Annotated in this window: 49 protein-coding genes (1 of these 49 running past the window's edge); 20 read left to right on the top strand and 29 right to left on the bottom strand. The window is 71.1% G+C overall.

Features of this window, described 5'->3' with window-relative positions; all coding sequences use genetic code 11:
* Positions 1-52: the 3' portion of a protein-L-isoaspartate O-methyltransferase family protein gene (locus tag ACWD5Q_RS21250; protein WP_451428583.1), read on the top strand. Its footprint begins 626 nt before the window's first position; the window shows 52 of its 678 coding nt (coding positions 627-678); the start codon falls outside the window, past its left edge; its stop codon occupies positions 50-52.
* A 64-nt stretch (positions 53-116) separates the two neighbouring features.
* Here ACWD5Q_RS21250 and ACWD5Q_RS21245 read toward each other — a convergent pair whose 3' ends face one another.
* The gene (locus ACWD5Q_RS21245) at positions 117-866 is read right to left on the bottom strand and encodes a PP2C family protein-serine/threonine phosphatase (RefSeq protein ID WP_451428582.1); all 750 of its coding nucleotides are present in this window, start codon (positions 864-866) and stop codon (positions 117-119) included.
* A 742-nt stretch (positions 867-1,608) separates the two neighbouring features.
* Complete coding sequence (locus tag ACWD5Q_RS21240) at positions 1,609-3,768, bottom strand: RecQ family ATP-dependent DNA helicase (protein WP_451428581.1); 2,160 nt, start codon at positions 3,766-3,768, stop codon at positions 1,609-1,611.
* 548 nt (positions 3,769-4,316) lie between these two features.
* Between ACWD5Q_RS21240 and ACWD5Q_RS21235 the strand changes: the two genes are divergently transcribed.
* Complete coding sequence (locus tag ACWD5Q_RS21235) at positions 4,317-4,952, top strand: hypothetical protein (RefSeq protein WP_451428580.1); 636 nt, start codon at positions 4,317-4,319, stop codon at positions 4,950-4,952.
* A gap of 785 nt (positions 4,953-5,737) precedes the next feature.
* Here the strand turns inward: ACWD5Q_RS21235 and ACWD5Q_RS21230 are convergent.
* The 3 genes from ACWD5Q_RS21230 to ACWD5Q_RS21220 all read right to left on the bottom strand — a co-directional run bounded on the left by ACWD5Q_RS21230 (position 5,738) and on the right by ACWD5Q_RS21220 (position 7,883).
* Complete coding sequence (locus ACWD5Q_RS21230) at positions 5,738-6,349, bottom strand: hypothetical protein (RefSeq protein WP_451428579.1); 612 nt, start codon at positions 6,347-6,349, stop codon at positions 5,738-5,740.
* Positions 6,350-6,418: 69 nt separating this feature from the next.
* Entirely contained in the window at positions 6,419-7,120 is a 702-nt protein-coding gene (locus ACWD5Q_RS21225) for a ribonuclease HII (protein ID WP_451428578.1), read from the bottom strand.
* A gap of 139 nt (positions 7,121-7,259) precedes the next feature.
* Positions 7,260-7,883, bottom strand: coding sequence for a TetR/AcrR family transcriptional regulator (locus tag ACWD5Q_RS21220; RefSeq protein WP_451428577.1), 624 nt, complete (start codon positions 7,881-7,883; stop codon positions 7,260-7,262).
* A gap of 176 nt (positions 7,884-8,059) precedes the next feature.
* On the opposite strand from ACWD5Q_RS21220, the gene ACWD5Q_RS21215 reads away from it, so the two are divergent.
* Positions 8,060-9,607, top strand: coding sequence for an MFS transporter (locus tag ACWD5Q_RS21215; protein WP_451428576.1), 1,548 nt, complete (start codon positions 8,060-8,062; stop codon positions 9,605-9,607).
* A gap of 161 nt (positions 9,608-9,768) precedes the next feature.
* On the opposite strand, the gene ACWD5Q_RS21210 is transcribed toward ACWD5Q_RS21215, so the two are convergent.
* The 3 genes from ACWD5Q_RS21210 to ACWD5Q_RS21200 all read right to left on the bottom strand — a co-directional run bounded on the left by ACWD5Q_RS21210 (position 9,769) and on the right by ACWD5Q_RS21200 (position 12,129).
* The gene (locus ACWD5Q_RS21210) at positions 9,769-10,674 is read right to left on the bottom strand and encodes an ADP-ribosylglycohydrolase family protein (RefSeq protein WP_451428575.1); all 906 of its coding nucleotides are present in this window, start codon (positions 10,672-10,674) and stop codon (positions 9,769-9,771) included.
* Positions 10,675-10,705: 31 nt separating this feature from the next.
* Positions 10,706-11,365: a histidine phosphatase family protein gene (locus ACWD5Q_RS21205; RefSeq protein WP_451428574.1), complete on the bottom strand. Its 660-nt coding sequence runs from the start codon at positions 11,363-11,365 to the stop codon at positions 10,706-10,708.
* Between the two features lie 158 nt (positions 11,366-11,523).
* Positions 11,524-12,129: a YdbC family protein gene (locus ACWD5Q_RS21200; protein WP_451428573.1), complete on the bottom strand. Its 606-nt coding sequence runs from the start codon at positions 12,127-12,129 to the stop codon at positions 11,524-11,526.
* Positions 12,130-12,271: 142 nt separating this feature from the next.
* Here ACWD5Q_RS21200 and ACWD5Q_RS21195 point away from each other — a divergent pair, with 142 nt between their 5' ends.
* Positions 12,272-12,814, top strand: a complete 543-nt coding sequence (locus ACWD5Q_RS21195) for a TerD family protein (protein WP_451428572.1) — start codon at positions 12,272-12,274, stop codon at positions 12,812-12,814.
* 114 nt (positions 12,815-12,928) lie between these two features.
* Here the strand turns inward: ACWD5Q_RS21195 and ACWD5Q_RS21190 are convergent, their stop codons facing one another.
* Complete coding sequence (locus tag ACWD5Q_RS21190; protein ID WP_451428571.1) at positions 12,929-15,817, bottom strand: vitamin B12-dependent ribonucleotide reductase; 2,889 nt, start codon at positions 15,815-15,817, stop codon at positions 12,929-12,931.
* 147 nt (positions 15,818-15,964) lie between these two features.
* The gene (gene nrdR, locus ACWD5Q_RS21185) at positions 15,965-16,528 is read right to left on the bottom strand and encodes a transcriptional regulator NrdR (protein WP_451428570.1); all 564 of its coding nucleotides are present in this window, start codon (positions 16,526-16,528) and stop codon (positions 15,965-15,967) included.
* 557 nt (positions 16,529-17,085) lie between these two features.
* Between nrdR and lexA the strand changes: the two genes are divergently transcribed.
* A complete protein-coding gene (gene lexA, locus ACWD5Q_RS21180) occupies positions 17,086-17,865 on the top strand; it encodes a transcriptional repressor LexA (protein ID WP_451428569.1) in 780 nt (259 codons plus the stop codon).
* Between the two features lie 354 nt (positions 17,866-18,219).
* Here lexA and ACWD5Q_RS21175 read toward each other — a convergent pair whose 3' ends face one another.
* From ACWD5Q_RS21175 to ACWD5Q_RS21160, 4 genes are all read right to left on the bottom strand, one after another.
* Entirely contained in the window at positions 18,220-20,193 is a 1,974-nt protein-coding gene (locus ACWD5Q_RS21175; RefSeq protein WP_451428568.1) for an ATP-dependent DNA helicase, read from the bottom strand.
* Positions 20,194-20,412: 219 nt separating this feature from the next.
* Positions 20,413-21,279, bottom strand: a complete 867-nt coding sequence (locus ACWD5Q_RS21170; RefSeq protein WP_451428567.1) for a GNAT family N-acetyltransferase — start codon at positions 21,277-21,279, stop codon at positions 20,413-20,415.
* Between the two features lie 39 nt (positions 21,280-21,318).
* Entirely contained in the window at positions 21,319-23,385 is a 2,067-nt protein-coding gene (locus ACWD5Q_RS21165; RefSeq protein ID WP_451428566.1) for an IucA/IucC family protein, read from the bottom strand.
* Positions 23,386-23,705: 320 nt separating this feature from the next.
* Positions 23,706-25,202 carry a diaminobutyrate--2-oxoglutarate transaminase family protein gene (locus tag ACWD5Q_RS21160; protein ID WP_451428565.1) on the bottom strand — a complete coding sequence of 499 codons (1,497 nt, stop codon included), beginning with the start codon at positions 25,200-25,202 and terminating at the stop codon, positions 23,706-23,708.
* A 347-nt stretch (positions 25,203-25,549) separates the two neighbouring features.
* Here ACWD5Q_RS21160 and ACWD5Q_RS21155 point away from each other — a divergent pair, with 347 nt between their 5' ends.
* On the top strand, positions 25,550-26,215 hold the full coding sequence (locus tag ACWD5Q_RS21155) for a hypothetical protein (protein WP_451428564.1): 666 nt from the start codon (positions 25,550-25,552) through the stop codon (positions 26,213-26,215).
* 68 nt (positions 26,216-26,283) lie between these two features.
* On the opposite strand, the gene ACWD5Q_RS21150 is transcribed toward ACWD5Q_RS21155, so the two are convergent.
* On the bottom strand, positions 26,284-28,596 hold the full coding sequence (locus ACWD5Q_RS21150) for an FdhF/YdeP family oxidoreductase (protein ID WP_451428563.1): 2,313 nt from the start codon (positions 28,594-28,596) through the stop codon (positions 26,284-26,286).
* Positions 28,597-28,921: 325 nt separating this feature from the next.
* Between ACWD5Q_RS21150 and ACWD5Q_RS21145 the strand changes: the two genes are divergently transcribed.
* From ACWD5Q_RS21145 to ACWD5Q_RS21135, 3 genes are all read left to right on the top strand, one after another.
* Positions 28,922-29,383, top strand: a complete 462-nt coding sequence (locus tag ACWD5Q_RS21145; RefSeq protein WP_451428562.1) for a GreA/GreB family elongation factor — start codon at positions 28,922-28,924, stop codon at positions 29,381-29,383.
* A gap of 70 nt (positions 29,384-29,453) precedes the next feature.
* Positions 29,454-29,831, top strand: coding sequence for a hypothetical protein (locus ACWD5Q_RS21140; RefSeq protein WP_451428561.1), 378 nt, complete (start codon positions 29,454-29,456; stop codon positions 29,829-29,831).
* Positions 29,832-29,971: 140 nt separating this feature from the next.
* A complete protein-coding gene (locus ACWD5Q_RS21135) occupies positions 29,972-31,198 on the top strand; it encodes a trypsin-like serine peptidase (protein WP_451428560.1) in 1,227 nt (408 codons plus the stop codon).
* A gap of 163 nt (positions 31,199-31,361) precedes the next feature.
* On the opposite strand, the gene hflX is transcribed toward ACWD5Q_RS21135, so the two are convergent.
* The 6 genes from hflX to miaA all read right to left on the bottom strand — a co-directional run bounded on the left by hflX (position 31,362) and on the right by miaA (position 39,868).
* The gene (gene hflX, locus ACWD5Q_RS21130; RefSeq protein WP_451428559.1) at positions 31,362-32,852 is read right to left on the bottom strand and encodes a GTPase HflX; all 1,491 of its coding nucleotides are present in this window, start codon (positions 32,850-32,852) and stop codon (positions 31,362-31,364) included.
* A gap of 166 nt (positions 32,853-33,018) precedes the next feature.
* Positions 33,019-34,521 carry a M1 family metallopeptidase gene (locus ACWD5Q_RS21125; RefSeq protein WP_451428558.1) on the bottom strand — a complete coding sequence of 501 codons (1,503 nt, stop codon included), beginning with the start codon at positions 34,519-34,521 and terminating at the stop codon, positions 33,019-33,021.
* Positions 34,522-34,643: 122 nt separating this feature from the next.
* Positions 34,644-36,872, bottom strand: coding sequence for a RelA/SpoT family protein (locus ACWD5Q_RS21120; protein ID WP_451428557.1), 2,229 nt, complete (start codon positions 36,870-36,872; stop codon positions 34,644-34,646).
* Between the two features lie 425 nt (positions 36,873-37,297).
* Entirely contained in the window at positions 37,298-38,167 is an 870-nt protein-coding gene (gene dapF, locus ACWD5Q_RS21115) for a diaminopimelate epimerase (protein WP_451428556.1), read from the bottom strand.
* A 165-nt stretch (positions 38,168-38,332) separates the two neighbouring features.
* Positions 38,333-38,821: a hypothetical protein gene (locus ACWD5Q_RS21110; RefSeq protein ID WP_451428603.1), complete on the bottom strand. Its 489-nt coding sequence runs from the start codon at positions 38,819-38,821 to the stop codon at positions 38,333-38,335.
* A 108-nt stretch (positions 38,822-38,929) separates the two neighbouring features.
* Positions 38,930-39,868, bottom strand: coding sequence for a tRNA (adenosine(37)-N6)-dimethylallyltransferase MiaA (gene miaA / locus ACWD5Q_RS21105; RefSeq protein WP_451428555.1), 939 nt, complete (start codon positions 39,866-39,868; stop codon positions 38,930-38,932).
* A 181-nt stretch (positions 39,869-40,049) separates the two neighbouring features.
* Between miaA and ACWD5Q_RS21100 the strand changes: the two genes are divergently transcribed.
* The gene (locus ACWD5Q_RS21100; RefSeq protein ID WP_451428554.1) at positions 40,050-40,310 is read left to right on the top strand and encodes a hypothetical protein; all 261 of its coding nucleotides are present in this window, start codon (positions 40,050-40,052) and stop codon (positions 40,308-40,310) included.
* Between the two features lie 25 nt (positions 40,311-40,335).
* Entirely contained in the window at positions 40,336-40,584 is a 249-nt protein-coding gene (locus ACWD5Q_RS21095) for an antitoxin (protein WP_451428553.1), read from the top strand.
* A 251-nt stretch (positions 40,585-40,835) separates the two neighbouring features.
* On the opposite strand, the gene ACWD5Q_RS21090 is transcribed toward ACWD5Q_RS21095, so the two are convergent.
* From ACWD5Q_RS21090 to ACWD5Q_RS21075, 4 genes are all read right to left on the bottom strand, one after another.
* Complete coding sequence (locus ACWD5Q_RS21090) at positions 40,836-41,555, bottom strand: class III extradiol dioxygenase subunit B-like domain-containing protein (protein WP_451428552.1); 720 nt, start codon at positions 41,553-41,555, stop codon at positions 40,836-40,838.
* 269 nt (positions 41,556-41,824) lie between these two features.
* Positions 41,825-43,354, bottom strand: coding sequence for a tRNA (N6-isopentenyl adenosine(37)-C2)-methylthiotransferase MiaB (gene miaB / locus ACWD5Q_RS21085; protein WP_451428551.1), 1,530 nt, complete (start codon positions 43,352-43,354; stop codon positions 41,825-41,827).
* A 239-nt stretch (positions 43,355-43,593) separates the two neighbouring features.
* On the bottom strand, positions 43,594-43,851 hold the full coding sequence (tatA, locus tag ACWD5Q_RS21080) for a Sec-independent protein translocase subunit TatA (RefSeq protein WP_451428550.1): 258 nt from the start codon (positions 43,849-43,851) through the stop codon (positions 43,594-43,596).
* 363 nt (positions 43,852-44,214) lie between these two features.
* Positions 44,215-44,574, bottom strand: a complete 360-nt coding sequence (locus ACWD5Q_RS21075) for an ArsR/SmtB family transcription factor (RefSeq protein ID WP_451428549.1) — start codon at positions 44,572-44,574, stop codon at positions 44,215-44,217.
* Between the two features lie 185 nt (positions 44,575-44,759).
* On the opposite strand from ACWD5Q_RS21075, the gene ACWD5Q_RS21070 reads away from it, so the two are divergent.
* Complete coding sequence (locus ACWD5Q_RS21070) at positions 44,760-45,758, top strand: TAXI family TRAP transporter solute-binding subunit (RefSeq protein ID WP_451428548.1); 999 nt, start codon at positions 44,760-44,762, stop codon at positions 45,756-45,758.
* A gap of 56 nt (positions 45,759-45,814) precedes the next feature.
* Here ACWD5Q_RS21070 and ACWD5Q_RS21065 read toward each other — a convergent pair whose 3' ends face one another.
* Both ACWD5Q_RS21065 and ACWD5Q_RS21060 read right to left on the bottom strand, forming a co-directional pair.
* A complete protein-coding gene (locus tag ACWD5Q_RS21065; RefSeq protein ID WP_451428547.1) occupies positions 45,815-47,239 on the bottom strand; it encodes an ATP-binding protein in 1,425 nt (474 codons plus the stop codon).
* A 4-nt stretch (positions 47,240-47,243) separates the two neighbouring features.
* A complete protein-coding gene (locus ACWD5Q_RS21060) occupies positions 47,244-47,936 on the bottom strand; it encodes a response regulator transcription factor (protein WP_451428546.1) in 693 nt (230 codons plus the stop codon).
* Positions 47,937-48,322: 386 nt separating this feature from the next.
* On the opposite strand from ACWD5Q_RS21060, the gene ACWD5Q_RS21055 reads away from it, so the two are divergent.
* From ACWD5Q_RS21055 to ACWD5Q_RS21020, 8 genes are all read left to right on the top strand, one after another.
* Positions 48,323-49,099, top strand: a complete 777-nt coding sequence (locus tag ACWD5Q_RS21055; protein ID WP_451428545.1) for an amino acid ABC transporter ATP-binding protein — start codon at positions 48,323-48,325, stop codon at positions 49,097-49,099.
* A 102-nt stretch (positions 49,100-49,201) separates the two neighbouring features.
* The gene (locus ACWD5Q_RS21050; protein WP_451428544.1) at positions 49,202-50,041 is read left to right on the top strand and encodes a glutamate ABC transporter substrate-binding protein; all 840 of its coding nucleotides are present in this window, start codon (positions 49,202-49,204) and stop codon (positions 50,039-50,041) included.
* 77 nt (positions 50,042-50,118) lie between these two features.
* On the top strand, positions 50,119-50,784 hold the full coding sequence (locus tag ACWD5Q_RS21045; protein WP_451428543.1) for an amino acid ABC transporter permease: 666 nt from the start codon (positions 50,119-50,121) through the stop codon (positions 50,782-50,784).
* Entirely contained in the window at positions 50,781-51,665 is an 885-nt protein-coding gene (locus ACWD5Q_RS21040) for an amino acid ABC transporter permease (RefSeq protein ID WP_451428542.1), read from the top strand. The genes ACWD5Q_RS21045 and ACWD5Q_RS21040 overlap by 4 nt, the downstream gene beginning before the upstream one ends.
* Before the next feature lie 351 nt (positions 51,666-52,016).
* On the top strand, positions 52,017-53,693 hold the full coding sequence (locus tag ACWD5Q_RS21035) for an FAD-dependent monooxygenase (RefSeq protein WP_451428541.1): 1,677 nt from the start codon (positions 52,017-52,019) through the stop codon (positions 53,691-53,693).
* Positions 53,694-53,852: 159 nt separating this feature from the next.
* Complete coding sequence (locus ACWD5Q_RS21030) at positions 53,853-53,900, top strand: hypothetical protein (RefSeq protein ID WP_451428602.1); 48 nt, start codon at positions 53,853-53,855, stop codon at positions 53,898-53,900.
* Between the two features lie 71 nt (positions 53,901-53,971).
* The gene (locus ACWD5Q_RS21025) at positions 53,972-54,541 is read left to right on the top strand and encodes a cysteine dioxygenase (RefSeq protein WP_451428540.1); all 570 of its coding nucleotides are present in this window, start codon (positions 53,972-53,974) and stop codon (positions 54,539-54,541) included.
* Positions 54,538-54,939, top strand: coding sequence for a rhodanese-like domain-containing protein (locus ACWD5Q_RS21020; RefSeq protein ID WP_451428539.1), 402 nt, complete (start codon positions 54,538-54,540; stop codon positions 54,937-54,939). The genes ACWD5Q_RS21025 and ACWD5Q_RS21020 overlap by 4 nt, the downstream gene beginning before the upstream one ends.
* 212 nt (positions 54,940-55,151) lie before the next feature.
* Here ACWD5Q_RS21020 and recX read toward each other — a convergent pair whose 3' ends face one another.
* Both recX and recA read right to left on the bottom strand, forming a co-directional pair.
* Entirely contained in the window at positions 55,152-55,928 is a 777-nt protein-coding gene (recX, locus tag ACWD5Q_RS21015) for a recombination regulator RecX (protein WP_451428538.1), read from the bottom strand.
* A 3-nt stretch (positions 55,929-55,931) separates the two neighbouring features.
* A complete protein-coding gene (recA, locus tag ACWD5Q_RS21010; RefSeq protein WP_451428537.1) occupies positions 55,932-57,059 on the bottom strand; it encodes a recombinase RecA in 1,128 nt (375 codons plus the stop codon).
* Between the last annotated feature and the right edge of the window lie 192 nt (positions 57,060-57,251).

Genomic DNA, 57,251 nt, shown 5'->3' with positions numbered 1-57,251 from the left:
CCGGCTGCAGGGACGCTACGGCTTCCCGCCGGACGAGGCGCAGTTGCGCTGAGCATTGCCTGGTCTTGAGGCGTTCCTTGGCCTTCGGCCTTCCTGCACCGCCCCCTGTGTGTCCGCTATGTGTCCGCGACGCGTACGACCGCCAGCGTGATGTTGTCGGGTCCGCCCGCCGCGATGGCGGCCTTCCACAGCTCGAAGGCCGCCCGGCCGTTGTCCTGCTCCCGCATCACCTCGTCGAGCACATCCGTCGGCAGAGGATCGGTCAGGCCGTCGGTGCAGATGAGGTAGCGGTCACCGGGAGACAGGGACTCGGCTGTCACATGGGGATGAATGGTGCGGTACGAGCGGCTGCCGCCCAGGCACTGGGTGACGAGGGACGTGGTGCGCCGCCCGGGTTCAGGTGGGGGGCTGTCGTCGACGCTCACCTGGCGCAGCCCGCCGTGGGAAGCCGCGAAGACCCGGCTGTCGCCCACGTTGAACGCCAGCAGCGAGCCGGGCTGCACGACGGCGCCGGCGACCGTCGTGCCCATGGTGGCGAGCCCTCTTCCCTCGTCGCGGCCGACGGCCTCGTACACGGCACGGTTGCAGGCGTTCAAGGCATCACGGACGGCGTCCTCGCTGCTCAGGGTCGGACCGATGGACGCGATCCGGTGAACGACCAAAGCGCTGGCCACGTCGCCGCCGGGATGCCCGCCAAGCCCGTCGGCGACGGCGACGACGAGAGGCGTCACCAGGGGGAAGAACAGGGTCTGCGGACTCTCCGTCACGGTGGCGCACAGGGTCCAGGGCCCGATCACGAGGCTGTCCTCGTTGCGTTCGCGACGCAGCCCGGGATGGCTCAGCGCACTCACAGCCGCATAGCGCATGGATCGCCACCGCCTTCCCGCGCCGGCCGTCGGAGGGACCGGGCATCGACTCCTGCCACGGCCCGCGCAACCTAGCGGTCAGCCAGCCCGCTACACCTGCAACACCCTCCTGACCAGCGAGAACGGCGAACTGCATTGGGAGGGCAGGCGTCCGGACCGCTTCGTGAAAGTCACCATCCGTAGGTGCGGATCTCATACGTCATAGTTCTTTGAACGTCCGCTGCCGGGCTCCGGCCGCTGCCGCTGGTCACTCCTCAAGGGTAGGCGGTTCCCGAAGACCCCCACTTCTGCCTTCCTGTCCGGGGCGTAGCCCTGCCGCCACGGATGGTGAAAGAGGCCTTGGCGAGCTGGTCGTCTCCCCTGCATGGGGGCAACCACAGCAGTTCAACGATCCGCGATGCACCTGACACGGTGCGTCATCGGGAACAAGCCAAGGAAGTCATTGAGCTGCGAAGCCGATGAACCGCTCCTTCGTTCGCAGGTCCGCTCCCCCGCCCCTGACGGCCTCCCGACATCAGTACGCTGCCGGAGGCAAACAACAGGCCGGTCGGCTGGACGCCGCAGAAGGGGTACTGCTCGTCGCCGTCGACGACGTCGGCGGCCCGCGGCAACAAAGATGGGGCCGACGAAGGTGCTGTCGTCCCCTCGCACGGCCGACGCCCTCCCGGGCCGCCGAGACTCTCGACGAATGCCGGAGCCCGACAGCAGAAGGGCGACAAGCGGCCACCCCGGCGAGGGAGGCTCAGCCTGCCGCCGCCAGGACCAGTGGCAGAACCTGTTCGCTGCCGGCCTTGCGAAGAAGACGGGCGGCAACGGCAAGGGTCCAGCCGGAGTCGGTGTAGTCGTCCACGAGCAGGACGGGGCCACGGGAGTGCGTCAGAGCCTCGGCCAGTTCCTCGGAGACGGTGAAGGCACCGGACAGCGTGCTGAGGCGTTGGGCGGAGTTGCTGCGGCGTGCCGCGCGCTCGCCGCTGGGCCCGGTGTACGTCAGGGTGCCCAGAAACGGGAGACGGCCGATGGCCGCGATTCCCTGGGCGAGGGATCCGACCAGTTGCGGGCGGGCCAGGGACGGCACAGCCACGACTCCCACCGGCCGGGCAGCGGCGTCCGGGGCATTCGTCGCCCAGCCGCCCGGGGAGCGCGCCCAATCGGCGAGGACCGCCACCGCGGCCCGCAGGACGTCGTCGGGGACCGGCCCGTCGGGCGCGTTCTCGGCCAGCAGCGGGCGCAGCCGGTTGCCCCAGCCGATGTCCGAGAGCCGCCCCAGCGCACGACCGTTGGAGCACTGCTCCTTGGCAGGGATACGGCCCTTGAGATCGATCCCCAGTGCGGCCATGCCCGTCGGCCACATCCGACGTGGCTCCACCTCCACCCCCGGGCGGTCAAGCTCCTTCGCCGCCCCCGTCAACGCCTCCACCGAAACCGAGGAATCCACCCAGGCGCCCGCACAGTTGTCACACCGGCCACACGCGGTCGCTCCCTCGTCGTCCAACTGCCGGCGCAGGAACTCCATCCGGCACTGAGACGTGCTCACGTAATCGCGCATCGCCTGCTGCTCAGCCGCACGCTGCCGCGCCACCCAGGCGTACCGCTGCGTGTCGTACACCCAGGGCTGACCCGTGCCCTCCCATCCGCCCTTCACACGCCGTACAGCCCCGTCCACGTCGAGGACCTTCAGCATGGTCTCCAGCCGGGAGCGCCGAAGATCCACCGCCGCCTCCAGGGCCGGCACGGACAGCGGCCGTCCCGCGCCGGCGAGGGCCGAGAGGGTCTGGCGGACCTGCGCTTCGGGCGGGAAGGCGGTATCGGCGAAGTAGCGCCAGATGGCCTCGTCCTCCTTGCCCGGCAGGAGCAGCACATCGGCGTGCTCCACACCGCGACCTGCACGCCCCACCTGCTGGTAGTAGGCGATCGGCGAGGACGGCGAGCCGAGATGGACCACGAACCCCAGGTCCGGCTTGTCGAAGCCCATCCCCAGCGCCGAGGTGGCGACCAGCGCCTTGACCCGGTTCTCCAGCAGGTCGGCCTCGGCCTGCAGCCGGTCGGCGTTCTCCGTGCGCCCCGTGTAGGAGGCCACCCGGAAGCCGCGCTGCCGCAGGAAGGCGGTGGCCTCCTCGGCCGCAGCCACCGTCAGCGTGTAGATGATCCCCGAGCCCGGCAGCTCGTCCAGATGCTCGGCGAGCCAGGCCAGGCGGTGCGCGGCGTCCGGCAACTGGACCACGCCCAGCCGCAGGCTCTCGCGCTCAAGCGGGCCCCGCAGCACCAGGGCCTCGCCAGCGCCAGTCCCCAACTGCTCGGCCACATCCGCAGTGACCCGCGCGTTGGCAGTCGCGGTGGTGGCCAGCACCGGCACACCGGGGGCAAGCTCGGCAAGCATCGCCCGCAGCCGTCGGTAGTCCGGCCGGAAGTCGTGGCCCCAGTCGGAGATGCAGTGCGCCTCGTCGACCACCAGCAGACCGGTCGTGGCCGCGAGCTTGGGCAGCATCTGTTCGCGAAAATCAACAGAATTAAGACGTTCCGGACTCACGAGGAGAACGTCGGTCTCACCGCGCTCGACCTCCGCGTGGATGGTGTCCCATTCCTCCGGGTTGGCCGAGTTGATGGTGCGCGCCCGGATGCCGGCCCGCGCCGCCGACTCGACCTGGTTGCGCATCAATGCCAGCAGCGGCGAGACGATCACCGTCGGGCCCGAGCCACGCCGACGCAGCAGAGCGGTGGCAACGAAGTACACCGCCGACTTGCCCCAGCCGGTGCGCTGCACCACCAGTGCACGCCGGTGCTCCTCCACCAGAGCTGCCACCGCCTGCCACTGGTCTTCCCGCAGCCGCGCCGACCCGCCGGGGTCGCCGACGAGCTCAGCAAGGATGGCGTCGGCTTCAGTGCGGAGCTCCAGGTTGTTCATGCCCCCATGCAACCCGATGGCAAGGACAATCAGCCACTTCACCCAGCGTGACGACCAACTCGCGAACGGTTCACCGGCCACGCACTGATCGAGGATGGCGAGGGTCGAACGCCCGGTCACGACCACCCTCGTTCGACACGTTTACGCAGGTCAGGGCTTTAGCTGCGCCTGGAACCACTCCCTCGGGGCGCACATCGCGGAGACAGGGCGGCTGCCCCTGCCGGGCTCCCTCGCGTACGTAGGCGATGTCCCGCGGCTGCCGCGCAGCAACAGCACACAGCGGCTGAAGGCGCTCGACGGGGCGCTGACCGTGCTGCCGGCCCTGGCTGCGGCCCTCACTGGGCCGACCTCTGGCAGGGATATAGGCCACGCATCAACACAAACCGGCCGGTGGCCCCGATTGCTCATTGCCGCATTCCAGTTCGACAGGAAGAATTAGGGGCCCGTTCCCCGCACGGCTCGTCCGTGATCCAACAGGGCTCTGCTGCGGTGTGCGCCCCCGAGTCCGACCCCGCCCGCAGTGTGGGCGCGTAGCCGAAGGGAGGATCGTGACCTTCGGATTCGCTCCGTCCTCGGCGGCATCCATGTCGGCCTCCGCCGAACCGTTCGCCGCTTCCGCCAATCCCCTGGCACGGCTGCTCGAGCCCGCAGAGTGGGCAGCCGCCGGGATACCCCTGCTGCGCAACCCCCGGGAAGTCGTCGGCGAACTGCACTCCCTCCACCGGCCACGACTCTCCACGGCCGTCGTGGCCGTCCTTGACCCGGACGAACGACTGCGGGCGAGCGCCTCGTTCACCCGGCGTCCTGCGCCGGCGGACGGCTGGGTGTTCCGCAACGCGCTGCTCGTCCATCTGCGCCGGGTCATCCCGCACGACCTGCGCCGCCGTACGCCCGTGCGGACGGCCGTGCTGCTCTACTGCCGTGAGGGCGACGGACGTTGGACGGAGGAGGATGGGGCGTGGATGTGGGGCCTGCGCGACGCGTGCACCTTGCACGGGCTGCGCTGCGGTGCGTACATCACGCTGACGCGTGAGGGCTGGCAGGTCCTCGGCGAGGGGCGCGGGGGACGCCGCCCCCACGCGGAGTCACCGACGGAGACGTTCGGCCTGACCGGCGGGACGCCCCCGCTGCCGCGCACCGGAGGCGTCGCTTCCGAGGTGCTGCGCCGGGCCGCCGCTCGCTGAGGCGCCCCGAGGGACACGGCGCCTCGGCGAGCGCCAGGACCCGTGTCCCGGTGCCGTAACGACCGCGGCGACCGCGGAAAGCGCCTCGCCTCGCCTCGCAGAAGGACGACAGGACACCTGCGGACCTACGGCGCACGGCACGCCGTCAGCCGCACAGCAAACTGCGGGCGCACGGCAGACCGCAGCGGAGCCCAGGCGCACGGCAGAAGACCGCAGGCATCGGGCGACGCAGGCAAGGACCGCCGCGGGCACAGGGCAGCCCCGACGCGGCAGCCCCGAACACAGGCGCCGACGCACCGGAGATCACCGCCTTGCCCTACCACGGAGGCGAAAGCCGCCGGACCGGAAGCAGTTCGACGGAAGCCGTCGAAACGGAGGCCGTCGCCCACCCCCGGCCCTGAGCCCGCGCCTCGCCCCCACACGGCACCCGGACACCGCTTCACAGCGCACCGTGCGGATGGCACACCGCGGTGCGGACAGCGCCCCGCGCGTACAGAACGCCACGCGGACAAGCGGCATACCCCGCATGGGTACGCAATTCGCCGCGCACTCCAGCGCCTACACGCCCTCGGCGTACCGGCCGCGACCCTTGCACGCCATCGTCTCGGCCCTGCGCATGGGCGGCCGCGTCCCGGTTCCACGCATGCCGAAGCGACCGCCGTACGGGTGGCGCCGACGCGCCACCGCACCGGTCCGTCCCCGCAGTCCGGGGGCAGCCCGGCCCGCTTCGGGCCGTCGGTGCGGGACGCGCGGCGTACGAGCGGAGCGGACCGGGTCCGGACCGCTCAGACGCCCGCGCCCAGCACCGAGTTGATCTGTTGCGGATCGCCGCAGACGATCAGCAGGGCACCGGCCCGGCCGAGCGCCAGCGGAAGCGTGTCGGCGACAGCGGCGTCGGAGCCGCCGTTGACGGCGGCCACGACCACCGGGCGCGCGGCGGCACGGGACGCGACGGAGCCGTCGGCGTAGAAGACGTCGTCACGGGCGTCGTGCTGTGCCCAGTACGAGGCTTCGCCGAACGACCTTTCGTGCGCGGCCCATGGATGCGGCTCGCCGGTGGTGATCACCAGCACGTCTTCGGGGGCACGACCGGTGTCGAGCAGCAGGTCGACGGCCTCATCGGCCGCGTCCAGCGCCCCCTCGGCCGAGGCCGGGATCAGCTGGATCTGCGGGGTGGCGGCAGGAGTGGACGGCCCGGGCTTGGCCGCGGCAGGCTCGCGCGTGGTGCGCTGGGCCGGCATCGGCCGGACGGGCCCTGGACGGCCGGGACGCGCGGGGGCCGCGGGGCGGGGGCCGGGTACGGGACGGGGGGTCGGCGCGGTACGGCCGGCGGCCGGCGTGGCGCGGGGACCCTGGGCACTCTCGTGAATCTGAGGCTCCTCGGGAATGAGAGGCATGAGCTGATATTTATCAAACGCCGGTGCTACTCGCGTCGGCGGGTGGCACATGAGTGCGATCGGAACGGGTCAGAAGTCGAAGCCGAGCTGGCCTTCGATCTCCGGCACGTGTCCGTCCGCCCGGCTGCGGACCTTCTTGAGATGCTGCCACTGGGGCAGCGCATCAAGATACGCCCACGACAAGCGGTGGTACGGGGTGGGGCCCCGCTCCTCCAGCGCGGCCTTGTGCACCGGCGAGGGATACCCGGCGTTGGCCGCAAAACCGAAGTCTGCATGGTCGATACCCAGTTCGGCCATCATTTTGTCGCGGTGAACCTTGGCGATCACCGATGCCGCGGCGACCGCGACGCAGGACCGGTCACCCTTGATCACCGTACGCACCCTCCAGGGCGCCCCCAAGTAGTCGTGCTTCCCGTCGAGGATGACCGCGTCGGGCCGGACGGGGAGCGCCTCCAGGGCGCGTACCGCCGCGAGCCGGAGCGCGGCCGTCATCCCGAGCCGGTCGATCTCCTCGGGGGAGGCATGGCCGAGGGCGAAGGCCGTCACCCACCGCTCCAACTCCCGGGCAAGCTCGGTACGCCGCTTGACGGTGAGCAGCTTGGAGTCGGTGAGACCCAGGGGCGGTCGGCGCAGGCCCGTGACCGCGGCGCAGACGGTGACGGGACCGGCCCAGGCGCCGCGCCCCACCTCGTCGACACCGGCGATGACCTTCGCTCCGGTCGTTGCGCGAAGGGAGCGCTCGACGGTGTGAGTAGGTGGTTCGTACGGCATGGCGCCCTTAGCGTACGCCGCCGGGATCACCGCGCGACACCCAGGTTTCCCCAGGCGGCGGCACGCCCGCCGGTCATCGTCCACGACGACCCTCACAGGTCGGCCGCAGCGCCGCCCGGACGCGCCTGCCCAACGCGGTTCAGCTCCGCTGCGGCCGCAGCAGCGGGATCATCAGCTGATCGATCATCTCCTCGATGTCCCGCTCCCTCCATTCGCTTCCGCACATCTTGGAGCGGTACATCATCATGGCCGGGATGGCGTCGAAGACATACCCGTTCGCGGCGTCGGCGCGCACCTCTCCCCGCTCGATTCCTCGATTGATGACCTCGTGCAGCTGCTTGATGATCGGCTCCACGACCCCCTCGAAGATCACTCCATGAAAGCGCTCGGCCTGCAGCGTGTCGCACTCGTGAATCACGGAGCGAAGTGCGAACCCGGGACGGGAGTGCAGCGCCGCACGCGCCTGCCCGCACAGCACCAGCAGATCCTCGCGCACGCTCCCGAGGTCGGGCGCCACGTCGAAACGCGGCAGTCCGGCCTGGAGGGCGTCGGCGACGAGGTCTTCCTTGGACGGCCAGCGGCGGTAGACCGCGGCCTTTCCGGTCTGGGCGCCGGCAGCGACACCCTCCATGGTGAGGCCGTTCCAGCCGACCGTACTGAGCTGCTCCAGAGCGGCATCGAGGATCGCACGCTCGAGTACGGCACCGCGTCGACGACGGGAGACCGACTGGGCGGAGTCTTCCGTCCAGGGCGAAGTACCCATCTGTGATTCTCCGTCGGGCAAGGGGAAGTGGGGGGTTCTGGGAAAGGGGCGGGGGCGGGGGACGCATCGCACGGCAGTGAACTCAATGAACGGTTGCGTTCACTGAGGGGGACTCACTACCGTTTGGCGTGACAGTGAACGCGAGCGTTCACTACCGCACTTGTGGGGGACCCATAGTGACAACCTCTCCATTGATTCAGGAAACCAAGCCGAAAACCGCCCGCCGGGAGGGGCGTCCCGGCATCGCACTGACCGTCATCGCGGCCTGCCAACTCATGGTGGTCCTCGACGCGACGATTGTGAACATCGCCCTCCCGCACATTCAAGACGCTCTGAAGTTCAGCACGACCGATCTGACATGGGTGGTCAGCGCGTACACGCTCACCTTCGGTGGCCTGCTGCTTCTCGGCGGCCGGGCCGGCGACATCCTCGGTCGGCGCCGAGTGTTCATGACGGGCATCCTGCTGTTCACCTTCGCCTCGCTGCTCGGCGGACTCGCCCAGGAACCCTGGCAGTTGCTGGCCGCGCGCGCCCTGCAGGGCATGGGTGGCGCGATAGCGTCGCCGACCTCGCTGGCGCTCATCACCACCACCTTCCCCGAAGGCCCGGAGCGGAACCGGGCGTTCGGAGTCTTCGCCGCGGTCTCGGCCGGCGGCGGCGCGATCGGTCTGCTGGCCGGCGGCATGCTCACGGAGTGGCTCGACTGGCGCTGGGTCCTCTTCGTCAACGTGCCCATCGGCGTTCTGATCGCCGTACTCGCGCCCCTGTACATCAACGAGTCCGAGCGCCACCCGGGACGCTTCGACATCGCGGGCGCACTCACCTCGACGGCGGGCATGGCGTCCCTGGTGTACGGCTTCATCCGGGCCTCCGAGGCCGGCTGGCGGGACTCCTTCACGATCGGCTCGTTCGGGTCGGCCGTGGTCCTGCTGCTGGCGTTCGCCCTCATCGAGGCGCGGGCGAAGGAGCCGATCACACCGCTGAGGATGTTCGCCGCCCGCAACCGCTCGGGCACGTACGTGATCATGCTGAGCCTGGCCGCGGCGATGTTCGGCATGTTCTTCTACATCGTCCTGTTCGTGCAGAACGTGCTCGGCTACTCGCCGATCTCGGCCGGCGTGGCCTTCCTCCCGGTGACCGTGGCGATCGTGATCGGCGCGGGTCTGTCGCAGCGGTTCCTGCCGGTGCTCGGCCCCAAGCCGTTCATGCTGACCGGGGCGGCACTGGTCGCGACCGGGCTCGGCTGGCTGACGTTCATCAGCCCCGACAGCTCGTACGCCTCCAGTGTGCTCGGCCCGATGCTGCTGTTCGGCCTGGGCATGGGTCTGAACTTCGTGACGCTGACGCTCACCGCGGTCTCGGGGGTCGCCCCGCACGAGGCGGGCGCGGCCTCCGCTCTGCTCAACGCCACGCAGCAGGTGGGCGGTTCCCTCGGCCTGTCCATCCTGACCACGATCTTCGGCACGGCCAGCCGGAACGAGGCGGAGAAGCAGATGCCGAGGTTCCTCGCGAACGGCACGGCCGAACAGAAGGCGGAATTCGCGAAGACGCACCAGCTGCCCGCTCCCTGGGGGCACGAGGTACTCGCCCACGGGATCGGGGCGGCGTTCCTCCCGGCCGCCGGGATGGCACTGCTGGCGCTGGTCACGGCCGCCGTGGTGATCCGTGTGCGCAAGAGCGACCTGGAGGCCCTCTCCGGCGCGGCGGGTCCCGCCGCGGGCTGAGGGTTCCCGTCCGCTCCCGCCTCCCGCCCCCGGCGGGGGCGGGGCGGACGGGTTCCGGTCGGTGGCACCACGGCGAGGGCGCCGGTCCGGTCGCCCGCGGCACGGCGTCCCGTCACGTCGCGGGCGCCCCGGCGGGCCGTGAGAGGGGAGAGTCCGCCCGCCTACGCGGACACCGGGGCCCAGTCCGGCAGCGGCTCCACCCGGTGCAGCCACTCCCCGGGCAGCGTGCCGGCCTTCCCGGAGACGACCACCGAGCCGACGATGGCGCAGGTCGTGTCCATGTCGCCGCCTGCCTGAGCGGTGGTCCAGAAGCCCTGCTGGTAGTCACCGAGGGCGCGCGCGGCGGACCAGAGCGCAAAGGGCACCGTGTCGTGCGCCGTCGTGCGCCGCCCGCAGCCCAGGACGGCCGCGACGGTCGCCGCGTCGCCGTAGTCGAGCATGTCCCGGGCGCGTCGCAGGCCCATGCCGACGGCGCTCTTCGGCACGAGTGCGACGACCGCGTCAAGAAGCGCCCCGGCGCGCGGCGGCCCCGCCGGATCGGCGGCCAGGGCGGCGGCCGCGGCGACGGCCATCGCTCCGACCACGGCCTCGCGGTGCTGATGCGTCGGATAGGCGGAGATCTCCGCCTGGTGCGTGGCCTGCTCGGGATCGTCCGCGTACCAGGCGCCGATGGGGGCGGCCCGCACCGCCGCACCACTGCCCCACGAGCCGTGGCCCCGGAACATCGAGGCGGCCAGCTCCCGCCAGTCGCCGCCGGCGGCGATCCGCTCCAGCAGCCGGTCGATCGCCGGTTCGTGCCGCCGGGCGGCGCTGTGGTGCTCCGCGAGGGACCCCGCCAGCGCGTCCTGGTCCACGCGGCGGTGCGCGGTCAGCACGGCGACCACGGAACAGGCCATCTCCGTGTCGTCCGTCCAGGGCCAGGGTCCGGGCGGCAGCTCGCGGCGCTGGAGCAGGGGGTAGTTCGCCGGAAGAAAGAACTGTGCGCCCAGCGCGTCTCCCACCGCCAGTCCGCGCAGGGCTGCCCAGGCGCGTTCCAGACGTCCTTCGGGAGAGGAGTCAGCAGTCATCTCTCTGCCACTCTATCCCCGTGATCCAGTTCTATCCCGTGATCCAGTACGGGTCCGGATCGCGCCAGCGGTCGAACGGCCGGTCGAGCCTGTATCTGCCGTCGTCGCCGAGGACGAGCATGCGCGTCTCGCCGTTCCCGGGGTTGGAGAGCGACTCGAATTCGGCGACCGTCCAGTGGAACCAGCGCATGCAGAACAGCCGCATCGCCAGGCCGTGCGTCACCAGGAGCACGTTCGGCGGGTGGTCGGGGGCCTCGAAGCTCCGGAACAGGCTCTCCAGGAAGCCGCCGACCCGGTCGTAGACGTCGGCGCCGGACTCTCCCTGGGCGAAGCGGTAGAAAAAGTGCCCGTACGCGTCCCGGTACGTCTTCTGCAGCCGTACGTCATCGCGGTCCTGCCAGTTTCCCCAGTCCTGCTCGCGCAGCCGGGGCTCCTCGCGGACGCGGACGAGATCGGGGTCCAGATGGAAGGCGCGGAGGGTCTCGTGGGTGCGGCGGTACGGGGAGACGTACACGCTGACCTGCTCCGTGCCGAAGAGCTCCCGCAGCCGCTTGCCCGTCTCCTCCGCCTGCCACCATCCCCTCTCGGTGAGCGGCAGCGCGTGGTCGGGCTCGCGTTCATACACGGAGTCATCGGCATTGCCCACCGACTCGCCGTGCCGGACAAGGACGATGTGCCGTGGTCGTGCCATGCCAAAACCCTAGATCGGGTGACAGTCGAACGGACACCCGAAGGACCTCCATACGGCACAGGTCACACCGGGGGTTCCGCCCCACGTTCGGTCCGGTATTCAAACTCGGCAGGGTCTGCGGTGGGCCAGGCGGCCGAGCGATCACGCGCGGCGCGCCCTCACACCGTCCAGGTCGGCTCCAGTTCCACGATGTCGCCGGTGAGCGCCGCGATGTCCGCCTCCGTCTGAGCCCTCAGCGCCAGACGTTCCACGCGCTCCTGACGGTACTTGCCGTGCTCCGCCGCCGACTGCCACATGGACAGGATGAGGAACTCATGGCCGGGCGCCTCACCGAACATTCCGCGGATCATGCCCGGCGAGCCCGCCATGGCCGGGTTCCAGACCTTCTCCTGCATCAGGGCGAAGTGCTCGGCCCGCTCCTCGTGGACCCGGCAATGGGCCACACGCACCAGATCGGCGTCCGAGAAGCGGGGCTCGAAGCCGGTCTTCACATCGAAGCGGTGGTCGAAGAGCCGGACCTGCTGGTCCTTGAACGTGCCCGACTGCGACGCCGCCAGCCGGTCGTGGGAGCGCGCCATGAACGAGTCGTAGAAGGCGCGACTCTCCCAGAACGCGAAGACATGCGCCACACCGGGCCTGACCCGGCTGAAGCCTCCGCCCTGTCCCCGGAAGCCCGGCTCTCCCGGGAGCCCCGCCCACTTCCGCTGCCCCCGTTCGAAACCGCGGCGGTCGACCACGGTGCAGCGAGTCCACTTGACCAGCACCGCGCCATCGTAAGGCCCCGCCGCGTGGCGACGGTCACGCTCTGGCGGAGTACACCCCACCGAGCGCCCGGCACAGAGGGCACAATAGACAACTGGGCCTTGACGCACCGGCGTTCGCGCGAGGCCATGTCGACGGGGAGGGATGAGAGAGATGAGCGGTCTCAACAAGGGCATCGACAAGGTCGAGCTGGCACTGAAGTGGGATCCCAGTCCGAGCGGTCAGTCACCCACCGATCTCGACCTTGTTGCCGCGACCTATTTGGCGAACGATCCCTATGGGGATCCCGCCTATGTGGTGCACTTCGACAGCCGCTCCCCCGACGGCACGATCTATCTCAACCGCGACAGCCAGGACGGCAAGGGCTTCGGCTGGGACGAGGTCATGACGGTCGAGCTCTACCGGCTCGACAGCCGGTACGCGCGTGTGGTGGCCGGCGTCATCATCCAGCAGCGCACCGGCCGCAAGACGTTCGTCGACGTCCTGAATCCGGCGCTGCGGGTGCGCGAGGGGTACACCGTACTCGCCGAGGACAATTTCGGCGGCGTCCTGGGGTCGACGGCGTCGACGGTGGCCGAGTTCGTCCGCGACGGATCGGGCGAGTGGATGTTCCGCCCGGGGCTGCACGGATACGACACGGATCCGGATGGCTTCACCCGCGTCATGGGCGGTTCCCGCGACTCCTGAGCCGCCCCGGCCCCTCCCCGGGCGCCTCACTGCGCCCTGGCGCTCCCCCGGAAGGAAGCCCCGACACCGAAGGGCGGCACGACCATCGGCCGTGCCGCCCTTGAGGGGTTCAGGTCAGCTGCAGCCGCTCGTCGAGCCGCAGCCCTCGCAGATGTAGCAGGAACCCGCCCGCTGCATCTTCGTGCCGCAGGAGAAGCACAGCGGGGCGTCCGCCTGGATGCCGAGCTGCATCTCCACCAGCTCGGCGCTGGTGTGCGCCTGCTTCGGGGCCGGCTCGACCGTCGCGGCCTCCGCCTTCGGGGTGGCGATCGCCTTCAGCTCCTGGGCGCGCGGGGCCGACTGGGCCAGGCCCTCGACGTCGACCTCGTCGTCGGCGGGCTCGTAGGAGCCGGTCTCCAGGTGGCGCTGGCGCTCCTCGGCGGAGTGGATGCCGAGCGCGGAGCGCGTCTCGAAGGGCAGGAAGTCCAGCGCGAGGCGGCGGAAGATGTAGTCGACGATCGACTGCGCCATCCGCACGTCCGGGTCGTCCGTCATACCGGCCGGCTCGAACCGCATGTTCGTGAACTTCGAGACGTACGTCTCCAGCGGCACGCCGTACTGCAGGCCCACCGAGACGGCGATGGAGAAGGCGTCCATCATGCCCGCGAGGGTCGAGCCCTGCTTGGACATCTTCAGGAAGACCTCGCCGAGACCGTCGTCCGGGTAGGAGTTGGCGGTCATGTAGCCCTCGGCGCCGCCGACGGTGAAGGAGGTGGTGATGCCGGGACGCCCCTTCGGGAGACGCTTGCGGACCGGGCGGTACTCGACGACCTTCTCGACCCTGGGCGCGACGGCGGTGGGCGCCTCGGCCTTCTCCTGCGCGGGCTCCTTCTTCTTGGCGGAGAGCGGCTGGCCGACCTTGCAGTTGTCGCGGTAGATCGCGAGCGCCTTGATGCCCAGCTTCCAGGCCTCGAAGTAGATCTCCTCGACCTCCTCGACGGTCGCCGTCTCCGGCATGTTGACCGTCTTGGAGATGGCGCCGGAGATCCACGGCTGGATCGCGGCCATCATGCGGACGTGGCCCATCGGGGAGATGGCGCGCTCGCCCATGGCGCAGTCGAAGACCTCGTAGTGCTCGTGCTTGAGGCCCGGCGCGTCGATCACATTGCCGTGCTCGGCGATGTGGGCGACGATCGCCTCGATCTGCTCCTCCTGGTAGCCGAGACGGCGCAGCGCCTGCGGCACGGTGCCGTTGACGATCTGCATCGAGCCGCCGCCGACCAGCTTCTTGAACTTGACCAGCGCCAGGTCCGGCTCGACACCGGTGGTGTCGCAGGACATCGCGAGACCGATGGTGCCGGTCGGCGCGAGGACGGAGGCCTGCGAGTTGCGGAAGCCGTTCTTCTCGCCGAGGCGGAGCACGTCCTGCCAGGCCTCCGTGGCGGCGGCCCACACCGGGGTGTCCAGATCGTCCATGCGGACGGCCGTGGCGTTGGCGTCGGCGTGCTGCCGCATGACGCGCAGGTGCGGCTGCTCGTTGCGGGCGTAGCCGTCGTACGGGCCGACGACCGCGGCCAGCTCGGCGGAGCGCTTGTAGGCCGTGCCGGTCATCAGGGAGGTGATGGCGCCGGCGAGGGCGCGGCCGCCGTCGGAGTCGTACGCGTGACCGGTCGCCATGAGGAGGGCGCCGAGGTTGGCGTAGCCGATGCCGAGCTGACGGAAGGCGCGGGTGTTCTCGCCGATCTTCTGGGTCGGGAAGTCCGCGAAGCAGATCGAGATGTCCATCGCGGTGATGACCAGCTCGACGACCTTGGCGAAGCGCTCGACGTCGAAGGACTGGTTGCCCTTGCCGTCGTCCTTCAGGAACTTCATCAGGTTCAGCGAGGCGAGGTTGCAGGACGTGTTGTCCAGGTGCATGTACTCGCTGCACGGGTTCGAGCCGTTGATACGGCCGGACTCCGGGCACGTGTGCCAGTGGTTGATCGTGTCGTCGTACTGGATGCCGGGGTCGGCGCAGGCCCAGGCGGCCTCGGCCATCTTGCGGAAGAGGGCCTTGGCGTCGACCTCCTCGATGACCTCACCGGTCATGCGGGCGCGCAGGCCGAACTTCCCGTCGCTCTCGACGGCCGTCATGAAGGTGTCGTTGACGCGGACCGAGTTGTTGGCGTTCTGGTACTGGACGGAGGTGATGTCCTCGCCGCCGAGGTCCATGTCGAAGCCCGCGTCGCGCAGAGCGCGGATCTTCTCCTCTTCCTTGACCTTGGTCTCGATGAAGTCCTCGACGTCCGGGTGGTCGACATCCAGGATGACCATCTTGGCGGCGCGCCGGGTGGCACCGCCGGACTTGATCGTTCCTGCGGAGGCGTCGGCGCCGCGCATGAAGGAGACCGGGCCGGAGGCGTTGCCACCGGAGGAGAGCAGTTCCTTGGAGGAACGGATCCGGGACAGGTTCAGGCCGGCGCCGGAGCCGCCCTTGAAGATCATGCCCTCTTCCTTGTACCAGTCGAGGATCGACTCCATGGAGTCGTCGACGGACAGGATGAAGCAGGCGGAGACCTGCTGGGGCTGCGGGGTGCCGACGTTGAACCAGACGGGGCTGTTGAAGCTGAAGATCTGGTGCAGGAGGGCGTACGCCAGTTCGTGCTCGAAGATCTCCGCGTCGGCGGGCGAGGCGAAGTACTTGTAGTCCTCTCCGGCCTTCCGGTACGTCTTCACGATGCGGTCGATCAGCTGCTTGAGGCTGGTCTCGCGCTGCGGGGTGCCGACGGCACCGCGGAAGTACTTGCTGGTGACGATGTTGACCGCGTTCACCGACCAGAACTCGGGGAACTCGACGCCACGCTGCTCGAAGTTGACCGAGCCGTCGCGCCAGTTGGTCATGACGACGTCACGACGCGCCCACTCGACCTCGTCGTACGGGTGCACGCCCGGGGTGGTGTGAATGCGCTCGATACGCAGTCCCTTGGTGGCCCTGGTGCCCTTTGCTCGGGCCCCTCGTGCCGGACCGCTCGCCGTCTCTGTCATGCCGCCTCCCTGTATCGGGCAAAACGCCCTGAAGTGCCCTATTCTTCCCAGGCACGGTGTGGTGTCTGCTTGTCACGCGCGTCGTACGCGGGCGCGCGTGACGGGTCTGTGTGCGCCGCCGACGGGGCCGGCCCCCCGGCCCTCCCGTCAGTCGGCGGCGATGGCGGGCACGGGGACGTCGGCCGTCCCTCCGGACCCGCGGTCGGTTCCTCGGCGCTCCGCGACAGGGTTCTCGTGATCGTCGTCGTCCACGGCGGGGCGCCCCCGCTGCTGCTCTCTGAGTTCCGTGATGGCGGCATCGAAGTCCTCCAGCGAGTCGAATGCCCGGTAGACGCTCGCGAACCGCAGGTAGGCGACGAGGTCGAGCTCCTGCAAGGGGCCGAGTATGGCCAGGCCCACGTCGTGGGTGGTCAGCTCGGCGCTCCCGGTGGCCCGCACCGCCTCCTCGACCCGCTGGCCGAGCTGGGCCAGGGCGTCCTCGGTGACAGGCCGCCCCTGGCATGCCTTGCGCACACCGTTGATGACCTTGGTGCGACTGAAGGGCTCGGTGACTCCGGACCGCTTCACCACCATGAGCGAGCACGTCTCCACGGTCGTGAAACGACGGGAGCAGTCGGGGCACTGGCGGCGCCTGCGGATGGACGTGCCGTCATCGGTCGTACGGCTGTCGACGACGCGGCTGTCGGGGTGCCTGCAGAAGGGACAGTACATGGCTCCAACCCTCCTTTTGAGCACGACTCATTGACCTCACGGGCCTCACAGGCCCCTCGAAGCAGCCCTAAGCATAGGCGATCACCCGAGGCGGGAAGACCGGGGGGACCACAACTTCTGGGCCGCTGTCGCAATCCAACCACTACATGTAGCGATTGGCCGCACAATTGGGCGGCGACACGCCCGCCAGAGGCGGAATGGCACATGCCAGGAGGCCGCACCGGATCGGGCCACGCGCGGATACGGTGGACGCCTCATGGAGAAGGGGGACCAGTACACGGCGGACGGGGTACCGGATGGCAGACTGGGCACCTGCCGCGGTCGCCCACAAGGCCTTCACCACGGCGGTGAAGAGTACAGCAATGAGCGCTTTTGCCCTCCCCCCGCTTCCGGCTCCGCGCGAGCGGGGAGACCCCCAGGGAAGTGGCATGGGCCATACACCCCGAGACTCGATCACGTAAGGTAATTCGCCGTTTTTCACTCGAACGTGTGTTTGGCGCAACCTTTCGAAAGCAACTACCGTTGTGCTGCACGGGAGACCATCGAGAGGGGCCGACGTGACCACCACCGCAGACAGTGCCACCATCACTGGCCAGGACCGCGCCCAGGGCCGACTCGAGCCGGTGCACGCCATGACCGAAGCCACGAACCAAGAGGGACCCAAGAGGTCCCTGCCCGGCCGACCTCCAGGCATCCGGGCGGACAGCTCCGGACTGACCGACCGGCAGCGCCGGGTGATCGAGGTCATCCGGGACTCCGTGCAGCGGCGCGGCTACCCACCGTCGATGCGCGAGATCGGCCAGGCCGTGGGCCTCTCCAGCACCTCCTCGGTGGCGCATCAGCTGATGGCTCTGGAGCGCAAGGGCTTCCTGCGCCGCGACCCGCACCGCCCGCGCGCGTACGAGGTGCGTGGCTCGGACCAGTCGTCCTCCGTACAGCCCACCGACACCGCGGGCAAGCCCGCCGCGTCCTACGTCCCGCTCGTCGGCCGCATCGCCGCCGGTGGCCCCATCCTGGCCGAGGAGTCGGTCGAGGACGTCTTCCCGCTCCCTCGGCAGCTCGTGGGCGACGGTGAACTGTTCGTCCTGAAGGTCGTCGGCGACTCCATGATCGAGGCCGCGATCTGCGACGGCGACTGGGTCACGGTCCGCCGCCAGCCCGTCGCCGAGAACGGCGACATCGTCGCCGCGATGCTCGACGGCGAGGCCACGGTCAAGCGCTTCAAGCGCGAGGACGGCCATGTCTGGCTCCTCCCCCACAACTCCGCCTACCAGCCGATCCCGGGCGACGAGGCGACGATCCTCGGCAAGGTGGTGGCGGTGCTGCGGCGCGTGTGACACCGTCGCGGCGGGCGGACCTTCGGGCGCCCCCATGATCCGGGCCCCGGAACCCCTGCGCCGGTTCCGGGGCCCTGTGCTGTCCGGGGCGCCTACGAGTCTCCCCGTCGTTGCGCGGTCCGGGCCGCGCGGGCGGGTCGACGAGTTCCGCCGGCACGTTCGGCGGACCGAACCGGAATGGGCCGAACCGAAACGGACCGAACCGGCGCGCGGCCCCGGGCGCGCGTGCCGGACGCCTTGACGTTTCGCCGGTACGCGGACCCGTGCGGACCAGACCCCGCCGAACGCACCAGCCCGCGTTGACGGGCACCACCGGACGCATACGGAACCGCGCGAACCGGCGGCGGCCGGGCGCTACGCGCCCTGTGCCTTCGCCGCCTCGTCGATGGCCGCCAGCGATTTGCGCACCTGGTTACGGTCCGTCGTGTACCAGAAGTCGGGAAGTGACGCCTTCAGGTAGCTGCCGTAGCGGGCCGTCGCGAGCCGCTGGTCCAGCACGGCGACCACACCGCGGTCCCCGGTGGCCCGTACGAGGCGGCCGGCGCCCTGCGCCATCAGCAGCGCGGCGTGCGTCGCGGCCACGGCCATGAAGCCGTTGCCCCCCTCGTCCTCGACCGACTTCTGGCGGGCGCTCATCAGCGGGTCGTCGGGGCGGGGGAAGGGAATCTTGTCCATGACGACCAGCTGACAGCTCGGCCCGGGGACGTCGACCCCCTGCCAGAGGGAGAGCGTGCCGAAGAGGGAGGTCTTCGGGTCGGCCGCGAAGTTCTTGATCAGCTCGCCCAGCGTCTCCTCACCCTGGAGGAGGATCGGGAACTCCGGGATACGGGTGCGCAGCTCCTCGGCGGCGAGCTGGGCGGCCCGCATCGACGAGAACAGGCCCAGCGTCCGGCCGCCGGCCGCCTGCACCAGATCCGTCAGCTCGTCCAGCATGTCCGCCCGGTCGCCGTCCCGTGCGGGGCGTGACAGATGCTTCGCGACATACAGGATGCCCTGCTTCGGATAGTCGAAGGGGGAGCCGACGTCGATGCCCTTCCACTGCGGCAGGTCCTCCCCCTCCACACCCTCGGGGGCAAGGCCCAGGGAAGCTGCCACGCCGTTGAAGTCGCCGCCCAGCTTCAGCGTGGCGGAGGCGAGGATCACCGAGCGGTCCGTGAAGAGTTTCTCCCTGAGAAGCCCCGACACCTTCAGCGGGGCGACGCGCAGGGTCGCGCCGAAGCGGTCGTGGCGCTCGTACCAGACGACGTCCCACTCGGAGCCATGGGTGATCCGCTCCGCCACGTCGTGCACGCTCTCCACGGAGGCCAGCGCCTGCTTGCGGACGGCGTCCTCGTCCTGGACCGATCTGTCCCGGGTGGCGCCGAGCGCCGAGATCACCGCACGGGAGGCGTCGCGCAACGCCATCAGGGCGTACGCGAGGTCCTCCGGGATCTCCTCCAGACGCCCGGGCAGGGCCAGCTCCATCAGCCGCTCGAAGCCCTCGGCGGCCGTCTGGAGCTGGTCCGCGGCCTTCTCGTCGACGAGTTTGGCGGCGCGGCGCACCGCACGGTTGACCTGGCCGGGGGTGAGCTCGCCGGTGGCGGCCCCCGTCACCCGGGAGACCAGTTCGTGCGCCTCGTCGACGATCAGCACCTCGTGCTGTGGGAGGACCGGCGCGCCCTCGATGGCGTCGATCGCGAGCAGCGCGTGGTTCGTGACGACCACCTCGGCGAGCTTGGCGCGCTCACGGGCCATCTCGGCGAAGCACTCGGCGCCATAGGCGCACTTCGAAGCACCCAGGCACTCCCGGGAGGACACGGACACCTGGGCCCAGGCGCGGTCGGAGACTCCTGGAGTGAGGTCGTCCCGGTCGCCGCTCTCCGTGTCCTGGGACCAGTCGCGCAGCCGCAGCAGATCCTGGCCCAGCTTGCTGCTGGGCGCGGCGGCCTCGAACTGGTCGAAGAGGCCGTCCTCCTCGTCCTGGGGCACGCCCTCGTGCAGTCGGTGCAGGCACAGGTAGTTCGACCGGCCCTTGAGCATCGCGAACTCCGGGCGGCGGCGCAGCAGCGGATGCAGTGCCTCCACCGTGCGCGGCAGGTCCCGCTCGACGAGTTGGCGCTGCAGCGCCAGGGTGGCGGTCGCCACCACGACGGGTGACCCGTGTGCGAGCGCGGGCACCAGATAGCCGAGCGACTTGCCCGTACCGGTGCCGGCCTGGACCAGCAGATGGGTGCCGTCGTCGATGGCCTCCGCGACGGATTGGGCCATGGTCACCTGGCCGGGGCGCTCCGTACCGCCGACGGCTGTGACGGCTGCATGCAGGAGTTCGGGGAGTGAGGGCTTCGTCATAGCGCGACCACCCTACGGCCCGGCACCGACAGGCGGGGGATCAAGGCCGCGGCGCACGGGGCGTGCATGGGTGGTGCGGGGGTTCGGGACGGTGCGGCGAGCCGCGTGGGTCGGGTGCCCGGGCCGGTCCGAGGGCGGAGAGCGGGCGGATTCGGCACGAGGGCTCCTCGGCTCGGAACTCCTACGGAGCGATGTCCGTTATGGAGAGTGAAGGCACTGTTACGGCAGTTGGCACAGGATCCGGTCCCGGACCATGAGAGCGGCCCGCTTACCGGGCAGGTCGACCTCGGCGGAGAACCGGAAGCCGGCGCCCAGAAAGGCGGCGATGGAGGGTGTGTTGCGAAGGTCGGGTTCGGCGAGGACGCGGGCGCAGGCGGGACGCCGGTCGAGGACGAGATCGGCGACGGTGCGCAGCAGGGTGGAGCCGAGGCCGCGTCCTCGGGCGGAGACCTCCCCGATGAGGAGGTGGATTCCGGTGTCGTGGGGGCGGGCGGGATAGTGGCGGGCCAGGGGATCGAGGTCGGCGCGGTAGACCTCCCAGTAGCTCATCGGGGTGCCGTCCAGTACGCCCAGGCACGGGACGCTGCGTCCGTCACCGGCGAGTTGGGCGCGCAGGTGCCGCTCGGTCACCGACTCGTCTCCCGCCAGCTCCCAGAAGACCGCGACGGTGGGGTCGTTCATCCAGCGGGCGAGAAGGGGGAGATCATGGTCGAGGCGGACGGGGACGAGGCGGAAGACGCCGGCGGGGGTGGTGGTCGGACCCCAGTCGGCGAGATGACCGAGGAGGTCGGCGCCCTGCGGGGCGGCGAGAGGGGCGAGGGGTGCGGCGGGTGCCTCTCCCGGGTCCCCGGCCGGCGTGGGCACGCCCGGCCCGTCCCGGTCCGGCTCCTCCTCCGCTCGCAGCGCCATGAACCCGTCGGGCAGCCGGAGATCGAGGGTGTCCTCGCCGTCGGGGCCGGAGCCCGAACCCGGTTTCGGGTTCGGGGCGGGGACGGCTTCGGCTCGGGACGTGGGGCCTGGGGCGGTGTGGGGCCTCCTTGGCGCGGAGGCGGTGCCGGCGTCGGTGCTGGCATCGGTGGCAGACACGACGACGCTCCTCTCAGATGACGGGGCGGGACATGTTCCTCAGAAATGAAGGGGGTTGGCGAGGGTGACGTAGACGGACTGGGTGTCCACCGGGCCGACGAGTTCATCGAGGCCGTGCAGCCGGGTCAGCAGGTTGGCCTTGCACCGCAGGACGGGTGAGTCGAGCAGACGGGCGGGCAGGGGCGTGCGCAGCCGGCTGGGGCCGGTGGCCGCCTCGGCGAGGAAGCGGCGGAAAGCGGCGAGCAACAGCGTTTCGTCGGCGAGGCGTTGCGAGCCGAACGCGCCGATGAGACCGAGCACGTTGTTGATGCCGAGGTAGTAGGCGAAGCGCTCGTCGGTGACCTCGTCGGAGACGAACGTGTCGCTGTGCTCGCCGATGCCGGGCAGCCGGGAGTCGAGTTCGGCACGGCGGGACTCGCGGAAGTAGTAGCCCTGGTTGTCCCGGTAGCGACCGCCCGCGGGCCAGCCCTCGGAGTCCAGCAGGATCACGGTGTTCTGCTGGTGCGCTTCGAGAGCGATGCCGGCTTCGCCGTCCAGCCAGAGGACCGGGCGCACGACGTGTGCGAGGTAGCGCAGGAACCACTCGATGGCGACGGCACCGGGCGAGCGTCCGGTGCGCCCGGCGAGGCGCGCGATGATCTCGGCGAGCCGGGAGGAGTGCGCAGGCTGCTGCCGTCCGGCGGTCCGGGCATGGCATGCGGGCGCGACGAGTCCGGCGACGCAGGAGGCATGGTCCGCCGGGGTGAACGGGTTGTGACGGATCATCACGTCCAGTCCGGTCACGGGGATGCCGTCCGCGTCGTCGACGGCGAGCCAGGCGGGGTCGCGGACGATGTCGAAGCCGGGGTGGGCCGACCGCCACTGCCGGCCGAGGCCGCTGCGCAGCAGGCGGTGCACCTCGACGCCCCGGTGGAGTTCCTTGCGGAGGTTCTCACGGCGGGAGTTGGTGATGCGCAGGCCCAGCGACAGCTTGAGCATCGCGGGGGCGCCCGAGCGGTACACGGTACGGACGGAGGAGGTGGGGTGCCAGGGTTCGCCGTGCGGGCCGAGGTCCCGGAGCCGTCCGGCGTCGAGCAGGGCCCTGACCGCGGGACGGTGCAGGACATCGCCGGCCTGCCAGGGGTGCAGCGGGAGCGCGGCGAAGCCGTCGGGCAGGGGGAGAGCCGGGCCCGCGAGGCGTTCGGTCAGCCGGGCGGCGGGCGCGGGCCGGCCGCGTTCGGTCCAGGCCGAGTCGGTGGCGAGAAGGGAGGGTGCGACCGCGAACCAGTGCAGCGGAAAGGTGCCGCGCAGTTCGGGCGAGTAGAGCCGGGCCTCGGCCTCGGACAGGCCCTCGCGGCTTTTGGCCGTGGGGTGCATCGGGTGCCCGAGCAGCAGCGCCTGCTCGGCGGAGAGGAAGAAGTCGGCCGCGTCTGCCGGGCGCGCACGGCGTTCCGCGATGAAGGTCGCGGTGCGGTGCGCGGAGTCGGCTACCCGGCGCACCAGATCGGCGCTGTGGCTGGGGACGGGGTGCCACGCAGGCTCCGCGCCGGGGTCCGGCACACAGTCCGGTGCCTCCTGCGCGCCGGTCTCCCGCGCGGAGTGCAGTGCCTCCTGCGCGCTGGTCTCTCCTACGGGACCCGGTGGGGCGCCAGGCGTGGCAAGTGTTCCGGAGGATGCCGCGGCGCCTGGGTCCGCGTGAGGGGGCCGAAACGGTGCGGCGGGGGTCGCGGTTGCGGTCGCCTCGCGTGCCAGCAGCGTCGCAACGGTCAGGGCGTCCGCGGGCGGGGCCCACTGCGGAGCGTCCGCCAGGCGGGGTGGGCCGAAGCGGTGCCAACCGGTCGCGGACCGGTAGCGGACCGGGACGAGGAGGGCGGAACCACTGGCGGGGAGCGGGATCCGGAGGGTGGCAGCGGCGGGAACGGCGAGGCCTCTCTCGCGTACCCAGCAGCGCAGCAGGTTCTCGACGGTCGCGGCCTGGGCCGCGGTATCCGGGTCGGGGTGCTCCAGCGGGTCGGCGGTGACGACGCGCGACTCCCTGACTGCCGAGGCGCGCCCGTCGGGCGCCGGGTCCGGGTCGCCGGACCCGGGGGACGGACCGCCGGCCACCGCGATCGGACCAGTGGTCACGGGGGACGGGCCGCTGGTCACGGCGGACGGGCCAGTGGTCGCGGGGCTCGGTTCGGCGGTTACCGGAATCGTCGACTTCTGTCGGGGGAAGGTGACCGGACTCAGCGGGGCCCCGGCGGGCTCCGTGCGACTGGTCTCCGGCTCGATGGGGAGCGCGGCGGCGTCAGCAGAAGGGGGCGTGCCGTTCAAGAGCGTTCCTGGAGGGTAGTTCGAGCCCGTGCGGCGACGGGCCGTGGGGCGAGGAGCTGGAGCTAAGGGGCGAGGGCGAGGGCGAGGCACCATAGGTGCTCTGGTGCTGGTCGCTGGGAGCGGCGGGAGGCTCAGGGCCGGACGGTGCGGGCAGGCTCCCGAGCGACCGCAGCCACCGCGTCGGCGAACCGGTCCAGGACCGCGCTCGTCTGCTCATCGCTGATCGTCAGGGGTGGGAGCAGCCGGACCACGCTCGTGTGCCGCCCGCCCAGTTCGACGATCAGGCCGCGCCGCAAGCACTCCCTCTGGACGGCTGCGGCCAGGGCGGGGGCGGCGGGGCGGGGTGCCGCGCCGGCGGGGCCGACGGCCGGGGCGTCGGGCTGCGTCGGTTCCGGTGTGGAGTCGGGGGCGGGGTCGGGGTCGGGGTCGACCAGCTCGATGCCGATCATCAGCCCCCGGCCGCGTACGTCCCCGATGCACGGGTACTCCGCTGCCAGTGCGCCCAGTCGGGCGAGCATGTGGGTGCCGAGCGAGGCGGCGCGTTCGGCGAGGCGGTTCTCCCGGACGTAGGCGAGGGTCGCGACGCCGGCGGCCATCGCGAGCTGGTTGCCGCGGAACGTGCCGGCGTGCGCGCCGGGTTGCCACACGTCGAGGTCGTCGCGGTAGACGACGACGGCGAGCGGCAGGCTGCCGCCGATCGCCTTGGAGAGGACCATCACGTCCGGTACGACCCCACTGTGCTCGACGGCCCAGAACCGCCCGGTGCGCCCCACACCCGTCTGCACCTCGTCCGCGATCAACGGGATCGACCGGGTCTCGGTGATCTGCCGCATACGGCGCATCCAGGCGTCCGGAGCGGGATTCACCCCGCCCTCGCCCTGGACGGGTTCGAGGATCATCCCGGCAGGCAGCGGTACGCCCGACTTGGTGTCGTCCAGGACGGACTCGGTCCAGCGGGCGGCGAGTTCGGCGCCGTACTCACCGCCGACGCCGAACGGGCAGCGGTAGTCCTGCGGATACGGCAGGCGCGTCACCCGCACATCGGTCGCTCCTCCGGAGGCCTCGAGCGCCCCCGCGGTCATCCCGTGATACGCCCCGGTGAAGGCGAGGATCCCGCTCCGGCCGGTGGCGATGCGCACCAGCTTGAGCGCGGCCTCCACGGCGTCCGTCCCGGCCGGACCGCAGAACTGCACACGCGCGCGCTCGGCGAAGGCCGGCGGGAGCGTGCGGAACAGCTCGGTGGTGAAGGCGTCCTTGACGGGCGTGGCCAGGTCCAGCACATGCAGCGGTGCCCCGGAGTCGAGGACCTTGCGGATGGCCTCCAGGACGACGGGGTGGTTGTGCCCGAGGGCCAGGGTGCCCGCGCCGGAGAGGCAGTCGAGGTAGCGGCGCCCGTCGGCGCCCTCGATGGTGAGGCCGCGCGCCCGCACGGGCACGATCGGCAGGGCGCGCGCGTAGGTGCGCGCCGCGGATTCGCGCGCCGACTGCCGGCGCAGAATGCCCTCGTACGCCGAGCGCGCTCCCCGGGTTCCCCCAGCCCCTTCACACGCCGGGGGCCGACGCTCCTCTTCCGCGCGCCCCTCCGATTCGCCCTCCACCGGCACCACCGCAGTCTCCGACACGGTCACGACGTCAGTTCCTCCCACTGTTCAGAGGGGACGGGGCGAGGGCTCCCGCGCGAATGACAGGTCACCCCGTACGGATCAACGACGTGAACGGCCCCTGGAAGCGGGTGGCGGCAAGATCCTTGCCGGGGCCCGCCGACGCGGACGCCCGGCGCCGGGGCCGCCCCTGCGGGAACGAGCCCATAGCCCGCATGGGCCGCCAGACGCGCGTGTCCCGGTATGGGGCGGCATGGTGGTGGTGCGGGGCTCCGGCCGGCTGCTCCCGTGCCCCCGCACCCCGCAGTGCGCGGCCGTGAGGGAGCGCCCGATCGGGACGGCAAGCCTGCAAGCCCCTATGGCTGGGAGGATTCATGCGGGAGAAGCTGCTGAGCAAGATCGAGGACCGGCTGTCGCGCCTGCGTCACGACGTGTCGCAGATCTCGAGGGATCGTTCGGCACCCGTCGGCTTCGGCATCGACGGCGCGCTGGTCAGCGACCTCGTCGACGGCACCCTCGCCCCGCGGCAGGAGGCGGAACTCGCTCGGCAGGTGGCGCTCCTGTTGCCCTACCGCTGGGCGCAATCCCCTGCGTCTGCGGCGGCGATGTCGGAGGTCACCGACCATCTCGGCGGTCAGCGCGAGCTGCTGGTCTGGCTGGACCGCTTCCCCGGCCTGCCCCGGCTGGCGGCCCGGCTGTATGCGTTCATGGGGGTCCTCGACCAGCTCAGCGAGAACTCCGCCGTGGTCACCGCGTTGCGTGAGTTCCGGGAGCGGACGCCCTACCCGGCGGGCCTCAGGGGCTACCTGGTACCGGAGACCGACGACGAGACCCTCGCCGGCATCGCCTTCCGGATCGAGGAACTCCTCAGTGAGGGGGAGACCGCCCAGGCCGTCGAGCTCGCGCTCGCCATGGCGGAGTGCCTCCGGCAGGTCGCGCCGCGCGCCGAGGAGGGCGGCCCCGGACTGGACGACTTGGGCAAGCTGATGGAGCACAGCCGCGAGGACCTTCGGGAAGCAGCCGCCGAAGTCTCCTCTTAGCTCGACGCCTCTCTCGGCTCGCGTCGGCCGAGAGAGGACTTCCCGGAGCAGCCGACCCCGCGGCTCTCTCAGGTGGCGGGGGCGATGGTGACTTTGACGTGTTTCATGAGCGGCTGGTTGCTCTGGGTGCTGTAGTCGCAGATCGCGACCAGCGCGTTCATCTCCGGCATGTAGCCGGCCGCGCAGCCGCGGGGGATGTCGTAGGGAATGGCGAGGAAGCCGTTGAGGTGACGGTGACTGTCGTCCTTGGCGGTGCTGGTGATGTCGACCGGATCCAATTCGGCGATGCCGCGCTCGCGCATGTCGTCCTCGTTCATGAAGACGAGCGTGCGCAGGTTTCTGATGCCGCGGTAGCGGTCGTTGTCCGAGTAGATGGTCGTGTTCCACTGGTCGTGCGAGCGCATGGTGCCCAGCGCCAGGGTGCCGGGGGCCGGGACCACGTCGGGCAGGGACGCGGTGGAGAACTCGGCGCGTCCCGAAGGGGTCAGGAAGACCAGTTCGCGGGCCGGCTGCTTGATCCGGAAGCCGAGCGGCAGACGCACCCTGCGGTTGAAGTCCTCGAAACCGTCCAGGACCTGGGCCATGGTGTCGCGGATGCGGTCGTAGTCCTCGATGTACCACTCCCAGGGCGTGCGGCTGTCCGGCAGGGCGGCGCGGGCCATCCCCGCGATGATGGCGGGCTCGGACAGCAGATGCCGCGACGCGGGCCGCTTCATGCCGATGGACAGGTGGACCATGCTCATCGAGTCCTCGACCGAGGTGCTCTGGATGCCGTGGCGCTGGTGGTCCTTCTCCGTGCGGCCCAGGCACGGCAGGATGAGCGCACGCCGGCCGTGCACGAGATGGCTGCGGTTGAGCTTGGTGCTCACGTGGACGGTGAGGTCGCATCTGCGCAGCGCCTCGTGGGTGTAGGGGGTGTCGGGCGCGGCGAGGGCGAAGTTGCCGCCCATGCCGACGAAGACCTTCACGTCGCCGCGGTGCATCGCCTGGACGGTGCCGACGGTGTCCAGGCCGTGCTCATGAGGCGGGTCGATCTCGCAGACCTCGGCCAGGCGCTCCAGGAAGTCCTCGGTGGGCCGGTGGTCGATGCCACAGGTCCGGTTTCCCTGGACGTTGCTGTGCCCGCGCACGGGGGACGGTCCCGCTCCCTCGCGCCCCAGATTGCCGCGCAGCAGAAGGAGGTTGATGATCTCCCGGGCGGTGTCGACGCCGTGTTCGTGCTGGCTGACGCCCAGACACCAGCTGATGATGGTCCGGTCGGCGTCGCGGTACACGCGTGCCGCCTTGAGGATCTCGGCGCGATCGACCCCCGACTGGCGCTCGATCTCCGCCCAGGAGGTGTCCTCGCACAGGGCCCGGTACGCGTGGAAGCCCGAGGTGTGGCGGTCGACGAACTCCTGGTCCAGTGCCTTGGGGTCGGTCTTGGCCTGTTCCAGGATCGCCTTGGCGACGCCGCGCAGGAGCGCCATGTCGCCGCCGATACGCGGTTGCAGATTCAAGGTGCTGGTACGCGTCGTCTTGAAGAGGGCCATGTCCGTGAAGTCGTGCGGCACGATGGTGCGCGTGGCGGCGGCCTCGACCAACGGGTTGATGTGCACGATCTGGGCGCCACGGTGGTATGCCTCGGCCAGGGCCGTGAGCATCCTGGGCGCGTTAGAGGCGGCGTTGACGCCCATGATGAACAGGGCGTCGGTGCTCTCCCAGTCCTTGAGGTCAACGGTCCCCTTGCCGGTTCCCAAGGACGCCGCCAGCGCGCGACCGCTGGCCTCGTGGCACATGTTGGAACAGTCGGGCAGGTTGTTCGTGCCCAGTTCGCGGGCCATCAACTGGTAGAGGAAGGTGGCCTCGTTGCCGAGGCGGCCGGAGGTGTAGAACGACGCCTGATTCGGGTTGTCCAGTTCGCGCAGGGCACGGCCGACCAACCCGAACGCGTCGTGCCAGCCGATCGGCACGTAGTGGTCCGACTCCGGGTCGTAGACCATCGGTTCGGTCAGCCGGCCCTGGTCCTCCAGGGCGTAGTCGCTCCAGCCGGACAGTTCCGTGACCGAATGGGCGGCGAAGAACTCTCGGCCGACCCGCTTGTGGGTCATCTCCCACGTGACGTGCTTGATGCCGTTCTCGCAGATGTCCAGGTGCAGGCCCTTGGTGTCGTCGGGCCAGGCGCATCCCGGGCAGTCGAAGCCATCGTTCTCGTGGTTCATCCGCATGATCGCCCGTGGTCCGTCCACAAGGGATCGTCCGCGCATAAGAACCCGGCTCACGCTCTTGGCCGCACCCCAGCCCGCGGCGGGGTGGTGGTAGGGGTGGAAGAACGGTTCGCCCTTGGGTGCGGCCCCTACTCGGGGGTCGAGCCCTTCCTGGTCGTCATGTGAGGCGTGCAAGAGTCTCACCCTTTCGCCTGACGGGCGTGGGCCGGTCCCGGCACTTCTTGTCAGGCTATGCCGGTGGATCAGACGGTGCCACGCGACGGGTGACGGCCCCGCGTCGGCGGCTTCCCCCTGCCCGCCGAGGGGGGCGTTCGCCGCCGGAGCCCGGTGGCGTGGCCCCCGTGCCGTCCCCTGGCCGGTCGCGGTTCCCCACGGCACAGGACGGCGCGACCACACAGCGCAAGGCGGCACGATACGGTGCGATACGGGCCCCAAATCCGGCTGATATGATCGATAACACCCCGTTTGGGACCCTCCCTCCGCACCCCGAGGAGCAGGCATGCCCAGCGAACCAGCGCCGATCAGCAAGGCCGGCCGCCACGCCCTCGAACAAGAGCTTGCCGACCTCCACGCCGAACGCAGGATGGTCGCGGCGACGCTACGGGACTCCGCCTCGGCGGTGGGCGACCGCGGCGACGAGGCCGACGAGTTGCAGCGCGCCAACGAGCTGCAGCGTCTGGACGCCCGGATCTCGACGATCACCACACGGCTCCGTCAGGCGGAAACGGCAGGGCCGCCGCCCACCGACCTGGTCGGCGTGGGCAGCACGGTCACCGTGCGGTTCCCCGACGGCACGGTGGAGACCCTCCAGATCGGCGAGTCTGCCGAGGAGTTGGACGCGACGCTGGTCACGGCCGACAGCCCGCTCGGGCGCGCCCTCCTCGGCCACCATGCTGGCGACACGGTGAGCTACGACGCGCCCGAGGGGCAGGTGACCGCGGTGGTGGTGTCCCTGGGGTAGCCACCCGACCGGACGGTGGTGCCCGCTGGAACATGACCGTGCTGGTGGGCTGCGGCGTGGCCCTCGCCGCGTGGGCGCGACCGGCGGCGGCTGGAGCCGGCACCGCCGCGGTGGCCGCGGCGACGGCCTGGTTGCGGGAGCGGCTCTGACCGCAGGAGCGGTTCCGGCCACGGGAACGGCGAAGATCATCTGTGATGCCGCGCGGCTGAGCGCGCTGGGCGCGGTGCTGCTGCCGTTCTCGTCCGCGGCGGCGGCCCACGACGCGACCAGGAGTGCCTACGTACTCCCGTACACCGCCCTCGCGGCGGCGGGGGAGGCCCCGGCCTGGCTGCTGGGCGTGTCGGGCCGGCTGGTGCGTCCGGACCGGCCGCAGCGTCTGGCGGTGGCCACCGCTTTCCGTAATACACCGCGGCACTGTCGGCATCTGTCGTGTTCGCCGGAGTCATGAGCGGACTCCTGACACGAGGCACACCGGGAAGAATGCACGACCGGACCACGGGAGGCCCTTGGTCAGCACGCCCGCGGAGACACACGACGTTAGTCTGGAAAGCCGTTCAATACCGGCTCATGGCAGGGGGAGTTCAGATTATGCGACGCACACGCCCGCTCTTCACCGTGCGCGGGAAAGGGAGCGTGCGCGGCAGAACCTCCCCGATTCTGACGGCAGTCGGCCTCGCCGCAGCGCTGGCGCTGACCGCGACCGCGTGCGACTCCGGCGGCACTTCCCAGGCGAGCGGCGGGGCGAGCGCGTCCGCCTCCTCCGCCGACGGCGGAAAGATAAACATCCCGGACGACATCAAGCAGAAGCTCAAGCAGCACGGGATCGACGTCGACAAGTGGGTGAACGGCGCCTGGAAGAACTGGACGAAGGACGGCTGGCTGCGCGACGCCGACGACTTCATCAACCCCATCATCAAGGACCTGTGGAATCCGGACCGGATGCGCAAGGCCAATGATCCCAGCAAGGTCGTGGGCGCCAACGATCTCAAGGGTGACCAGGGCGTCACCGACCCGACCCCCGCGCCGGTGAAGGCGCAGGCCGTACCCACCGCGTACCACGAGCACGCGCCCACGGCGGGCAAGGTGTTCTTCGACTCCCCCAAGGGCACGATGGTCTGCTCGGCGACCGTGGTGAAGGATCCGGCGCACCCCGGCAAGTCCAACCTGGTGTGGACGGCGGGCCACTGCGTGCACGCCGGCAAGCAGGGCGGCTGGTACCGCAACATCGTGTTCGTGCCGGCGTACAACAACACCGGGCTGACGGAGGCCCAACTGGCCGGTGCCACACGGCAGCAGATCGCCCCGTACGGTGTCTGGTGGGGTGACGGGGCGCAGACCTCGAAGCAGTGGATCGAGCAGGGCGGCGAGACCGGCGGCCAGGGCGCGCCCTACGACTTCGCCGTCATCCATGTGACGCCGGAGGGGGGCCCCGGCGGGAAGTCGCTGGAGGAGACGGTCGGTTCAGCGCTGCCGGTGAACTTCGCCGCGCCGACCGTGCCGAAGGTCGACAGCATCACGGCGACCGGCTACCCGGCCGCGGCGCCGTACGACGGCCAGAATCTGTACCAGTGCCAGGACAAGCCGAGCCGGCTCTCCATTGTGCGGACGGACCCGACGATGTACCGCATCGGCTGCACCATGACGGGCGGTGCGTCCGGCGGCGGCTGGGTGGAGCGGGGCGCGGACGGCAGGCCCGCGCTGGTCTCGAACACCTCGATCGGTCCGTCGACCTCAGGCTGGCTGGCCGGACCTCGGCTGGGCCAGGTGGCCAAGGATGTGTACGACTCGGTCAGCGAGAACTTCGCGACCCAGTGACGGGCTGCGACGGGGCGTGACGAGTCGTCGCGCGCTACCGGGTACAGACGGACGCCGGTGAGGAGCCGGGACGGCCTGTACGGCGGTCGGTGACGGGGCGCTCGGTACCGCGCGCGAAGGCCCGCTCCCCCCTCTCGGGGGAGCGGGCCTTGCGGATGGTGGGTCAGAGCGCGGGAGCCGGGACGTACGGTGCCAGCTCCGCCGCCAGTTCCTCGTGCACCCGAACCTTGAGCAGCGTGCCCTCCGGGGTGTGCTCCTCGGAGATCACCTCGCCCTCGGAGTGGGCGCGCGCGACCAGACGGCCCTCGGTGTAGGGCACGAGCGCCTCGACCTCGACCGCCGGCCTGGGCAGCTCGGTGTCGATGAGCGCGCGCAGTTCCTCGATGCCCCGGCCGGTACGCGCCGAGACCGCGATGGCGCGCTTCTCGACCCGCAGCAGCCGCTGGAGCACCAGGGGGTCGGCCGCGTCCGCCTTGTTGATCACGACGATCTCGGGTACGTCCGTGGCGCCGACCTCGCTGATCACCTCGCGCACGGTGGCCAGCTGCTCCTCCGGATCCGGGTGGGAGCCGTCCACCACGTGCAGGATCAGATCGGCGTCGCCGACCTCCTCCATGGTGGAGCGGAACGCTTCGACCAGGTCGTGCGGCAGGTGGCGGACGAAACCGACCGTGTCCGCCATGGTGTACAGCCGTCCGCTCGGGGTCTCCGCCCGGCGCACGGTCGGGTCCAGGGTCGCGAACAGCGCGTTCTCGACCAGGACGCCCGCGCCCGTGAGGCGGTTGAGCAGGGAGGACTTTCCGGCGTTGGTGTAGCCCGCGATGGCGACCGAGGGCACCTTGTGGCGCCTGCGCTCCTTGCGCTTGATCTCGCGGCCGGTCTTCATCTGCGCGATCTCCCGGCGCATCCGCGCCATCTTCTCGCGGATCCGCCGCCGGTCCGTCTCGATCTTGGTCTCACCCGGGCCACGGGTCGCCAGACCGCCGCTGCCGCCGCCCATCTGCCGGGACAGCGACTGACCCCAGCCGCGCAGCCTCGGCAGCATGTACTGCATCTGGGCGAGGGCGACCTGCGCCTTGCCCTCTCGGGACTTGGCGTGCTGGGCGAAGATGTCCAGGATCAGGGCCGTACGGTCGATGACCTTGACCTTGACGACGTCCTCGAGGTGGATGAGCTGGCCGGGGCTCAGCTCACCGTCGCAGATGACCGTGTCCGCGCCCGTCTCGAGAACGATGTCCCGCAGCTCATCGGCCTTGCCGGAGCCGATGTAGGTGGCCGCGTCGGGCTTGTCCCGGCGCTGGATGACGCCGTCCAGCACGAGTGCGCCGGCGGTCTCCGCGAGGGCGGCCAGCTCGGCCAGCGAGTTCTCCGCGTCCTGCGCGGTCCCCGAGGTCCACACCCCGACGAGCACGACGCGCTCCAGGCGCAGCTGCCGGTACTCGACCTCGGTGACGTCTTCGAGCTCGGTGGACAGGCCCGCGACCCGGCGCAGGGCCGCGCGCTCGGAGCGGTCGAACTGGTCGCCGTCCCGCTCTCCGTCGATCTCGTGGCTCCAGGCGACGTCCTCTTCCATCAGGGCATCGGCCCGAAGACCCTCGGGGTAGGCGTGCGCAACGCGCGTGGTGTCCTGGGAAGGGGAAGAAGAGGAGGTCATTGGGTCCTTACGTCGTTGGGGATTCTGTCTTGCGGCGACGGTGTGGGCCGCCGCGGCCACACCACTCGCACAGGTCACAACGCTCGGGCCGCCCGGGAGATTCCCGTCGCCCGGCCTGGGACCGCGCCGCCGACCCGTCGATGGTCGCACGGCACGCCCCGTCCCGTCATCCGAGTTCTCGCCCGCCTCGGAGCTCTCCGGCAGAGTCACTCTTCCAGTCCGGGTGGCCCGGCATCGGCGGGGTCTTCCGGCCGTAGAGCCAGCCCTGGAAGAAGGCGCTCAGATCGCGCCCGGCCTCGCGGGACGCCAGTTCCTCGAAGTCGGCCGTGGTCGACGTGCCGTCCCTGTGCAGGGAGACCCAGGCCCGCTCCAGGCGCTCGAAGGCGGGGCGCCCGATCTCCTGGCGGAGCGCGTACAGCACGAGCGCCGCGCCGTCGTAGACGTTCGGCCGGAAGATCGCGATCTTCTGGCCCGGCCGCGGCGGCTCGGGGGCCGCGGGCGGGCCTCCGGTGGCGCGCCAGCGGTCGGACAGGCGGTACGCCGCCTTCATCCGCGCCTCCATCGGCCGGTGCGCGGTCTCCTCCGCGTACAGCGTCTCGTACCAGGTGGCGTGTCCCTCGTTGAGCCACAGGTCGGACCAGGTGCGGGGGCTGACGCTGTCACCGAACCACTGGTGGGACAGCTCGTGCACCATGATCGACTCGACGTACCACCGGGGGTAGGCGGGGTTGCCGAACACCTCTTTCTCAAAGAGGGAGAGCGTCTGTGTCTCGAGTTCGAAGCCGGTTCGTGCGCGGGCGATCAGCAGCCCGTAGGTCTCGAAGGGATACGGGCCGACCTTCCCCTCCATCCAGGCGATCTGGTCGGGGGTCTTCGCCAGCCAGGGTTCGAGCTCCGCCGCGTCCTGGGCGGGCACGACGTCGCGCAGGGGCAGCCCGTGCGGGCCGCGGCGCTGCAGCACGGCGGTGCGGCCGATGGAGATCTGGGCGAGTTCGGTGGCCATGGGGTGCTGGGTGCGGTAGCTCCAGGTCGTGGCGCCGGCGGTGTGCCGGGTGCCCACCGGGAGGCCGTTGGCCACGGCCGTGTAGCCGTCCGGCGCGGTCACGTGGAAGGTGAACAGCGCTTTGTCGGAGGGGTGGTCGTTGCAGGGGAAGACCACGTGGGCGGCGTCGGCCTGGTTGGCCATCACCAGCCCGTCGTCGGTCTGCACCCAGCCGCCCTCCCGGCCCTTCTGGGGCGCCGGGTCGCTGGTGTGCCGCACGGTGATGATCAGTACGCCGCCCTTGGGGAGCGGGGCGGCCGGTGTGATCACCAAGTCCTCCCCCGCGGCGGTGAAGTTCGCGGGCGCGCCGTTGACGTCGACGGACGCCACCGTGCCGTGCGTAAAGTCCAGGTTGACGCTCTCCAGGCGCTCTGTGGCGCGCGCACGGATCCTGGTGACCGCGGTGAGCGGCTTGCTGTTGCTGCCGGGGTAGGTGAAGGAGAGGTCGTACGACAGGACGTCGTAGCCGGGGTTTCCGAGCGTCGGGTAGAGCCGGTCGCCGATGCCCAGGGGCTCGGCGGGCCCGGGGGCGCCGGCGGCCACCAGACAGCCGGAGACGACACAGGCGAGCAGGGCCGCCCGGGCACGCCGGGCACGGGGGATCACGGAACGGGGGGTGTGCGGCATGGACCACGGCTACCAGCGCGCGTGCGTCGCGCGGTGACGGCGCGCGCCGGGCCCACCCGAACGGGTTCAGCTCCGGCCACCCGCGCCCCGGGCCGCCGCCCGGCGGGACGGCCCTACGGCGATCAGCGGGCGGCCGCCGCGGCGTGCTGGGCCCGGCTGACGTCGTACACGCCGGGCACGTTCCGCATCGCGCGCATGAGGGCGGGCAGGTGTGCCGCGTCCGGGAGTTGCAGTGTGTAGGTGTGGCGCACGCGCTGCTGGCTGGGCGGCTCGACGGTGGCGGAGACGATGGCCACGCCCTCCAGGGCGATGGCCTCGGTGAGGTCCGCGAGGAGATGCGGGCGCCCGAACGACTCGGCGACGAGGGTGACCCGGCAGTCGGTGGTGTCGCCCCAGCGCACGCCGATCTCCGCTCGCCCTGTGCTCTTCATACGCGCCACTCCCGCGCATTCGACGCGGTGTACGGTCACCGCGCCCCCGCGTACGGCGAAGCCGGTGACCTCGTCGGGCGGCACGGGCGTACAGCAGCCGGCCAGACGGACGGAGGCGCCGGGCAGGTCGACGACCGCGTTGGCGGCGCGTGCGCCGGACGTGTCCGACGCGGGGAGGGCGGGTGGGCGGGAGGGAAGCGCGGGCGGGCGGGCGGCGGTGTCGGGCGCGGTGGTGTGCGCGCCGGCGCCGTCCGGTGCGGCCTCGGCGCCGTGCCGCGCGGAGCCCCGTGCCGGTGCGGCGCCGGACGGGTCCGCCGGCGCGGGATGCGCCGCCAGCCGGCGCTGGATGGCGATCCGCGCGGCGGGCGTGCGCGCGTGTTCCAGCCACTCCCTGGAGGGCTCGGAGGCCGGGTCCTGACCCATGAGGAGCTGCACCGCGTCGCCGTCCTTCAGGACGGTGCCCAGCGCCGCGAGCCGGCCGTTGACGCGGGCGCCGATGCAGGCGTGGGCGTCCTCCCCGTACTGCGCGTAGGCGGCGTCCACACAACTCGCGCCCTCCGGGAGCCCCAGTGCGCCCCCGTCGGGGCGGAAGACGGTGATCTCCCGGTCCTGGGCGAGATCCTCGCGCAGCGTGGACCAGAAGGTGTCGGTGTCCGGGGCGGCCTCCTGCCAGGTCAGAAGGCGCGAGAGCCAGCCGGGGCGGGTGGGGTCGACGCGCTCGCCGTCGGAGGGGTCGTCGGACGCGGGAGCGTAGGGATTGCCGAGCGCGATCACCCCCGCCTCCGCGACCTGGTGCATCTGGTGGGTGCGGATGAGGACTTCGGCGATCTCGCCGTCCTCGCGCGCGACCGCGGTGTGCAGCGACTGGTACAGGTTGAACTTGGGGACGGCGATGAAGTCCTTGAACTCCGAGACCACCGGGGTCATACAGGTGTGCAGCTCGCCGAGGACCCCGTAGCAGTCGGCGTCCTCGTTCACCAGGACCAGGAGCCGGCCGAAGTCGGCGCCGCGCAGCCGGCCCCGCTTGCGCGAGATGCGGTGCACGGAGACGAAGTGCCGCGGTCTGATGAGGACTTCGGCCTGGATGTCCGCCTCGCGCAGGACCGTGCGCACCTGTTCGGCCATGGCGATGAGCGGGTCGTCCCCGTGTGCCGCGTTCTCGACGATCAGCTCCCGGGTGTGCTCGTACTCCTCGGGATGCAGGATCGCGAAGACGAGGTCCTCCAGCTCGGTCTTGAGCGCCTGGACGCCGAGGCGTTCGGCGAGCGGGATGAGCACGTCCCGGGTGACCTTGGCGATACGCGCCTGCTTCTCCGGGCGCATCACACCGAGGGTGCGCATGTTGTGCAGGCGGTCGGCGAGTTTGATCGACATCACGCGGACGTCGTTGCCGGTCGCGACGAGCATCTTGCGGAAGGTCTCGGGCTCGGCGGCGGCGCCGTAGTCGACCTTCTCCAGCTTGGTGACGCCGTCGACGAGGTAGCGGACCTCCTCGCCGAACTGCTCGCGCACCTGGTCGAGTGTCACGTCCGTGTCCTCGACCGTGTCGTGGAGGAGGGACGCGGTCAAGGTGGTGGTCTCGGCCCCGAGTTCGGCGAGGATCAGGGTCACGGCGAGGGGGTGCGTGATGTACGGCTCGCCGCTCTTGCGCATCTGCCCACGGTGTGAGGATTCGGCCAACAGATAGGCGCGGCGCAGTGGTTCGTGGTCAGCGTCGGGATGGTGGGCGCGGTGCGCCTCGGCGACATGGCCGATCGCGTCGGGCAGCCGGTCGCGGGTGGCGGAACCGAGCAGGGCGACGCGCCCCAGGCGGCGCAGGTCGATCCGGGGGCGGCTCTTCCTGCGGTGCGTCCCCGGCGCCGTGGCGGCGGGGACGGGGGCGGGGGCGGGGGTGGCAGGGTTCGTGGCCTCCGCACTCATGGGGCACCTCCGGCTCGTGGACCGGCGGACGGAGTGCCCCCTGGCATACGCGGCGCAGGGGATGGCGATGGTCCCCCGTCCGGGCCGGTGCTTGATGCTATCGAGCCCATCACGCCCGCCCGACCGGCTCTCGCCGAGCGTGAAACGGATCACCCATTCGAGCGACGATCCGGGGGTTTACGGCTTTCAGCCGGAGGCCAAGGTACCGACCGTCGATTCGAACGCACCCGGCCGTCCCAGGCTGCGGATCGGAACGGCCCGAGGGGGCCGGACTGCGATCCGCAGCCATGCGGTGGGGGGACCGAGGGCGCTTTCCGGTCACCGTAGTGTGCTGAGCGTCACGTTCCCGCGCTACCCCATGCTTCAGCGCGCCGCCCGTTCGCCCCCACGGAGGTGCTGGCCGACGGGGTGTGACGGGGTGTCGGTCAGCGGGTCGCGGCCCGCAGCCACTCGGTGTCGATCTCTCCCTCGGCGACGATCACCGCCGGGCCGGTCATCTCGATCTCGCCGTCCGGACGTTCGGTGATCGTCAGGGTGCCGCCGGGAAGGTCCACGGTGTACGTCACCGGGGTGCCCGTGACGGCCGGGTCGGCGCCGTCGCGGCGAGCCGCGGCGACGGCCACCGCGCACGCGCCCGTGCCGCACGAGCGGGTCTCGCCGGAGCCCCGCTCGTGGACGCGCATCGCGACGTGCCGGGGAGCGCGGTCGACCACGAACTCGACGTTCACCCCGTCCGGGTAGACGGCGGCCGGGCTGAACGGGGGCGGGGTGTACAGGTCGCCCGCGTACGCGAGGTCGTCGACGAAGGCCACCGCGTGCGGGTTGCCCATGTTGACGTTACGGGCCGGCCAGCTGCGCTCGCCGACGTTCACCGTGACCTGTTCCTCGGGGAGGAGGGCCCGGCCCATGCCGACGGTGACGTCACCGTCCTTGGCGATGTGCACGGTCTTGACGCCTCCGCGCGTGGCGACCGCGAGGTCTCCCTCGGCCACGTGCCCGGCCCGCTGGAGGTAACGAGCGAACACCCGCACACCGTTGCCGCACATCTCCGCGATCGAGCCGTCCGCGTTGCGGTAGTCCATGAACCACTCCGCCCGGTCGGCCATCTCCTGGGCCTCGGGGTGCGCGGCGGAGCGCACGACGTGCAGCAGACCGTCGCCGCCGATGCCCGCGCGGCGGTCGCACAGGGCGGCGACGGCGGATGCGGGCAGGTCGATGACGTTCTCGGGGTCCGGGACGATCACGAAGTCGTTCTCCGTGCCGTGCCCCTTGAGGAAGGCGATCCGCGTGCTCATCCCTCGATCGTACGGGGTCGCCACGACACCGGGACGAGCGGACCGGCGGGCGGACGGCCAGGTCACGACGGGCGGAGAGGGTTCGTCGGGAGAGACGGACGACCCGGTCACGACGGGCGGAGAGGGCCCGTCGGGAAAGGCGGACGGCCCGGTGGTCCCGGCGGCTCAGCGCAGCCGGGCCACGCGCCACACGGCCAGCACGACCACCGCGGCGACCAGCACGACGTAGGTGAGGACGACCCGCCAGTCCGGGCGCCGCCCGGAGCCGCGCTGCGGCAGGCCCGGCCAGGTGTAACCGACCCGGCGCGCGGCCATCATGCCCCAGCCGGCCGCGCAGGAGAAGATCAGCAGGCCGAGCATGGCGACCACGGCCCCGCCGTCACCGAACTCGAAGGCCAGCGGGAAGGCGAACATCAGGGAGCCCACCGCCGCCAGCGCCACGATGGGGGCGAGCTGCCAGGTCCGCAGCCGGCGCTGCGGGCGCAGCTCGACCTCGACCTCGAGCCCGGTGGACAGCTCGTCCACGCCCGGCCCGTCGTCCGTCACACCGCCCGGCGGCTGATCGTCGGGACCATCGGAACTGAGCCGTGGGTCCCCGGCCTCCACGGTGTCATGCTCCGCGCTCTCTGCGGTGTCGCGAGGGCCGGCCTCCATCGCCACGCGCCCTCCCCACTCGGACTCCACTTGGTCGATCGAAGCTCGATGATGGCATGCCGCCGGAGGCCCGGATGACGAGCGGAGCGTCCCGATGCCATCACGTGATCAGGCTGTAACCGGTCGTTCGACCAACGCCAGCGCGAGGTGCGGGAGTTCCCGCAGGTCCGCCGCCGCGCCACTGAGCCAGTGCACCCGCGGGTCACGGCGGAACCAGGAGTCCTGACGGCGTGCGAAGCGCTTGGTAGCGCGTACGGTTTCCGCGCGCGCCTCCTCCAGCGTGCACTCCCCCGCGAGCGCCGTGAGCACCTGCTGGTATCCCAGCGCGCGCGACGCCGTACGCCCCTCCCGCAGACCCTGCGCCTCCAGTGCGCGCACCTCGTCCACGAGTCCCGCCTCCCACATCCGGTCGACCCGGCGCGCGATGCGCTCGTCGAGCTCGGGGCGCGCCACGTCCACGCCGATCTGGACGGTGTCGTAGACCGAGTCATGGCCCGGGAGGTTGGCCGTGAAGGGCTTACCGGTGATCTCGATGACCTCCAGGGCCCGGACGACACGGCGGCCGTTGCTCGGCAGGATCGCCCGCGCGGCCTCCGGGTCCGCGGCGGCCAGGCGCGCGTGCAGTGCTCCCGAGCCGCGCAGGACGAGCTCGCCCTCGAGCCGGGCGCGCACCTCCGGGTCGGTTCCGGGGAATTCGAGGTTGTCGACCGCGCCGCGCACGTACAGACCGGATCCGCCCACCAGGATCGGCCAGCGGCCCTCGGCGAGCAGGGCGTCGATCCGGGCGCGGGCGAGGCGTTGGTACTCCGCCACGGACGCCGTGACCGTCACGTCCCAGATGTCCAGCAGATGGTGCGGGATGCCGCCGCGCTCCTCGGGTGTCAGTTTGGCGGTGCCGATGTCCATCCCCCGGTAGAGCTGCATCGAGTCGGCGTTGACGACCTCGCCGCCGAGGCGCTGGGCAAGGAAGACACCCAGATCGGACTTTCCGGCCGCGGTCGGTCCGACGACGGCGATGACCCGCGGTGCGGGGGCTGCGCTACTCACCGCAACAGTCTCGCAAACCTCCGGACCCCTCCTCGAACGAGCGACGTTACGCCCCGTATGCGGGGTCGTTGCCTGATGCGAGGTTCCGGTCGCCGACGGGAGAGCGGGAAGGCCGGGCCACGCAAACGGGCGCACCGGGCTACGCGGTATTTCGCCCGCACGAGTAACGTATGGAGTAGTTATGGGCGTTTTTGCACGGCTTTTCCGGCGGTCGAGGACAACGGAGGAGGCGCAGTCCGCGGCGACGGAGGCCGCGCGGACGACGGCCGGGAGCGAGGCGGAGGCGACGGACGCGGACAAGGGGGCGGCCGGGGCCGAGACCGGACCGGAGACGGTGGCGGAGGAGACAGCTCCGGCCACCGGCGACGGCGTCGGGATTCCCCGGCAGCAGTCCGCCGCGGAGGCCGCCGAGAACGAGGTCGAGGAGGGCGCCCGCACGTAACCGCGCTTCGCAGGGAAGGTGGACCATGGGTCTCGTGGACAACCTGATGGCCAAGGTCTCGAGCTTCGCACAGCAGCACGAAGAGAAGGTCGATCGTGGCCTGGACAAGGCCGCGAAGATGATCGACGAGAAGACCAAGGGCAAGTACAGCGGCAAGATCGACACGGGCACGGGCAAGGCGAAGCACGCGATGGAGCGCCTCGCGCACCGGGACACCGGCCCGACGGCCGGTGGGCAGACGCCGCCGGAAGCACCGCCGCCCCCGGCGTCCTGACACGGCACGACTCATCGCCGGACGGCCGCGAGGCGCAGGGCCTCCCGGCCGTCCGGCGTCTCCCTGTTCTCTGACCGTCACGGGTCGGCGGCCGAAGCGTCGGGCGTCGGGCGTCGGGCGTCGGGCGTCGGGCGTCGGGCGTCGGGGCGAGCCGTACGGCTTCGGCGGGGTTGACGCGTGGGTGGACACGGCGCGTGCAGGCGCGTCACGGACCGTCCGCGCGCGGTCGTACGCCCCCGCCGGCGGGCGTGCTACGACCAGGTCGCCACCAGATACCCCACCCCGTAGGGCGCGTCGTCGTACAGCAGCGCGCCGGTGAGGTCCGCGCCCCGCGCCGCGCCCGCGAGGATCTGCCAGGGCGCCCGGCCGCAGGCTTTCAGCTCGTGGGCCAGGCCGACGTCCAGCGCCGCCAGGGCCGCCGGGTCCGCCGCGCCGAGCGCACGCGCCACAGCGGCGTCGAAGCCGGCCGCGCGCTCGTCCAGATAGCCCGGCGCCTTGAGGGTGCGGCACGCGCTCGCATCGCCCATGACCAGCAGCGCCACCCGCTCGTCCTGCCCGGCGAGCCCCGCCCCCAGCTCGGCGCACCGCTCAGGGGCCAGCAGTTCCGGCACACCGAGCCCTTCCACGGGCGCGTCCGCCCAGCTCAGGCACTCCAGCAGCCACGCGGCGACGGCGAGCGAGAACGGCAGCTCCCGCTCCGGCGCGATCGCGTCCGGACCTTCGCCCCCGAGTCGTACGTCGGTATCCACCCCGAACCCGCTGAACGATCCCCGCGTGCCCTGCGGATGCGGCCCGCACCCGCTCTCCCGGGCGGGACCGACCACCACCAGCCGGTCGGGGCGCGCGGCGGCCAGTACGCCCAGTGCGTCCCTGCAGGCGGCACGGGCACCGTCCAGCTCGGGGGCGGCGCCCGCGGCGACCTCGGGCACGAGCAGGGGCGGACAGGGACAGACGGCGGCGGCGACAAGCATGATCCGCAGCGTAACCCCGCCGGACGGCGCCATGTCACACCCCGGACACGCGCGGCCGTACGCCCATGGTCACTCCCCGGACCCGCACAGCCGCACGCCCGCGGCCACTCCCCGGACCCGCACAGCCGCACGCCCACGCACGTACGCGACCGGCATGCCCGTGCGTGCGCGGCCCGCGGCCCGCGGCCGGAAGGCCTACGACCCGTGCGCCGCGCCCCTCGTCACGGGCCCGTGCCGTCCGCACGCACTCGCCGGAGTGACGCCCGTCGTCAGTCGCAGCCGCACGCTCCGGCCGTGACCACCGGCAGGGGCTCCGGGGCGCCGACCTTCGGCAGCCCCAGCATGACGCCGGCCGGCTTGGCGGCCTCCGCCGCGTTCCGCTTCGCCCACGCGTCGCCCGCGCCCGTGCGGCGCACGGCCAGCGTGGGGCCCTCGGCGAGCAGGTGGTGCGGGGCGGCGTACGTGATCTCGACCGTCACCACGTCGCCCGGGCGGACCTCCTCGTCCGGCTTGGTGAAGTGGACCAGGCGATTGTCGGGAGCGCGGCCGGACAGACGGTGGGTGGCACCGTCCTTGCGCCCCTCGCCCTCGGCGACCATCAGCTCCAGGGTGCGGCCGACCTGCTTCTTGTTCTCCTCCCAGGAGATCTCCTCCTGAAGGGCGGCGAGACGCTCGTAGCGCGCCTGGACGACCTCCTTGGGGATCTGGTTCTCCATGGTGGCCGCCGGGGTCCCGGGCCGCTTGGAGTACTGGAAGGTGAACGCCTGCGCGAACCGCGCCTCGCGCACCACGTGCAGCGTCTGCTCGAAGTCCTCCTCGGTCTCGCCGGGGAAGCCGACGATGATGTCGGTGGTGATCGCGGCGTGCGGGATGGCGGCCCGCACCTTCTCGATGATCCCCAGGTAGCGCTCCTGGCGGTACGAGCGGCGCATCGCCTTCAGGACCGTGTCCGAGCCGGACTGCAGCGGCATGTGCAGCTGGGGCATCACGTTCGGCGTCTCGGCCATGGCGGCGATGACGTCGTCGGTGAAGTCGCGCGGGTGCGGGGACGTGAAGCGGACCCGCTCCAGGCCCTCGATGGTCCCGCAGGCGCGCAGCAGCTTGCTGAACGCCTCCCGGTCGCCGATGTCGGAGCCGTAGGCGTTGACGTTCTGTCCCAGCAGCGTGATCTCGGAGACGCCCTCGGCGACCAGGGCCTCGACCTCGGCGAGGATGTCGCCCGGCCGACGGTCCTTCTCCTTGCCGCGCAGGGCGGGGACGATGCAGAAGGTGCAGGTGTTGTTGCAGCCCACGGAGATCGACACCCAGGCCGCGTACGCGCTCTCGCGCCGGGTCGGCAGGGTCGAGGGGAACGCCTCCAGCGACTCGGCGATCTCGACCTGTGCCTCCTCCTGGACACGGGCGCGCTCCAGCAGGACGGGCAGCTTGCCGATGTTGTGCGTGCCGAAGACGACGTCCACCCAGGGCGCCTTCGTCACGATGGTGTCGCGGTCCTTCTGCGCGAGACAGCCGCCCACGGCGATCTGCATACCGGGGCGACCGGCCTTCTTGGGCGCGAGGCGGCCGAGGTTGCCGTAGAGGCGGTTGTCGGCGTTCTCGCGCACGGCGCAGGTGTTGAAGACGACGACGTCCGCGTCGCCGTCGGAACCCTCGGGCGCGCGCACGTACCCGGCCTCCTCGAGCAGCCCGGCCAACCGCTCGGAATCGTGGACGTTCATCTGGCACCCGTAGGTACGGACTTCGTAGGTCTTGGGCACTGAGACGTCCACCGCGGGGCTCCGGTCGCTGCTGCTGGTCATGGGTCAAGGGTAGGCGTTCCGAAGGGGACCTCGGCCCGGTGATTCCCACAGCACCCGCGCCGCGCACCGACGATGTCAGCCCGGCCCAGCAGGCGGGTAATGCCTGGACGATCGCAGTCGGCCCCGCCGTGCCCACACGTCCGTCGGCGATGCTCTCACCGACGCCGCTGCCCACGATGCCGCCCGCGATGCCGCCGAACGCGAAGCCGATGGCCGCGCCGGTCGATGGAAGCCCTGGGTCAGGAGGCGGCGGCCGGCGGCTCGGCCGGCGCGGACTCGGCGGAGGTCCGGATCGCCGACGGCGTCACCGGGGCGGACTCGGGGGCGGCGGACGGGGGCGCGTTCTCGTCCTTCATCGCCTTGGCCTCGCTCTTGAGGATGCGCATCGACTTGCCGAGCGCACGGGCGGTGTCCGGGAGCTTCTTCGAGCCGAACAGCACGATGACGACGATCGCCACGATCAGCAGGTGCCAGGGTTCCAGTCCGTTGCGGAACATTGACCGTGCCCGCCCTTCCTCGCCTTGGCCGAGGGCGCCTTCCGCCGCTCGCCCATCCGATAATGGTTGCTGCCTTGCGCAACAGTACAACCAACAAGGTGGAGGGGAAGCGCCGCGAGGCCACTTAGCCCGGACCGTGACCTACGGGTGATCGCCGCCGGCCGCGGACCACCGCTCGTAGCACGCCCGGACCGCCCACAGCGCGAACGCGTACAGCGTCAGGACGACGGTGAGCAGCCGGGAGCGGCGGGACCAGGAGGAGGCACGGGCCTCGGGCAGCGCGTTGTCGCCGAGGTCCGCGAGGCGGGCGACGCGCAGGCATGGCCGACGTCGGTGGGCCGGGGCGGCGACGGTGCGACGGTCTCAGAGGCCACGGAGCCGGGTTGCCGGGGCGCGGGTGCGGGCGGCGCGGTCGCTGAGCTGGTCCACCATGAGACGCACCACGGTCACGACGTCCGCGTCGTCGACGAAGTACACCTGGCGGCGGCCCTCACGGCGGGAGCGCACCAGTCCGGCGAGCTTCAGCTTGGTCAGGTGCTGGCTCACGGCGGGAAGCGCGCCGCCGACGCGCTCGGCGAGTCCGGTGACATCGCTCTCGCCCTGTGCGAGCGCCCAGACGATGTGCAGTCGCGCGGGCGAGGCCAGCAGCCCGAACGCGGCGGCCGCCTCCGACCACACCTCGGCGGACGGGTCCTCCGGGAATCCACCGCCACCTGCCGCCACCGTCGTCGTCCCCTTCCCGTCGCGAGCCGTGTCCTTGAGAGCCGCCCCAGTCTAGGGGCGAGAGCCGGGGCCCGGCTCTCACGAGGGCGCGTGCGGGCCGCCGATGCGCGGGGAATGCTCTCCCGCGCGCCCGGCGCACCCCGCGCCCTGGTCAGGGGTGCGTGCGGCCTGGCAGGATCGCCCGCATGCTCCAGGCACTCCCCCGGATGAGCAGGCGCAGCGCGCTGCTGGGCTCGACGGCCGCCCTCGCGGTCGTCGGGCTGCTGCTGTGGTGGCTGCTGCCGATCGGCGAGGAGTCCCCGAGCGGCACGATCACCTTCAGTACGGGCACCCCGACCGGCGTCTACCAGAAGTACGGCACGCTGTTGCAGCAGGCCATCGCCAAGGACCTGCCGCGGCTGGACGTCCGGCTGCTGAACAGCGACGGCTCGCAGCAGAACGTGCGGCGGGTGGCGACCGGCCAGGCGGACTTCACGATCGCCGCGGCCGACGCCGTGGAGACCTACCGGCTGGGGAAGCAGCCGGGTGCCGGCCGGCTGCGCGGCTGCGCACGGCTCTACGACGACTACGTGCACCTGGTGGTGCCGCGTTCGTCTCCCGTGCAGTCCGTGGCGGACCTGAAGGGGCGGACCGTCGCCGTCGGACCGGACGGGTCGGGGGTGCGGCTGATAGCGGAACACGTGCTCGCCGCGGCCGGGCTGGACCCCGAGAAGGACATCACCGCCCTGTCCGACGGCATCGGGACCATGCCCGGCCTGCTGAAGCAGCACAGGATCGACGCGTTCTTCTGGTCGGGCGGACTGCCCACCAGCGCGATCACCCAGCTGTCGGACCGGTTCGGGATCCGCCTGGTGCCCATCGGCGGCGATCTGGTGGCGAAGCTGCACGCGCAGGGCGGCGCGTCGCGCTACTACCGGGCCGCGGTGATGCCCGCCGACGCCTACCCGGGTTCCGAACAGGGCTCCTCCGTGCAGACCGTGGCCGTCGCGAACCTCCTGATCACCCGGGAGGACATGAACGCGGACCTGACCGAGAAGCTCACCCGCGCGGTGATCGACAGCCGGGACCGGATCGGCGCCCAGGTGCACGCGGCCCAGCTGGTGGACCTGCGGACGGCGATCTACACGGATCCGCTGGAGCTGCACGAGGGCGCACGGCGGTACTACCAGTCGGTGAAGCCGTAGCCGGACCACCGGTCGGTGAAAGGGGAGCCGGACCAGTTCCCCCGCCCGCCCCGTCCTCACGAACCGGACGACCCGCTCGGGTTGGCTGTCCGCGGCACCGTGACCGTCACCTTCAGCCCGTGCGGCTCGTGGTGCGCGTACGCGATCGATCCCCCGCCCGCCGCCAGCAGCGTCCGTGAGATCGACAGCCCGAGTCCCGAGCCCTTGATGTTCTGGTGGGCCGCACCGCGCCAGAAGCGGTCCCCTACGCGGGCGAGTTCCTCGTCGCCGAGGCCGGGGCCGCCGTCGGTGACCACCACCGTGGCCCACTCGCCCTCCGCCACGACCGCGACCTCGACGCGCTCCCCCGCCGGAGTGAACTTCACCGCGTTGTCGATGACCGCGTCCAGCACGCTGGAGAGGGTGACCGGGTCGGCCCAGGCGGTGGTGGCCGGGCAGGTCCCGGTCAGCCGCACGTCCCGGGCCTCGGCGGCCGGACTCCAGGCCGCGACCCGCTCGGCGGCCAGCGTGCCCACGTCGGTGACCCGCAGGTCGGCCTCGGCGTGCTCGGCGAGCGCCAGATCGAGCAGGTCGTCGAGGACCTGGGCGAGGCGCTTGCCCTCGGTGCGCACCGAGGCGATCTCCTCGTTGCCCTCGGGCAGTTCGAGCGCGAGCAGTTCGATGCGCAGCAGCAGCGCGGACAGCGGATTGCGCAGCTGGTGGGAGGCGTCGGCGACGAACGCGCGCTGCTGCTCCAGGACTTCCTCGACGTTGTCCGCCATCTCGTTGAACGACCGGGCCAGGCGCCTAAGTTCCGGCGGTCCGCCGGCGGCGGCGACCCGGGACTTCAGGCGCCCGGTCGCGATGTCGTGGGTCGTCGCGTCCAGGACCCGTACGGGCCTGAGCACCCACCCCGTCAGTCGCAGCGCCGCACCCACCGCCAGCAGCATCGCGGCGATCTCCCCGGCACCGATGAGCAGCCAGCCGTGCAGGATCTTCGACCGCATCTGCCCGGTCGGCGAGTCGGTGACGACGACGGCGATGACGTCGCCGTCGCGGATGACCGGGGAGGCGACCACGAGCCGGGTCCGCTGCCAGGGCCACACCTGCTCCGGGTCGTGGCTGCGCCGCCCCAGCAGGGCCTCGTTGAAGGCGTCGCGGCCCTCGCCCTCCTGCGGCAGGAACCAGTCCTCCGGCGCGTTGGCCATGGGTACGTCGTCGCGGTAGAAGACACCGGCGCGGATGCCGTAGACGCTGTCGTACATGGCGAGTTCCTTGCGCAGGGTCTCACCGCGCTCGTCCTCGCCCCCCACCCGGGAACCGGTCGGGGGCCGGTCGGTGACGAACTGCGCGAGGGCCGCGAAGCGCGCCGTGTCGTCGATCCGGTCCACGACGACCCGCTGCTGCTGCGCGGCGGCGAGGCTCACCGCGAGCGGAACGCCGAGCGCGAGCAGCACGGCCGCCATCAGGACGATGAGCAGCGGAAGCAGACGTGCGCCCACCCCGTCACCGCTGGGCGGCCGGGGCGACGAGCCGGTACCCGACGCCTCGCACGGTCTCGATCAGCGCGGGCATCCGCAGCTTGGAGCGCAGGGAGGCGACATGGACCTCCAGGGTGCGCCCGGTCCCCTCCCAGCTGGTCCGCCAGACCTCGCTGATGATCTGCTCGCGGCGGAACACCACGCCCGGACGCTGGGCCAGCAGGGCGAGCAGATCGAACTCCTTGCGGGTCACCTGGACCACCGATCCGTCCACGCTGACCCGGCGAGTGGGCAGTTCGATGTGCAGCCGGCCGAGGCGCAGCACGGTCTCGGTGGCGCCGGTGTCGTCCAGGTGGGGGATGCGCCTGCTGACGGCATGGATGCGCGCGAGCAGCTCCCCGGTGTCGTAGGGCTTGACCACGTAGTCGTCGGCGCCGAGGTTGAGGCCGTGGATCCGGGAGCGTACGTCGGAGCGCGCGGTGACCATGATCACGGGGGTGTTGGTGCGCTTGCGGATCTTGCCGCAGACCTCGTAGCCGTCCTGGTCGGGCAGGCCCAGGTCGAGCAGGACGACACTGAAGCCCGCGCTCTCGGGGACCAGCGCCCGCAGGGCCTCCTCGCCGTTGCGGGCGTGTGTGACGTCGAAGCCGTGCCGCGCCAGCACGGCGGACAGGGCGGCCGCGACGTGGTTGTCGTCCTCGACGAGAAGCAGTCTCATGCCGGCCCCCTCCGGACTCTCGGTCTCACGATCCCCGTTCGCTGTCAGCCTGTACAGGAGTCGATGTCAGCCTGTCCGGAAGCCGGCCCGCGACCTGTACCGGAAAGCGTCATCCACGCGAAGCCGGAAGCGTCATCCATGCGAACGGATGCACGCGTGCGCGTGCACCATGGCAGTCACGCCGATGAACAAGGACGGCGTCAAGAGGGTTCCGGTTGCGGATGCCTTCCGTTATTCAGCCGGTACGCGGGCGGCATCGGGTGACTACGACAGGTGAACGACCGCTATCGGATCGTGATGCTCAGATCTCCCTCAGATGTAATGACGCTGGTCGGGCGGCGTCACTACTGTCCTCCGAAACCGAGTGAGGACGGAGCCAACCAGCAATGACCGAAGTATCGGTGGCCAAGGACTCGGTGGCCGCGACCGACGAACTGGTCGTCCTGAAGAGCGTCAACAAGCACTTCGGCGCGTTGCACGTGCTCCGGGACATCGACCTGACCATCACCCGCGGTGAGGTCGTCGTGGTCATCGGCCCCTCGGGGTCGGGAAAGTCCACCCTGTGCCGCACCATCAACCGCCTGGAGACCATCGACTCGGGCGAGATCCGGATCGACGGCAAGCCGTTGCCCCAGGAGGGCAGGGAACTGGCCCGGCTGCGCGCCGATGTCGGCATGGTCTTCCAGTCCTTCAACCTGTTCGCGCACAAGACCGTGCTCGAGAACGTGATGCTGGGCCAGGTCAAGGTCCGCAGGACGGACAAGAAGAAGGCCGAGGAGAGGGCGCGCACCCTGCTCGACCGGGTCGGCGTCGGCACGCAGGCGGACAAGTACCCGGCGCAGCTCTCCGGCGGCCAGCAGCAGCGCGTCGCGATCGCCCGCGCACTGGCGATGGACCCCAAGGTCATCCTCTTCGACGAGCCGACCTCGGCCCTGGACCCCGAGATGATCAACGAGGTTCTCGAGGTCATGCAGCAACTCGCCCGGGACGGCATGACCATGGTCGTCGTCACCCACGAGATGGGCTTCGCCCGCTCGGCCGCCAACCGGGTGGTGTTCATGGCCGACGGCCGCATCGTCGAGGAGGCGGTGCCGGAGCAGTTCTTCAGCAACCCGCGCAGCGACCGCGCGAAGGACTTCCTGTCCAAGATCCTGCACCACTGAAGGCCTCCTCGCGCCCCCTTCGCGGCCCGTTCACGGCCCCGGCGATCTGCGGCATCACGCCGCCACGACGTGTCTTTCCTCACCACCCAAAGGATGTTCACCATGAAGTTCCGTAAGGTCACCGCCGCCACGGCCGCCGTGCTCGCCCTCGCCACCGCCGCCACCGCCTGCGGCTCCGGCGACAAGAAGGACGGCGGATCGTCCTCCGCCGGCGGCAAGACCATCAAGATCGGCATCAAGTTCGACCAGCCCGGCATCGGCCAGAAGACGCCGCAGGGGTACTCCGGCTTCGACGTGGACGTCGCCACGTACATCGCCCAGCAGCTCGGCTACAACGCGGACAAGATCGAGTGGAGGGAGTCGAAGAGCGCCGACCGCGAGACCATGCTGCAGCGCGGTGACGTCGACTTCATCGCCGCCTCCTACTCGATCACCCCGGAGCGCCAGCAGAAGGTGGACTTCGCAGGCCCCTACCTGCTCGCCCACCAGGACGTGCTGCTCCGCGCCGACGACAACAAGATCAAGGCGCCCTCGGACCTGAACTCGAGGAAGCTGTGCTCGGTGACGGGTTCGACCTCGGCGCAGAACGTCAAGGACAAGCTCGCCCCGAAGGCCGACCTCCAGCAGTACCCGACCTACTCGGCGTGTCTGACGGGTCTGCAGAACGGCGCCATCGACGCGCTGACCACCGACGACTCGATCCTCGCCGGTTACGCCTCGCAGGCCGCCTTCAAGGGCAAGTTCAAGCTCGGCGGCTTCAAGATGACCAACGAGAACTACGGCATCGGCGTCAAGAAGGGCAGCGATCTCAAGGCGAAGATCAACACTGCCCTGGAGAAGATGGTCTCGGACGGTTCGTGGCAGAAGGCCGTGGACAAGAACTTCGGCCCCGCCAACTACAAGAACGAGCCCGCGCCGAAGATCGGCAACATCGTCCAGTAAGCAGGGCCTGACGACCGTGCGCCGCCCTCGGGGGGCGGCGCACCCGGCCTGTCCGACACGCGGAAGCGCGGGACCTCATGTTCGACTTTCTTGATCGCTACGACCTGCTGGGAGCGTTCTGGACGACGGTGCAGCTCGCCGTCCTCTCCGGGATCGGCTCCCTGATCTGGGGCACCGTGCTGGCCGCGATGCGGGTCGGCCCGGTACCGGTGATGCGCGGTTTCGGGACCGCCTACGTGAACATCGTGCGCAACATCCCGCTGACCGTGATCATCCTGTTCACCTCCCTGGGGCTCAACCAGACCCTGGGCATCACGCTCGGCGCCGCGAACTTCGACACCATCAACTTCCGGCTGGCGGTGCTCGGTCTGGCCGCGTACACCGCGGCGTTCGTCTGCGAGGCGCTACGGGCCGGCATCAACACCGTGCCCGTCGGGCAGGCGGAAGCGGCCCGTGCGCTGGGGCTGTCCTTCCCCCAGGTCCTGACGCTGGTGATCCTGCCGCAGGCGTTCCGCGCGGTCGTGGGCCCGCTGACGAACGTACTGATCGCGTTGACCAAGAACACCACGGTGGCGGCCGCGATCGGTGTCGCCGAGGCGGCCCTGCTGATGAAGAAGATGATCGAGAACGAGGCCCAGCTCCTGCTGATCTCCGGGGTGATCGGCTTCGGTTTCGTGTGTCTGACACTGCCGACCGGCCTGCTCCTCGGCTGGGTGGGCAAGAAGGTGGCGGTGAAGCGATGAGTTCCGTCCTCTACGACGCCCAGGGCCCCCGGGCCAAGCGGCGCAACGTCGCCTGGACCCTGCTGTTCCTCGCCGCCCTGGCCGCCCTGGCCTGGTGGGTGTTCACCAGCCTCGACGACAAGGGCCAGCTGGACTGGGAGAAGTGGAAGCCGTTCTTCGGCGGTACGGAGGCCTGGACGACGTATCTGTGGCCGGGTCTGCGGAACACGCTCGAGGCGGCGGTCCTGGCGATGCTCATCGCCTTGCCGCTGGGCGCGGTCCTGGGCATCGCCCGGCTCTCCGAGCACGCCTGGATCAGGGTCCCGGTCTCGATCGTGGTGGAGTTCTTCCGGGCCATCCCGGTCCTCGTTCTGATGATCTTCGGCAACGCCCTGTTCGCCGAGTACACGAACGTCACCACGGACGACCGCCCGCTGTACGCGGTGGTCACCGGCCTCGTCCTCTACAACGCCTCCGTCCTCGCGGAGATCGTCCGCGCGGGCATCCTGGCCCTGCCGAAGGGCCAGTCCGAGGCCGCGCTGGCGATCGGTCTGCGCAAGAACCAGGTGATGCGACTGGTCCTGCTGCCGCAGGCGGTCACCGCGATGCTGCCGGCCATCGTCAGCCAGCTGGTGGTGACCGTGAAGGACACGGCGCTCGGCGGCGCGCTCCTCACGTTCCCCGAACTGCTGTCCTCGGTCTCGCCGATGAGCGCCTACTACGGCGCCAACACCATCGCCAGCTTCACGATCGTGGCCCTCATCTTCCTCGTCCTCAACTTCGCGCTGTCGACGTTCGCGGGCCGGCTGGAGAAGCGGCTGCGGCGGGGCAGGAAGTCGACCGGAGCGGTCCTGCCGCCGGCGGCGGTCGGGGGCGCGGAGTCGACGGGCATCGCCGTCTGACGGTTCCTCAGTCAGTTCTGAGTCAGTTCTCAGTCGGTTCCGAATCGGTTCTCCGCCAGCCCTCCGCCGGTGCTGAATCGGTCCTCGGCCCGGTCCTCGGGCCGGTCCTGAACCGGTCCTCGGGCCGGTCCTGAACCGGTCCTCGGGCCGGTCCTCGGCCCGCCCCTCCGCCGGAGCGGCGGTTTCTCGAACCGCCTGTCTGCCAGGGCAGTGGCGTCACGCCACTGCCCTGCTCGCTTGACGGGGCGCAGCGGCAGTGGGTTGCATACGTTCTGTGATCGTGCACCCTGCTCCAACTGCCTGTTCCCGTACGTCCCTCAGGACACCGCTCCGGGCAGGGGGCACCGCGTCGTGGACCCGGTGATCATCGCGGGAGCGGGGCCCGTGGGGCTCGCGCTCGCGCTCGCGCTGGCGCGTCAGGAGGTGCCGTCCGTCGTCCTCGACGAGGGCTCCGGCACGGACGAGCAGCGGGCCGCGCGCACCGTCGTGCTGCGCGAGGACACCACCGCGCTGATGGAACGACTGGCCGGGGGGCCGCTCACCGGGGCCGGGCTGCGCTGGACCGGGTGGCGCTCGATGCGACGCAGGCAGACGACCCGGCAGGTCGTGTTCGCACCGGCCGGTGACGCGCAGGAGCACGGGGGCGGGTACGGCGCCGCCGAGAGCCGGAACCGCACGGCCGAGGAGCCCGAGGTCGCCGACGAGCCGGCTCCGCTGCACATCGCCCAGCATGTCCTTACCGGGCTCCTGCGCGCGGCCATCGCCCGCGAACGGCTGGTCGAGGTCGCGGTGGAGAGCCGGCTGGACTCCATCGAGCCGGAGCCGTCCGGTGTCACGGCACACACGCGCGGTCCTCGGGGCACCTGGTGGCGCGGCAGTTACCTCGTGGGCTGCGACGGCCCGCGCTCGACGGTGCGCAAGCTCCTGGACATCCGCTTCCCCGGACGCACGGCCGTGGAGCGCCATGCCGTGGCAGCTCTGCACGCCGAACTTCCCTGGCCCGGCGAGGCGTTGCTGCACCGGATGCCGCCGTGGCGGACGTCGGGTCCCCCGGTCGGCGAGATCAGCGCGCGCCCGCTGCCCGATGGTGTGTGGCGCCTGGACTGGCTGCTGCCGCCGGGCAAGGACCTGGTCACGCCGGAGCTGCTGGTGACCCTCGTCCGGGAGACGCTGGCCGGCTGGCACGGGGGCTCCACCCCCGCCTACGACCTGCTGGACACGGGCGTCCACACCGTCCACCACCGGCTCGCCCGCCGCTGGCGCGCCGGCCGGGTCTTCCTCGCCGGGGACGCCGCGCATCTGCTCGGCGCACTCGGTACCCAGGGCCTGGACGAAGGACTCAGGGACGTGGACAACCTCGCCTGGAAGCTGGCGTTGGCCTGGCACCAGGGCCCGCGCGAGACACTGCTCGACAGCTACCAGAGCGAGCGCCGCGCCGTGGTCGCGGCCCGGCTGCGCGCCACCGACCAGGCACTGCCGTTGCTGCGCGGCGGCGGACACCTGCGGTCCCTCGTTCCCGGGGCCGCGCGCGGCCAGGACGCGCTGCTCGCGGACGGCCATCTGGGGCGCGGGGTGCTGGGCGCGCCGGGCACCTACGCCGGCTCACCGCTCCAGCCCGCCCCGAGCGAGGCGCAGACACGGGTGGGCACCGAGCCCGGGGCGGCGGTCGCGGATGTGCGGGTGACGGCCGAGGACGGTTCGTTCGTACGGCTGCGGGACCGGCTGGGGCGCGGATCGCTGCTGGTGGTGCTGGTGGCGCCGGGCACCGGGGTGTGGGAGCGCAAGCACTGGGTGTCGGCGGGGATCATGCCCCGGCTGGCGGCGGCGGTGACGGCGCTGCCGCACCGCGCCGAACTGCTGGTGGCGGAGAGCTATCCCGGCGCGGCCGCCCACACGGTCCTCCTGATCCGCCCGGACGGCCACCTGGTGACGGCACTGAGCGGGGTACGGCCGGCGGACCTGTACCAGGCGGCTGAGACGACGCTGGGCTGCCCGGCGAAGGAACAGGCGGCGGCGAACGCGGGCTGAGGGCGTTCCGGGCGCGGCTGAGAGGCCGCGGAACGCCCTCCCTCGAGCACCTGGTCACCGTGAAGTCCACATAGTGACGGTGAGTTGACCGGTCGGTACCTCCATGGTGTACTCCCGATCGTGACCGACACCTGTGTGCACCTGTGGCGGAGGGTCCATATGGACCTCCTCCGCTATGCGGGCTGCGTGTGTCCTCCGTTCTGCTGATCTCGCTTCCTCCCCGCCCGCGCGCCGTCTCCAGCCACCGCGCGCCCCACGCGAACCCCAGGACGGTCCCGTTGTCTGTGCACCCCTCTGTCTCACCGGTCTCCCCCGTCCCGTCTCCCCCCGCCGCGTCGGTCTCCGACTCCGCTCAGGCACCCACCCAGGCCGAACTGCTCGACTTCGCGCGCCGGACGGCCGCCGACGCCGAGCTGGTCGCCTCACTCCCGCTCGATCCCGAGGGCCGTACCTGGGTACGGCTCGAGGGTCCCGGCGGCAGCGAGGCCTGGCTGATCGGCTGGCCGCCCGGCACGGGCACCGGCTGGCACGACCACGCCGACTCGGTGGGCGCCTTCGTCACCGCCTCGGGCGAACTGAGGGAGAACTCCCTCGCGGCCCGGCTGCCCACCGACGGCTGGAAAACCCTGGAACTCACCGAGGGGGTGGACCGCGAACGGCGACTGCCGGCGGGCAGCGGCCGCTCCTTCGGGCGGCACCATGTGCACGAGGTGCTCAACGAGTCCACCGACCAGCATGCGGTCTCGGTCCACGCCTACTATCCGCCCCTGCCGCGGATCCGTCGCTACAGTCGCACAGGGCCGGTCCTACGCCTGGAGCAGGTCGAGCGCCCGGAGGACTGGCAGTGACGTCTCCACCCGAAGGCCCCATAGGCATCGATGTGCTGCTGGAGCGGGTCCGTGAGGGCCTCGACCGCGTGGAGGCGCAGGAGGCGTACGAGGCCGTGCGCGCCGGAGACGCCCTGCTCGTGGACATCCGGTACGCGGCCCTGCGCGACCGCGACGGGCTGATCCCGGGCGCCCTCGTCATCGAGCGCAACGAACTGGAGTGGCGCCTGGACCCCCAGGGCAGCCACCGCGCCCCCGAGGCCACGAGCCACGATCTGCGCGTGGTGATCGTCTGCAACGAGGGCTATGCGTCGAGCCTCGCCGCCGCCTCCCTGCGCCAACTGGGCCTGCACCGCGCCACGGACCTGGTGGGCGGCTTCCAGTCCTGGAAGGCGGCGGGGTTGCCGGTGACGCCGTAGAGCACGGGCCTCCGAGCCCTGAACGCGATCGGCGCCCTCGCGCGTCCACCGTGTCCGGGGCTCGCGCTCCGTGCCCAACCCCACCGGACCGTATGACGCCCTCATGCCACCGGCCGCATCCCGCCGCGAGCCACCAGACCGCAGGGCGCCCCGCCCCACCGGGCGACATCACACCCCGGCCCCCACCCAACTGCATGACGCCCCCCGCCGGCTCAGAAATCCCCGTCCCCCAGCTCTTCCATGTCCTCCCCCTCGTCCTCCAGTGCCTGGCGGACCACCCGGAGGGCCATCCCCTCGGGGTAGCCCTTGCGGGCGAGCATGCCCGCGAGGCGGCGCAGGCGCTTGTCGCGGTCCAGGCCCCGTGTCGCGCGCAGTTTGCGGGCGACGAGTTCACGCGCGGTGGCCTCCTCCTGCTCGGTGTCGAGCTGTCCCACCGCTTCGTCGATCAGCGCGGAGTCCACGCCCTTGGTACGCAGTTCCCGTGCGAGCGCCCGGCGGGCCAGACCCCTGCCGTGGTGCCGGGACTCCACCCAGGCGTCCGCGAACGCACCGTCGTCGATGAGGCCGACCTCCTCGAACCGCGACAGCACCTCCTCCGCCACGTCGTCGGGGATCTCGCGCTTGCGCAGAGCGTCCGCGAGCTGCCTTCGCGTGCGCGGGCTCCCGGTGAGCAGGCGCAGACAGATCGCCCGCGCCCGCTCCACCGGGTCCGCCGGGGGCTCCGCTTTCTCGGCCCTCGACGAGAAAGCGGACCCTCCGTCCTGTGGGGCGCCGGCCGGTTCCCCGAAACCGTCCCGTCGCCCTCGTCCGCGTCCCCCACGCGCACGGCCGTCGCCATGCGGAGCGCCCGCCCCCTGGGCATCCGCGTCGTCTCGTATGTCGTCGTACGCCCCGTCGCCGTCCCCGACCGATCCCCCGTCACCCCGGCTCCCCCGCCCCTGCGGTGCCGCCGGGAAGGCGTACTCGGCCCAGTCGGTTCGTCGTGTCACGGGCTAGCTCTTGGCCGCCGGGGTCTTGGCCTTGGTCGTCCTGGCCGTCGACGCGGGCCCCGTCTTGGCGGTGTCCTCGGCCGCGGGCGTGCCACTCGCCGCGTCCGCACCCGGCTCGGCGGCGGGCTGCTCGGGACGCACGCCGACGCCCAGCTTCTCCTTGATCTTCTTCTCGATCTCGTTGGCCAGGTCGGGGTTGTCCTTCAGGAAGTTGCGCGCGTTCTCCTTGCCCTGGCCGAGCTGGTCGCCCTCGTACGTGTACCAGGCGCCGGCCTTGCGGACGAAGCCGTGCTCCACGCCCATGTCGATCAGGCCGCCCTCGCGGCTGATGCCCTGTCCGTAGAGGATGTCGAACTCGGCCTGCTTGAAGGGCGGGGCGACCTTGTTCTTGACGACCTTGACGCGGGTGCGGTTGCCGACCGCCTCGGTGCCGTCCTTCAGGGTCTCGATGCGGCGGATGTCGATACGCACCGACGCGTAGAACTTCAGCGCCCGGCCACCGGTCGTGGTCTCCGGGGAGCCGAACATCACGCCGATCTTCTCGCGGAGCTGGTTGATGAAGATCGCGGTGGTCTTCGACTGGTTGAGCGCGCTGGTGATCTTCCGCAGGGCCTGGCTCATCAGACGGGCCTGCAGACCCACGTGGCTGTCGCCCATCTCGCCCTCGATCTCCGCACGCGGGACCAGCGCGGCGACGGAGTCGATGACGATGAGGTCGAGAGCGCCGGAGCGGACCAGCATGTCCACGATCTCCAGCGCCTGCTCGCCGTTGTCCGGCTGGGAGAGGATCAGGTTGTCGATGTCGACGCCCAGCTTGCGCGCGTACTCGGGGTCGAGGGCGTGCTCGGCGTCCACGAAGGCGACCTGGCCGCCCGCCTTCTGCGCGTTCGCCACCGCGTGCAGGGTCAGGGTCGTCTTACCGGAGGACTCCGGTCCGTAGATCTCCACCACTCGGCCGCGGGGGAGCCCGCCGACGCCGAGGGCCACGTCGAGCGCGGTCGACCCGGTCGGGATGACCTCGATGGGCTCGTTGGACCGCTCGCCCATGCGCATGACCGCGCCCTTGCCGAATTGTCGTTCAATCTGCGCGAGCGCGGCGTCCAGGGCCTTCTCGCGGTCGGTACCTGCCATGGGTTCCACCCGGTTTGCTTGAGTCGATCGCTTCACGTCAAAGACGCTAACGCCTGCCACTGACAATGCGCCCTGACGCTCGTCCGGCCTGTGGATAAGAGGCCGCGCAGATAGGCGGCACGAGGCAGTCGCGACAGCAAGGCAGGCACAGGTCTGGGCGATCATGGAGTTGCGACGCTCTGTGATCACCGG

The organism is Streptomyces sp. NPDC002513, assembly GCF_053595355.1.
Note: the sequence above shows the minus strand (reverse complement) of the source record. Positions and strands in the feature narration are given on the sequence as shown.

Coding starts and splice junctions, on each gene's coding strand:
- ACWD5Q_RS21245 (WP_451428582.1), bottom strand. CDS start 866: ATGCGCTATGCGGCTGTGAGTGCGCTGAGCCATCCCGGGCTGCGTCGC.
- ACWD5Q_RS21240 (WP_451428581.1), bottom strand. CDS start 3,768: ATGAACAACCTGGAGCTCCGCACTGAAGCCGACGCCATCCTTGCTGAG.
- ACWD5Q_RS21230 (WP_451428579.1), bottom strand. CDS start 6,349: ATGCCTCTCATTCCCGAGGAGCCTCAGATTCACGAGAGTGCCCAGGGT.
- ACWD5Q_RS21225 (WP_451428578.1), bottom strand. CDS start 7,120: ATGCCGTACGAACCACCTACTCACACCGTCGAGCGCTCCCTTCGCGCA.
- ACWD5Q_RS21220 (WP_451428577.1), bottom strand. CDS start 7,883: ATGGGTACTTCGCCCTGGACGGAAGACTCCGCCCAGTCGGTCTCCCGT.
- ACWD5Q_RS21210 (WP_451428575.1), bottom strand. CDS start 10,674: ATGACTGCTGACTCCTCTCCCGAAGGACGTCTGGAACGCGCCTGGGCA.
- ACWD5Q_RS21205 (WP_451428574.1), bottom strand. CDS start 11,365: ATGGCACGACCACGGCACATCGTCCTTGTCCGGCACGGCGAGTCGGTG.
- ACWD5Q_RS21195 (WP_451428572.1), top strand. CDS start 12,272: ATGAGAGAGATGAGCGGTCTCAACAAGGGCATCGACAAGGTCGAGCTG.
- ACWD5Q_RS21190 (WP_451428571.1), bottom strand. CDS start 15,817: ATGACAGAGACGGCGAGCGGTCCGGCACGAGGGGCCCGAGCAAAGGGC.
- nrdR (WP_451428570.1), bottom strand. CDS start 16,528: ATGTACTGTCCCTTCTGCAGGCACCCCGACAGCCGCGTCGTCGACAGC.
- ACWD5Q_RS21175 (WP_451428568.1), bottom strand. CDS start 20,193: ATGACGAAGCCCTCACTCCCCGAACTCCTGCATGCAGCCGTCACAGCC.
- ACWD5Q_RS21155 (WP_451428564.1), top strand. CDS start 25,550: ATGCGGGAGAAGCTGCTGAGCAAGATCGAGGACCGGCTGTCGCGCCTG.
- ACWD5Q_RS21145 (WP_451428562.1), top strand. CDS start 28,922: ATGCCCAGCGAACCAGCGCCGATCAGCAAGGCCGGCCGCCACGCCCTC.
- ACWD5Q_RS21135 (WP_451428560.1), top strand. CDS start 29,972: ATGCGACGCACACGCCCGCTCTTCACCGTGCGCGGGAAAGGGAGCGTG.
- hflX (WP_451428559.1), bottom strand. CDS start 32,852: ATGACCTCCTCTTCTTCCCCTTCCCAGGACACCACGCGCGTTGCGCAC.
- ACWD5Q_RS21125 (WP_451428558.1), bottom strand. CDS start 34,521: ATGCCGCACACCCCCCGTTCCGTGATCCCCCGTGCCCGGCGTGCCCGG.
- ACWD5Q_RS21120 (WP_451428557.1), bottom strand. CDS start 36,872: ATGAGTGCGGAGGCCACGAACCCTGCCACCCCCGCCCCCGCCCCCGTC.
- dapF (WP_451428556.1), bottom strand. CDS start 38,167: ATGAGCACGCGGATCGCCTTCCTCAAGGGGCACGGCACGGAGAACGAC.
- ACWD5Q_RS21110 (WP_451428603.1), bottom strand. CDS start 38,821: ATGGAGGCCGGCCCTCGCGACACCGCAGAGAGCGCGGAGCATGACACC.
- ACWD5Q_RS21100 (WP_451428554.1), top strand. CDS start 40,050: ATGGGCGTTTTTGCACGGCTTTTCCGGCGGTCGAGGACAACGGAGGAG.
- ACWD5Q_RS21095 (WP_451428553.1), top strand. CDS start 40,336: ATGGGTCTCGTGGACAACCTGATGGCCAAGGTCTCGAGCTTCGCACAG.
- ACWD5Q_RS21090 (WP_451428552.1), bottom strand. CDS start 41,555: ATGCTTGTCGCCGCCGCCGTCTGTCCCTGTCCGCCCCTGCTCGTGCCC.
- miaB (WP_451428551.1), bottom strand. CDS start 43,354: ATGACCAGCAGCAGCGACCGGAGCCCCGCGGTGGACGTCTCAGTGCCC.
- tatA (WP_451428550.1), bottom strand. CDS start 43,851: ATGTTCCGCAACGGACTGGAACCCTGGCACCTGCTGATCGTGGCGATC.
- ACWD5Q_RS21070 (WP_451428548.1), top strand. CDS start 44,760: ATGCTCCAGGCACTCCCCCGGATGAGCAGGCGCAGCGCGCTGCTGGGC.
- ACWD5Q_RS21060 (WP_451428546.1), bottom strand. CDS start 47,936: ATGAGACTGCTTCTCGTCGAGGACGACAACCACGTCGCGGCCGCCCTG.
- ACWD5Q_RS21055 (WP_451428545.1), top strand. CDS start 48,323: ATGACCGAAGTATCGGTGGCCAAGGACTCGGTGGCCGCGACCGACGAA.
- ACWD5Q_RS21050 (WP_451428544.1), top strand. CDS start 49,202: ATGAAGTTCCGTAAGGTCACCGCCGCCACGGCCGCCGTGCTCGCCCTC.
- ACWD5Q_RS21045 (WP_451428543.1), top strand. CDS start 50,119: ATGTTCGACTTTCTTGATCGCTACGACCTGCTGGGAGCGTTCTGGACG.
- ACWD5Q_RS21040 (WP_451428542.1), top strand. CDS start 50,781: ATGAGTTCCGTCCTCTACGACGCCCAGGGCCCCCGGGCCAAGCGGCGC.
- recA (WP_451428537.1), bottom strand. CDS start 57,059: ATGGCAGGTACCGACCGCGAGAAGGCCCTGGACGCCGCGCTCGCGCAG.